The following is a 57,237-nucleotide window of genomic DNA, read 5'->3' as shown; positions in this document are numbered from 1 at the left end:
TATTTTATCATGTTGTTTTTGATTTGTCAAGAACTTTTTTAAGTTTTTTCAAATCTTTTTTTCAACCGATTTACTGTTTGTTGACAGCTTGTTTACTTTATCATAGTTTCAAATGTTTGTCAACATCTTTTTTTATTTATTTTTTGTTTTCCAAAAAATAAAAACGGAGAAGGAGGGATTTGAACCCTCGCGCCGCGTTAGCGACCTATACCCTTAGCAGGGGCACCTCTTCGGCCTCTTGAGTACTTCTCCAGACTCCGAACTAATAGTTCAATATTAAATTCGAATGCACTTTGGAATCTCCCGAAGCGCATTTGTAATTATATGTAAAAAAACCTGTTTTGTCAACAGGTTTTTTTACTTTTTTTCATATTTTTTATTTTTACCCTAAAATCCGGTTTCAGGACTTGCAAATTTCATACTTCCATCAAGAAGTATACTGTGTTATTGTCGCTTCGATACGTTTTTTTACCTCTGCTGCAATCTCTGTTGTTTTCATATCTTTATACTCATCATAGTATATGGGTTCCAGAAAATGTACCTGCACTGTAAGTTTTTTGACAGATCCCGTATCAAACGCTTTATAAGAATCAATCAGTGCTACGGGTACGATCGGACATTTTGATTTCGTTGCAGCTTTAAAACTTCCACCTTTAAATTCCTGCGGATGATTGCCGTCTTTGCTTCTGGTTCCCTCGGCAAAAATCAGATAGTTTCTTCCTGCCTTTACTTCTTTGATAACATTAATGATTACCTGCATAGATTGTTTGACATCATCACGGTCAATCATAAACGCTTTCATGCATGCAAATACCTGCTTCAGAAATGGTACGTTTGTCAGCTCTTTTTTTGCCACTATCGAGAAAGGTACCGGACACACCTGTATGATTGCAAGTACATCAAATAATCCCTGATGATTGGGAAAGAAAATAAACCCATTTTCTTTTGGAATATTTTCCATACCATGACCGTCAATTACCAGATTACCGCCTTTCACTGCTCTGTTATCTACATATTTAAGAAGCTGATATCTCTGTTCTTCACTGTAACGTTCTGCATGCGATGCATACCAGCATAACTTAAACCATCCATATGGAACAAAAAAGAGATTTCTAAATACCATCAGTAATATTCTTTTCATTTTTTTGCCCTCGATATATTACACTCCTGCTTTTTCCGAAATTTTGTCTTCATATCCCGGATTTTTCTTGATAAATGTTTCATATGCTTTGGTATACGTCTTGTAAGCATCTGTCTTCATAAATTGGACATATGCTGTAGCCGCCTGAGTTTTCATATCATCTGTAATCTGTGATGGTGCCATGATATAATAAGTTTTATCCTGTTTACCAACCATATAAGTTCCAACACATGGATATTCCTGATCATCCTCCAGAATCAGATTGTAGGTTATGTATACATAACTGTACTTGTCATTTTCAGAAAGGATCTCACAATCCTGAACAGATACTTTCTTAGGATTATGTGCCGCAAAATATTTGAGTGTTGCTGTAATCTCTGTCTGAAGATCTGCTTCTGTATTATCTACCTGGTTATAGCACTCCTTCACTTTCTTTTCTTTCCCGTCAGTATAGGACTGAATCAATTCCTCTGTTACTTTTTCCGGTGATTTATGACTCACTCCCCCGCATCCTGCCACACAGAGTGTCAGTAATACCAACACTCCGGCTGCAAGATATCTGTACCATTTCTTCATGGTTATTCCTCTTCCCCTCTGTTCTCATCCTGTGTCTCCTGATCTGTCGGCTGATCAGATTCTTCTGTTTCTGCACTGTCCGTAATTTCCACTGCTGCCTGCTGTGCATTTGTATCTTTTTCTTCCTTATCTCTCACTTTAGCTACACTGGCTACAGTGACACCCTCTGTAAGATTGATCAGTTTTACACCTGATGTAATTCTTCCAAGAATGGAAATATCAGCGCAGGCGATTCTGATGATAATACCTTCCGTAGTGATCAGCATTACTTCATTATCTTCATTTACAGCTCTTGCTCCGATTACATCACCGGTTTTCTCGGTAATCTTATAACATTTTACACCTTTACCGCCACGATTCTGACAGGTAAATTCACCCATAGAAGTACGTTTACCCATACCATTTGCAGAAACTATCAGCAGGCAATCTCCCTGAGAATTCAGCTGCATTGCTACCACTTCGTCTCCGTCATCGATATTCATACCGCGTACGCCCATAGAAGTTCTGCCTGTACTTCTTACATCTGTTTCTTTAAAACGGATACACATACCATCTTTTGTAACAAGTATTATATCCTTCTTATCATCTGTAAGCTTAACCTCGATCAGTTCATCATCATCACGCAATGTGATAGCTGCCAGTCCGTTTTTACGCACATTCGCATATTCTTTAATCGGTGTTTTCTTTACCAGGCCATTCTTCGTAGCCATCATCAGATAATGACCATCTTCAAATTTGCGAAGCGGGATTACTGCAGTGATGCATTCCCCCGGCATAAGCTGTAACAGATTAATAATCGCAGTTCCTCTTGCAGTACGTCCTGCCTCCGGAATCTCATATGCCTTCAGACGATATACCCTTCCTGTATTTGTAAAGAACATCAGATAATGATGGGTAGTTGTCATCAGAAGTTCTTCAATGTAGTCATCCTCAAGAGTCTGCATTCCCTTGATTCCTCTTCCACCTCTGTTCTGGCTTCTGAAATTATCTACTGTCATTCTCTTAATATATCCAAGTTTGGTCATTGTGATCACTGTATTCTCTCTCGGAATCAGATCCTCTGTAGAAATATCGTATACATCATATCCGATAGAAGTCTTTCTGTCGTCTCCGTATTTCTCTGCAATTGCAAGAATTTCTTCACGAATCACGCGAAGAAGAAGACTTCTGTCCGCAAGGATAGCCTCGTATTTACGGATTTTTTCCATTAAATCAGCATACTCTGCTTCCAGCTTCTCTCTTTCCAGACCTGTCAGAGCACGCAGACGCATATCTACGATTGCCTGTGCCTGAACATCTGTCAGTTCAAAGCGGTCCATTAACTCCTGTTTTGCGATCTGCACATTCTGCGAAGCTCTGATAATACGGATCACCTCATCAATATTATCCAGTGCTTTTAACAGACCTTCTAAAATGTGAGCTCGCTCTCTTGCTTTATTCAGGTCATATTTCGTTCTTCTGGTCACTACATCTTCCTGATGAGCCAGATAATATTCCAGCATCTGTTTCAGGTTTAATACCTTCGGTTCCAGACTTCCGTTATTCGGAATAAGTGAAAGCATATTTACGCCAAAAGTATCCTGTAACTGCGTATGCTTATACAGTAAATTCAAAACTACATTTGCATTTGCATCCTTGCGCAGATCAATACAGATTCTCATTCCCTCACGACTGGAATGGTCATTCAGGTCTGTGATTCCGTCAATCTTTTTATCTCTTACAAGTTCTGCAATCTTTGAGATCAGACGCGCTTTATTTACCAGATACGGAAGCTCTGTGACAATAATTCTGGACTTTCCGTTTGGAAGAGTCTCAATATTTGTCACTGCACGTACACGAATCTTACCACGACCTGTTCTGTATGCTTCTTCAATCCCTCTTCTTCCAAGAATCGTCGCACCTGTAGGAAAATCAGGACCTTTTACAATATCCAGAATCTCTTCCATAGTCGTTTCGCGTTGTTCTTCAATGATATTGTCTATAATCTTGACAACAGCATCCACAACCTCTCTCAGATTATGAGGAGGGATATTGGTAGCCATACCTACTGCAATACCTGAAGTTCCGTTCACCAGAAGATTCGGATAACGGGACGGCAGTACAACCGGCTCTCTCTCTGTTTCATCAAAGTTTGGCTGGAAGTCAACAGTATCTTTGTTAATATCTGCCAGCATTTCCATGGAAATCTTACTTAGACGTGCCTCAGTGTATCGCATGGCCGCTGCCCCGTCACCATCTACGGAACCAAAGTTTCCATGTCCGTCTACCAGCGGATATCTGGTAGACCATTCCTGTGCCATATTTACAAGTGCTCCATAAATAGAACTGTCACCATGTGGATGATATTTACCCATTGTATCACCGACAATACGCGCACATTTACGATGCGGTTTGTCAGGACCATTATTCAGTTCTATCATGGAATACAATACACGTCGCTGAACCGGTTTCAGACCATCTCTTACATCAGGCAGTGCTCTGGAAGCGATAACGCTCATGGCATAGTCAATATAAGAGTCCTTCATGGTCTTTTCCAGATCCACCTCGTGGACTTTGTCAAAAATATTATCTTCCATTTATCTATTCTCCCTATTATCAGATATCCAGATTCTTTACAAATCTTGCATTCTCTTCAATAAATTCACGTCTCGGCTCTACCTTGTCACCCATCAGTGTAGTAAATGTAAGGTCAATCTCAGAAGTCGCAGCCTCATCCATGGTAACCTTAAGCAGGATTCGTTTCTCAGGATCCATCGTCGTCTCCCAAAGCTGGTCTGCATCCATCTCTCCAAGACCTTTATAACGCTGGATCTTGTTATTTCCGTCACGTCCGATTTCTGTCAGAATCTGATTCAGTTCATCATCGTCGTATGCATACCATACTTTCTTGTTCTTCTCCACCTTGTATAATGGCGGCTGTGCAAGATACACATATCCCTGTTTGATAAGCTCAGGCATAAAACGATACAGGAAAGTCAGCAGAAGGGTTGCGATGTGCGCACCATCGACATCGGCATCAGTCATAATAATAATCTTATGATAACGAAGTTTACTGATATCAAAATCTTCATGAATTCCTGTTCCGAAAGCTGTGATCATAGCTTTGATCTCTGCATTTGCATAAATCTTATCCAGACGTGCTTTCTCTACATTCAGGATCTTACCTCTCAGTGGAAGGATAGCCTGTGTTACACGATTTCTGGCTGTTTTTGCAGAGCCACCGGCGGAATCTCCCTCTACAATGTAGATTTCACAGTTCTCAGGATTCTTATCTGAACAGTCTGCAAGCTTTCCAGGAAGTGACATATTATCAAGTGCTGATTTTCTTCTGGTCAGATCACGAGCCTTACGTGCAGCCTCACGTGCTCTCTGTGCAAGAACTGATTTCTCTACTGTAGTTTTCGCTACTGTTGGATTCTGCTCAAGGAAAATCTCAAGCTGCTTGCTCACCACGCTGTCAACAGCCCCTCTTGCTTCACTGTTTCCAAGCTTCTGTTTTGTCTGACCTTCAAACTGAGGATTCTCAATCTTAACACTGACGATTGCAGTCAGACCTTCGCGGATATCATCGCCACTCAAATTGGGTTCACTGTCTTTAAGCAGCTTGTTCTTTCTGGCATAATCATTGAACGTCTTTGTCAGGGCATTTCTGAAACCTACAATATGAGTACCACCCTCAGGTGTATTAATATTATTTACAAATCCATAGCAGTTCTCTGTATAAGAGTCATTGTGCTGCATGGCAACCTCTACAGACACACCGTTCTGCTGTCCTTCGCAGTAAATGATTTCCGGGTAAAGCGCTTCCTTGCTTCTGTTCAGATAGCTTACAAATTCACGGATACCACCTTCATAATGGAAAACTTTCTCTCTTTCCATTCCTTCTCTGGTATCTTTAAGAGAAATCTTCAATCCCTTTGTCAGGAATGCCATCTCTCTCAAACGCTGTTTCAGAATGTCATAATCATATACTGTTTCCTCAAATATTTCTTTATCCGGAAGGAAGACAACTGTTGTTCCGGTCTTATCCGGTTGGCAGTCTCCCACAACCTTCAGAGGATACATAGTTTTACCGCGTTCATATCTCTGCTGATAAATCTTACCTTCATGATAGATCCTTACTTCAAGCCATGTGGAAAGTGCATTTACTACAGACGCACCTACTCCGTGAAGACCACCGGATACCTTGTACCCTCCGCCTCCAAATTTACCGCCGGCATGAAGAATGGTAAATACTACTTCTACAGCAGGAATCCCTGCTTTATGATTGATTCCTACCGGAATACCACGTCCGTTATCTACAACTGTGATAGAGTTGTCCGGATTAATAACTACCTGAATCTCTGTACAAAATCCTGCCAGTGCTTCATCAACCGCGTTATCTACAATCTCATAAACCAGATGATGAAGACCTCTGCCGGATGTACTTCCGATATACATACCTGGTCTCTTTCGTACGGCTTCCAAACCTTCCAGAATCTGGATTTGATCCGCTCCGTATTCTGTATTTTCTCCGCCCATTTCTTTCCTCCTGTTATATATACTTATCACCAGAATATATCTGAAAACCCCTGCGTGAAAATTATAGACAGGTTTTCAAATATATTCTGGTATCTGGACATAATAATACAAATTTATTATAGCACAAAAGCCCGTTCCTTGCCACAGCCTGAATAAAAAAGAATCCCCGAAAACGGGAATTCTTCTGTATGTTAATCTTATTCTTCGGTTTTATTGATGAGGTACTGATAGACATCTCTCTTCGTCATTCCTCTGTCATTTGCTACCATTTTCATAGCTTCTTTTCTTGAATGTCCCTGATTTTCATAGATTTCCATGTGTTCTTCTATGGTAATTTTTTCCCAGGATGCCTTCTGTTCCTCTTCCATCTCCTGTCTGCTTCTGCCTTCAATCACCAGCACGCACTCTCCAAGCGGCTTCTCTGTCTGATAATAGAGGATCAGCTCCTCGATAGTCGTATGGAATGCAGTCTCATGTCTTTTCGTCAGTTCCCTGCAAAGAGTCATTCTGCGATTTCCGAGAGTTTCCTTCAATTCCTCCAGAGTTCTTATCAGTCTGTGAGGAGCCTCATAGAGAATGATAGTTCTCGTTTCATTCTTCAGTTCTTCCAGAATCAGTTTTCTTTCTTTTTTATCTGCCGGAAGAAATGCTTCAAAAGCGAATCTTCTGGTTGGAAGTCCGGACAGAGTCAGGGCAGTGATACAGGCAGCAGGTCCCGGAAGAGAAGTTACTTCAATCCCCGCTTCATAACACATTGCCGCAAGCTCCTCTCCCGGATCTGAAATCCCCGGAGTTCCCGCATCTGTGATCAGTGCAATATTCTGCCCTTCCTGCATTTTACTGATCAGAACATATGCCTTATCAATTTTGTTGTACTCATGATAACTGGTCATAGGTGTTTTTATATCAAAATGGTTCAACAGTTTAATACTGTTTCTGGTATCCTCTGCTGCAATAAGATCCACTTCTTTCAATGTTCGAAGTACCCGGAGTGTAATATCCTCCAGATTTCCTATGGGTGTTGCACATAAATACAATTTACCACTCATAATTTGTTTCCTCTCATATTACTTTGCAAATAAAATTCGGTTAAATCATATCATAAATCTTCAGTATATTTTCTGTATAGACTCCCGGCTCTTTATATACGATCAGAGGAGGTTCCACTGTAACTCTGGAATTTCCTCCCTTTAATGCCTCGATCAGAACCATGTTTGGTTCTCTGTCTATGTATGGATATACAAGCTGCATCCTTTTCGGTTCCAGACGATACTTTGTGAGAACATTCATAATCTCAGCCAGTCTGAACGGTCTGTGAACCATATAAAATCTTCCACGTTCTTTCAGAACCTTTGATGCCTGGCTCACCACATCCTCCAGATTACAGAGTACTTCATGTCTGGCAATTGCTTTTGGCATATCCGAATTGCGAAGTCCATGCTGTCCGATCATATAAGGCGGATTACTTGTCACTACATCAAAAGAAGCTGCCCCAAAAATATCAGCAGCCTCCTTAATATCACCCCGTACGATCTCAACATCGTCCTCCAGATGATTATATCTGACACTGCGTCCGGCCATATCTGCACACTCTTTCTGAATCTCAAGACCTGTAAAGTGTTTCCCATTTGTTTTGGTTTTAAGCAGGATCGGGATAATTCCCGTTCCTGTTCCCAGATCCAGAGCAGTCTCACCCTTTTTTACTTTTGCAAAGCCGGAAAGAAGAACTGCATCCATCCCAAAACAGAATTTATCCGGATCCTGTATCACATAATATCCGTTCTGAAGATCATCTATACGTTCATTATCTTTTACCAGCTGATCAGTCATTTAATTTGGAATCTCCTTTTTTATCTTCCAGATTTCCAAGTTCTTTTAATTCTTTTTCAGAGACTTTGACTTTCTTCTTTCTCGGTCTGAATTTCAGGTCATCTACCGGAAATTCCTGAATTTCTTTCTCGTCATTGATCTCTACAATTACCTTTACACGTTGACGAAGCACGTTTACACTGTGTACAGTTCCGGTAAGCCCATCCGGAGTTGTAACTGTATCTCCCAGTCCCGGAAGCTTTTTATTCAGCTCTTCATATGTTTCCTGCTCGTTCTTCAGGCAGCACATCAGTCTTCCGCACACACCGGAAATCTTTGTCTGGTTAAGGGACAGATTCTGCTCTTTTGCCATCTTTATGGATACAGGTGCAAACTCAGACAGATATGTGTGGCAGCACAGACATCTTCCGCAGATACCGATTCCTCCCAGAATCTTTGTCTCATCGCGAACACCAATCTGGCGAAGTTCGATACGCGTTTTAAAAATTGCTGCCAGATCTTTTACCAACTGGCGGAAATCAATTCTGCCGTCAGCAGTGAAATAAAACAGCACTTTATTATTATCAAATGTATACTCTGCATCTATCAGTTTCATTTCCAGACCATGTTCACGAATCTTCTTCTGACAGATTTTAAATGCCTCTCTCTCTCTGACTCTGTTCTGTGCCTCTCTCTCGTCGTCCTCCTTTGTTGCCACACGAAGAACTTCTTTGAGAGGGTGAACAACATCTTCCTCATCTACTTCTCTTGGTGCAAGTACGACTTTCCCGTATTCAATTCCCCGGGCTGTCTCCACGATCACGTGATCGCCTGTTTTAATTTCATAATCTTTAGGACTGAAATAATAAATCTTGCCTACATTACGAAATCTCACGCCTACTACTTTTGTCATTCTATTTCTCCCTGATCGTCAGGAACAGCAATTCAAATGCCAGATCAAAATTAACATTTGCTTTCAGACGTACCTTTGTCTTCTGAATAGAATCCAGAATGTTCTCCAGATTCTCGTAGGAACGCTGCTTTGCCTGTTCTCTGATAAAATTAATTTCCTGTTTAAATACCAGATTGTCAATCTCCTGTGTTGCCTTAAACATCAGGACATCTCTGAACCAGAACTGGAAAATATCCAGATAATCGTTGATATTCTGTTTGTCCTCAGAAAGACTCTTAATCGCATCTGACAGTTCATAAACTTCCATGGTGTTTGCATATTTAAGAATCCTCAGTGCATTCTGAGTCATCTCTGCAAACTCCTGAGAAGTAGCTGCTTCTTTTGCCCTTCCAATACTGCCCTGTGCAAAGGATGCGTCAATCTCCGCCTGGTAATCCGGAACATGAAGATGCTCCATCAGATATTTCTTTACAAGACCGTCATCCACTACCTTCAGATCAAGACGAACACATCTTGACTGAATAGTCGGCAGCAGTCCCCCGATATTATTAGTCAGCAAAAGAATCACTGCATATTCCGGCGGCTCTTCAATTGTTTTAAGAAGAGCATTCTGTGCCTGTGGTGTCATAAGATCTGCATCTGCAATAATATAAATCTTGTAAGGACTGTAATATGGTCTGATATCTATATCATTGATCACCTGATCTCTGATCTCGTCAATTGTGATCGTTCCAGGTTTCTCATGACTGACCATAATAATGTCCGGATGATTCTTACCCATCGCCTTTTTGCAGGAGTCGCATTTCTGGCAGGGTTCTGTACCTCCGGCCTCACACTGAAGTGTTGACGCAAAAGTCCCTGCGAGGAGCTTCTTACCAGAACCTGGTTCGCCGGTAAAAATATAAGAATGCGATATTTTTCCTGATTCTATTGCATTTTTTAAATGTCCGATAATCTCTTCGTGTCCGATAATATTGTTAAATCCCATCATAAGAATCACCTCACCAGTCCGTTTTGTAAGATATTATACCATAAAAGAAGAACTATTGCACAGACTTTATATAATTTGCGATTTCTTTCACACAGTCATCAAGATTTATATTCTGAAAACGTTTCTCTATCCCTGCGTTCAGAATATTTTCCTCTGAAAAATCCGACTGATCTGCAATAAATCTTCTACACATTTCCTCATATCTTGGATTTTCCTGTTCTCTCTCTCTATTAAGAGCACGACTCAGTCTTTCTCCATCTTCTACCTGGACATAAACAGGACAGACTGCATCTTCCCCATAGTATTTACGCATCTTTTTAAATGACTCCAGAGTACCGATTCCCAGATAATCGGAATCTGCAAGGTTCACCTGACCATCATCTGCAGTGAAATAAGTCCATATCCCATAAACCGTATGATATGCTCTCTCCTCGATAAGATTTCCGTTTTTTCTGAATTCTTCCAGTTTTCCGTCATCTACAAAATAATAATTTTTTCCATCCTGCTCTCCTACCCTGATCGGGCGGGTTGTATACAGAATAAGTGTTTTCAGATTCAATTCTTTATGTGCGGCCAGAAGTGAATAGATTCTGTCTTTTCCGGATGCACTCTTTCCCATGATGTAAAAAATCTTTCCCATATCTGTTATGTTATTCCTTTGCCGGACTGTATTCTTCCTGTCCAATTTCATTTCGGGCAGCTACGCAGATTGTTTCAGCAGATGTATCACTGAGTCCCTGTACTTCCAGCCCCTGTTCCATGTATCTTCTCACATTTCTTACAAATTGTCCAGTTATCTGCTCTCCCGGCACAATAATCGGAATTCCGGGCGGATACAGATAAGCAAACTCTGCACTGACTTTGCCAACACTTTCTTTCAGAGAATATCGCCTTTGCTGCGCATCCACTGCCTGAGAAATTGTCATAAGCTGTGTCATTCTCGCATGAGAAGTATGATACTGCGATTCCTCCGACTCATCTGTTTGCTGTATCTCTGCATCAATCTCTTCAATTGCAGTACACAGTCTCTCAAATCCCTCTTCTGTATCTCCCACTGCTGCAATTCCAAGAACATATTTCTCAGCCGCCATTTCCATTTCAATATGATATCTGTCACGAAGTATCTGATGGAGAAGGCGTCCGTTAACAGAAGTTCCGACTGTGGAGAACAACAGCTTGGATCTGTCAAAATCATAGATTCCACTGCCTTCGATCATAGAACCTTCGATCAGTTTTATTTTTTCACACTTTGAAAGACGCTGTCTGGCCTTCTCCAGATTGAAGGTAAATTCACGAAACATTTGCTGCCCGTCTTTTCTCAGTTTATCCATACATGCATCCATACTCGCCATCAGAATATACGACGGACTGCTGGTCTGGTAAATCCCCATAAATCTCTTTATCTTTTCCACATCTGCCATATCACTGCATATATGAAGCACCGCCGTCTGAGTCATAGATGGCAGCGTTTTATGGAAACTCTGTATTACAATGTCAGCTCCCAGATCAGCAGCAGACACCGGAAAATATTTAGAATAATGAAGATGTGCACCATGTGCTTCATCCACAATAAGAGGAATCTTATGTCTGTGTACAACTTCTGCAATTGTCTTTATATCAGACACAACGCCGTCATATGTAGGCGAAGTAAGCAGAAAAGCCTGCACATCCGTATTTTCTTCCAGATATCTTTCCACACGTTCAGGAGAAATTCCTCCGTTTATCCCCAGTCTCTGATCTTCATGTGGATAAATATAGACCGGCTGAAGCTCACGTAAATACAATGCATGGTAAACAGCCTTGTGACAGTTCCTCGCGACAAGTATCTTCCCACCTTTATTTACACTTGCACTGACTGCTGCCAGAAGAGCCGCCGTACTTCCATTTACACTGAAGAAACATTTCTTTGTCCCATAAATCTGAGCTGCATATTCCTGTGCTTCTTTCAAAATCCCTTCCGCATGATGAAGATTGTCAAATCCTGAAATCTCTGTAATATCTCTCTCAAAAAGAAAGTCATCTGCTGAAGATGCCCTGTTTCTCTTATGCCCCGGCATGTGAAACGGATAATAGTCAGACTGCCCATAGCTTTCTAATTTTTTATATAATCTTTCCATTTTTTTCCTTTTTATACTATTGTGCCAACAAGTTGATTTCTCGAACAATCTTGCGTTCCAAATTTCCCACTGATTATTGCCTTTTCGTGCCTGAAATATGGAACTTCCCTGATTCAGTTAAACTTTAAATCTGTATCCTACGCCCCAGATTGTTTCAATATACTGAGGTTTTGCAGTATTAAATTCAATTTTCTCCCGGATCTTCTTGATATGGACAGTGACTGTTGCAATATCTCCCACAGATTCCATATCCCAGATTTCCCGGAACAACTCTTCCTTGGTAAACACTCTGTTCGGATTCTCTGCAAGGAAAGTAAGCAGATCATATTCCTTGGAAGTAAATGTTTTCTCCTCTCCGTTTACCCATACGCGGCGTGCAGTCTTATCAATCTTGATCCCGCGGATCTCCACAATATCATTTTTGCGTACATTGGAACCGATCAGACGATTATATCTGTCCATATGTGCCTTGACTCTGGCTACCAGTTCACTTGGACTGAATGGTTTTGTCATGTAATCATCTGCCCCCAGTCCCAGACCTCTGATTTTATCTATGTCATCTTTCTTTGCAGATACCATGATGATAGGAGTATTTTTTTCCTGTCTTACCTGCCTGCAGATATCAAAGCCATCCACTTCCGGAAGCATCAGATCCAGAATAATCAGGTCAAACTCCTCATTCAGCGCACGCGTCAATCCGGTGTCTCCTCTGTTGCAGATTTCAACTTCAAATCCGGAAAGCTCCAGATAATCCTTCTCCAGATCTGCAATTGCCTCTTCATCTTCTATAATTAAAATTCTGCTCATTTCATTGGTACCTCCTGATACTTTCTAAGTACAAAATACATGATTGTGCCGATTCCAAGCCTGCTGGTTGCCCAGACCTTTCCTCCATGATCCTCCAGGATCTTTTTTACAATGGAAAGACCGATTCCGCTTCCTCCCTTGGATGAATTTCTCGACACGTCTGTTCTGTAAAAACGATCAAAAATAGACGGCAGATCCTTTGCTGCAATTCCCTTTCCATTATCTTCAATTTCAACCTGAATAAAATCTCCCACATCCTTTATGCGAATCTGGATGATACCTTTGGGTTTATCCATATATTTGATAGCATTGCTGATAATGTTATGAATAACACGCCGAATCTGTTCTCCATCTGCGATCACCTGCACATTATCCTCAACATAATTGGCATATACCAGTTCAATTCCTCTCGTTTCCAGTTCCAGTCCTACTTCTTCTGCGCAATCACTGAAATAATCTTCTACATTCAGTTTACTGAAAGTATATGGAATTCTGTTGGTATCAATCTTTGAATAAAAAGTCAGCTCATTGATCAGATGATCCATCTCATTCGTCTTATTATAAATAGTCTTCACATAACGGTCTATTTTCTCCGGCGTATCCGCTACGCCGTCCATAATCCCCTCTACATATCCCTTTACCGCTGTGATCGGCGTCTTAAGATCATGAGAAATATTGCTGATAAGTTCTTTATTTTCTTTATCCATAAGAACTTTCTCTTCTGCTGATTCCTTCAGCCGCTTTCTCATCTCCTCAAAATCCCGGCAAAGTTCCGAAAACTCATCGTCACCATCTACTTCCAGAACAAAATCAAGATTTCCCTCTTTGATATTCTGAGTGGCTTTCTTTAATTTAACCAGCGGTGTGGCAATACTTCTGTAAATCCATAATCCAATAGATAAAGCTGTGAATACTAATATTACCGTCGCAGTAAACAGCAGATCTTTTGCAATAATCCTTACCTGTGTCTGGCTGTGGGTGGATTCCCCTACTGAAATATCATACACCACTTCCGAAGAATCCTTTGTCTGCTGTGCAAACTTTGTGTGACCTAATCCGTACAAAGTTGCCGAAAATAAAAGCAGAGGAACCAGAATACTCATACCGAATCCAACTATAATCCTTGTTTTTAACTTCATCCCGATCATCCTTTATCTGTTGATTTATAAGGTTTCTATAATTTTGCCCTCTGCAAGCATTATATCATAAAGTCTGTTTTACATATCTAAATTTTCTATAAAAAGAACAGGAATCATCTGTCCTGTTCTTTCAGATAATTCCTGTTTTATCCCATTGCACTGCAATTTTTGTGATATTCTGTAATTATTCAGCATTCCACTGTCTGTGCAAGTACTGAACAGTTACGATTTTCTTATTTAAGCAAGGTATTTCTTAAGGTCATCAACTTTGTCCAGATGCTCCCATGGAAGGTCTACATCCGTACGTCCGAAATGTCCATAAGCAGCTGTCTGTCTGTAAATCGGTCTTCTCAGATCAAGCATCTTGATAATTCCCGCCGGGCGAAGGTCAAAGTTCTCACGAACGATCTCAACCAGCTTTGTATCAGAAAGTTTACCGGTTCCGAATGTTTCTACGTGGATAGATGTCGGATGAGCAACACCGATCGCATAGGAAAGCTGAATCTCACATTTATCTGCAAGACCTGCTGCAACAATATTTTTTGCAACATAACGTGCAGCATACGCTGCGGAACGGTCTACCTTTGTACAGTCTTTACCGGAGAAAGCACCGCCGCCATGACGTCCGGTTCCACCGTAAGTATCAACGATGATCTTACGTCCGGTAAGTCCGCTGTCACCATGAGGTCCGCCGATCACGAAACGTCCTGTTGGGTTGATGAAATATTTTGTGTTCTCATCTACCATATCTGCCGGAATGATCTCATCGAAAACGTATTTCTTAATGTCCTCATGGATCTGCTCCTGAGTTACATCCGGATCATGCTGTGTAGAGCATACTACTGCATCGATACGGATTGGTTTTCCGGCTTCATCATATTCTACAGTAACCTGTGTTTTTCCGTCCGGTCTTAAATATTTTAATGTACCGTCTTTACGGATCTTCGTTAACTGACGTGCAAGTTTGTGTGCCATGTTGATGGCATATGGCATATACTCTTCTGTCTCATTGGAAGCATAACCAAACTGGATACCCTGGTCACCTGCTCCGATAGCATCAATTTCATCTTCACCCATTTTTGCTTCAAGAGCTTTATCTACGCCAAGAGCGATATCAGCAGACTGTTCATCGATTGCTGTGATAACTGCACATGTATCAGCATCAAATCCATATTTTCCACGTGTATATCCGATTTCGCGGATAGTATCTCTTACGATTTTCTGGATATCAACATATGCATTTGTTGTAATCTCACCCATAACAAGTACAAGACCTGTAGTTGTAGCAGTTTCACATGCAACACGACTCATAGGATCTTTTTCCATAAGAGCGTCAAGAATAGCATCGGAAATAGCATCACACATTTTATCCGGATGGCCTTCAGTTACAGATTCAGAAGTAAATAAAATTTTCTCCATTGTGTTCTCCTTTTTTATTCATTTACAATTGTTTCCCGACCGCAGAATAACCCACAGCCATTTATGTACTGTATCAACAGATTATTTCTCTCCGCTGATACTTTTCCGTTAACAAAAAGAAACAGCCCGAAGTAATCGGACTGTCTGATTATCTCAACAATCCTCTTATTGTTCGATCACTCGCTCAGGTTGGCACCTTCCTACACAAACAGGGGTTGCCGTGGCTTCGCAGATCCTTTGTATCTCCACCACTCTGAATAAAAGGCTATTACTAATTATTAACTTGCATTAATTAAGATTGCTGCATATCATACAATATACTTAACCCTTACAAATGTCAAGTAATTTTTTGGTATTTTTTATCATCCCACCCTGAGACGGAATTTCTGGATTTCTTTCTCATTGGATACTCTCTCAATCTCAGCACCGAGAGATCTCAGCTTATCTTCAAAATTCTCGTATCCTCTCTGGATATATACGATATCATCAACAACTGTGATTCCATCTGCTGCAAGACCTGCGATCACCAGGGCTGCACCTGCACGCAGATCCGGTGCACTTACTCTCGCACCTGTAAGCTTCTTCACACCATCAATAATTGCTGAATTTCCCTCAACTTTGATGTTTGCTCCCATACGTGAAAGTTCGTCCGCATACTTGAATCTGTTCTCAAAAATACTCTCTGTTACAATACTGGTTCCCTCTGCAAGTGCCAGAGTTACAGCAATCTGTGGCTGCATATCTGTAGGATATCCGGGATATGGAAGAGTCTTTACATGAGTACGGTGAAGTCTCTTTGGTGCACGTACACGAACTGCATCATCAAATTCCTCAACCTCACATCCAATTTCTTCAAGTTTAGCCGTAGTTGCTTCCAGATGCTTCGGAATTACATTCTTAACTGTTACATCTCCGCCTGTTGCTGCCGCAGCAAACATAAATGTACCTGCCTCGATCTGATCCGGAATAATAGAATACTCTGTACGGTGGAGCTTCTCCACACCTTTAATACGGATCACATCTGTACCTGCACCTTTAATATTTGCCCCCATACTGTTCAGGAAGTTGGCAACGTCAACTACATGCGGTTCTCTTGCGGCATTTTCCAAAATAGTACGTCCCGGAGCCAATGAGGCTGCCATCATAATATTGATCGTTGCACCTACAGAGACAACGTCAAGGAAAATATGGCTTCCATGAAGTTCATCTGCTTTCGCAACAATTGCTCCATGCATGATATCTACATCTGCACCAAGCGCTCTGAATCCCTTCAGATGCTGGTCGATCGGACGGCTTCCGATGTTGCATCCACCTGGAAGCGGTACCTCTGCATGTTTATACTTACCAAGAAGTGCTCCCAGCAGATAGTAGGAAGCTCTGATCTTCTTGATATATTCATAATCAACACTTACATCTCCAATTGTAGATCCGTTAATCTTCACAGTAGATTTATCAATACGGTCTACCTGTGCTCCAATACCAGCGATCGCTTCAAGCAATACATTGATATCCCTTACATCCGGCAAATTCTCTATCAGAATCGTCTCATCAGTCATTATGGCTGCTGCAAGAATAGCAAGTGCCGCATTCTTGGCACCGGCAATCTCAACTTCACCGACTAAAGGGTTGCCTCCTTTTATAACATACTGTTCCATATCACACCTCTTATTTATTTTCACTCCATGAGCAGAATTAATGGTCACTGTTCACTCTGTTTTTCGTTTTCTGCGAACATGTAACTTCTGTTTCAAATGCATATATGTTTATACTAAACGATCATCCTATTTTAAAGTCAGTTGTATATTATATCATATATTTATCATTTGTAAACAAAAATTATTTACCACTGTCCTTTTCCCGAGCTGTAATAATCACTTTCCCTGCTCTTTGATATGTATTATCTCCAGAATTGCCCGAAGACTTTCATCCAAATCTTTCCCCTCTTCATCAATGGTAATATCTGCATATTTCTCGTACAGAGGTACACGTTCCTCATACAGATCTTTCAGGCTCTGACCGTCCTTTAACAGAACTCCGCGGCCTTTCAGATTTCCCAGTCTTTTGGATAAAGATTCCAGTGATAATTTAAGATATATAACCTTACCTATGGACTTCAGATGTTCCATTGCCTCATCACAGTAAATAACACTTCCGCCGGGTGCAATGACCGTATCTGTCACATGAATGTCTGCATTAACCTGATTTTCAATTTCCTTAAATTTTTCCGGTCCGTCCTGCTCTATGATCTCTGAAAGCTTTCTTTTCTCCTGTTTCTGTATCAGAAGATCCGAATCCAGAAATTCATATCTCAATGCTTTTGCAAGAATAACTCCTATTGTACTTTTCCCTGAACCGGGCATTCCTATTAATGTCACATTATTCATGTTTATGTCCTTTCATTTTATCATACATTGTCTGCGTCTGCAAATTACGGATTACTGTTTCTTTTTTCCGGATTTTTTCTTCTTTTTTTTAACGCTGTATCCAAATGTTCCCAGTTTTTTACCAATTCCCAGATATTCACCATGAGAATACACCAGAGGTTTCGCATCATTCAGATGAAATTTCTTCTTCTCGTCCATATACTGCGGATCAGCATGAACTGCAAGCACATCCGCCAGAAACATATGGTGGGAACCCAATTCCAGAACCTGCCTTACTTTGCATTCAATACTCACCGGAGATTCTGCGATCATGGGAACTTTCACAAAATCCGCCTTCTCTTTGGTAAGCTTCATTTCTTTAAATTTATCAACATCCCTGCCGGAACGGACTCCACAGTAATCCGTTGCATATGCCAGTTTCTCTGTTGTCAGATTTATTACAAATTCTCCCGTCTTTCTGAGCATATCATAGGAAAAACGGGATGGTCGCACAGAAATAGACACCATCGGCGGATTCGTGCAGACAGTTCCTGCCCATGCAACTGTAATAATATTGTCATTCCCCTCTCCGTCAGAAACACTTACCATAACTGCCGGAAGTGGATAAAGCATATTTCCTGCTTTCCAGGTTTCTTTTTCCATTTCTTATTATCCTCAGCTATTCTGTCTGCTGCCATCAGTTGTAATCGTTCTGTCCGGCCTGTGCAGCTTCCATAAGTGCCGGAATCAGCTGTTTCTTACGTGAAACAACGCCTTTCAGATCAAATACACCATCCTTTGGCTCCATATGGAAAGCAATACGTGCCATTTCCTCACTTCCCTCACCATAATAGAGAAGCTCTGTAGATTCCTCAATAATATTGGTAAGCATAAAGAATACGCGGGTAACACCATGACGGCCACACTCGCTGACCATAAACGGAACCAGACGCTCTTTGATTTCTGCCAGCTCATCGCTGTCCATGGAACTGATCTGTCCAACACCAAAGTTGATCTCATCCTCAGCAATAAATTTCTTATAATCCTGATAGAAAATTTCTTCCGGTGATTTGTCTTTCAGGTTACTTCCTGCTTTAAACATCTCTTTTGCAAACTGCTCAATATTGATTCCTGCAATAAGTGCCAGCGCACCTGCAGCCATCTTGTCAGATAATGTGCAGGTAGGTGAACGGAACATCAGTGTATCTGAAATAATCGCAGCACAGAGAAGCCCCGCAATACTCGGTGAAATCTCAAGTTTCTGCTCCCCATACATTTCATACAGAATCGTTGCTGTACATCCGACCGGCTGATTTCTGAAAGAAATCGGTACCATAGTTTCCAGAGAACCCAGTTTATGATGGTCAATAATCTCCACGATTTCAGCTTTATCGATATTGTCAACTGCCTGATCTTTCTCATTATGGTCCACAAGTGCTACTTTTTTCCTGTGCATATCCAGGAAATTTCTTCGGGAAATTGTTCCGATACATTTTCCCTTTTTGTTAATTACAGGGAACGCACGATGACGGTGTTTGATCATCTCATTCTGAATATCATCCGTAAAATCCTCTGTATTAAAAGTAACCAGATTATCTGTTTTCATAATATACCGTACAGGAATACTCTGGTTGATCAGTCTTGCGATCGTAAATGTATCATACGGAGACATAATAATTACAATTTCTCTCTCATGAGCAAGCTTTATCACCTTTTCGCTGACTTCAATTCCCATACCAACGATAATACAGCTAACATTCTGCGCAATCGCCTGAAGATGATCCTCTTCTCTGTCTCCCATGATTATCAGGTCATCCGGTTCAATATAGGCTTTGAGCATTTCCGGATTTGCAGTTCCCACCAGAACTTTTCCTTTTGTAAAATATCCATGCTCATTTCCCTCTACTACGGTACCTGCAATTGTCTCGGCAATTCTTCTGTACTGTGTCTTCGCTCTTGACAGCAGATAACTGTCCGTTGTATCCATATAAGTCTTAGCAATATCACCGATTGTGATCAGACCTTCCAGCTGTCCTTCTCTGTCTCTGATTGGAAGAGATACGATACTTTTCTCCATCATCAGATCCCATGCATTTTTCAGGGACATACTCTTATCAGCTTCCGGACTCATACGGATATCCATATCTTTTATCTGTGTTCCAATGTTAGACAGATATCCCGGCGGCTGCATGCCGAAACGATTTAACACATATTCTGTCTCTTCATTGATCTGTCCTGCACGCTTTGGAATGTATTTCACCTTCTGAGAAGTCCTGTTTTTGATGTCCGCATAGGCAATTGCTGAACAGATGGAATCCGTATCCGGATTCTTGTGACCTATTACAAATATTTTTTCCTGATTTCTCATACAGATTCTAACCTCAATTATCTAATTTAATGTTTGCAAAAAGTGCGCCAAGAGATGTGGAAGCCTCTTCCTTTGAATCTGGAAGCTCGATCACTTCCTCCTCAATTTCCTTAGCCATCATATCTGTTGCCTCTTTGATGCTCAGACTTAATTTTCCATCTTTGACAGCAGTTACTTTTACCTTTACTTTATCTCCAACTGTCAGAACTTCTGATGGTTTCTTAATTCTCTTCTCACAGATCTGTGAAATATGAACCAGACCTGACAGACCATTTCCCAGATCTACGAATGCACCATATGGCTGTAAGCTCTCAACAACACCTTCTGTTACAAGTCCGACCTGCACATTGGAGATTTTTGTTTTTCTCTCCTCTTCTGCTTTTTCTCTTAATATTTCCTTTGCAGAGAGAATTAATCTTCCTTTTTCTTTATCAATATCGAAAACCTGAACCTGGATTGGTTTGTTCAGATATTCGTTTGTATCCTCCACATAATTCAGGGCAAGCTTTGAGGCGGGAATAAATCCACGTACACCTTCTACATAGGCGATCACGCCGCCATTTACAATGCCTTTTACCACCACATCAATTACTTCTTTTGAATCCTTTAATTCTTTCAGCTTATCCCATGCAAGCACATCTGCTGCTTCTGTTCTGGACAACAGAATATTTCCATTTCCATCGTCTTTACTCACAACAGTCGCAGAAACTTCATCTCCCACATTCACCTGTTCCTTTAAAGAAAATCCCGGTTCTCTGCTGTAATCCTCTGCCGGAATAATGCCTTCCGCATAATACTTCAAATCTACCACAACTTCTTTTTCATCTACACTGATGACAGTTCCTGTAAGAATATCCCCTTCTTCAATTTTCTTAAAAGAGGCTTCCAGTTCTGTTTCGTAATCTTTCATTGATTCAGCCATTATCTGTTTTCTCCTTTACCTGGAATAAATGTAACTCTTCTCCATCTGTTACAGGATACTGAACAGTTACAAATAGAGTATATTATGTCAGCTATTTTCAAACATTATAACACAATCACTTTAATAATGGAAATCTGAATTTTCATACAGATAGTTCACACAAACGGATATTTATATGTTACAATAATATCATCAACCAACTATAGCAAATCTATAAACAAGTCCCCTGTGAGATTACAAAAATCAACGGGGAACTGCCTGTATCAGGAAAGGATATTATTATACATGAATTATGATTCTGTCCCCTTGAGGGATTTTAAAGAACTGAATGACTGGGAGACAGTTATTTTTGTCTATCAGTCTGCCCTTAAACAGGTAGAAACAAAGATTGATATTCTAAACGGTGAATTTCAGCACAGACATAAATACAATCCAATCGAACATGTAAAATCCAGAATCAAAACTCCGGAAAGCATTGTAAAAAAACTGAAACGACATGGATATGAATCCAGTATCGAGAACATGGTACGCTATGTAAATGACATCGCAGGAATCCGTATCAGCTGTTCCTTTACATCTGATATCTATCTGATCGCAGATATGATTTCCAAACAAAATGACCTGACGATCCTTGCAAGACGTGATTATATGAAAAATCCTAAAAAGAGCGGTTACCGCAGTTATCATATGCTGGTTACCACACCGGTCTTTCTCTCCGACAGTATCATTGATACCAAAGTAGAGATTCAGATCCGCACAGTTGCACAGGATTTCTGGGCGACTCTGGAGCATAAGATGCATTACAAATTTGAGGGAGACGGACCTGACTATATCACAAAAGAATTAAGAGAATGTGCGCGATATGTAGCAGAACTGGATACCCGCATGGAAGAACTCAATAATGAAATCCAGAAATATGGAAAATTATCAGATAAAAAATAAAAAATCCCCGTAAAACGAGGAGTGCCCCGGCAGTGGTTTACCGGGGCTATTATTATGAAAAAAATTTATGTGTAATGATAACACATTACAACGTCTTTCGTAGGTTCTTTCGAACTATCTATATAGTAGCAATCATTTATGAACAAATTATGAACTCGCAGTTAACTTTTCGTTTATTTGCACAATTATTTTATATTTTTTAATATTTTTTTATAGAATTACCACATATTTATAGTTCTTGTTTTATTTTATGCTTGTCTATCTTGTATATCTCCCATAATCTTCCATAACTATTTCGTCTTTTCACAGTTACGATTTGAGAATGAGCAGATTTTACTCAAAAAGACTCTTTGCAAAATCAGCCAGTTTATGCAGGATTCCTTTTACCTCTTCTTTACCAATCCCCATTTCTTCCAGTTTATTATATGCCTTCGTCACAGCACTCCTGAGCTGTTCCTCATCAATATCAGAATCCTTAATCTGTTTAACGATCTTTATGATTCTGTTCTCTTCTTCCTCCGAAAGGCTAACTCCTGCAGTACTCTCCGCAGTCTGGATCAGCGATCTGATCTGATCATCTGAAATATCCTGTTTTGCTGCCTCATTTTTCACATACATAATGATATCAACTACTTTGTCCGGATCTGATACAAGAGAATCAATCTCATTATCAGAAATAATCTCCTGTACAGATTCCGAAGTATCTGCTGCCATCACCGGTACTGCCGGTGTCGTACATGTAATTGCTGCCGCAATAATAAGTATTCCTGCTTTTTTTATTCTCATGATTTAATTACCTCCATACTTTTGCCAGTCAATAATAAGTCTCTGTCTTTTCACTGTCAGCAGATTACAGACAATGAACAGGCATTTTCATTTACCGGCTCATTATATCAGAAATCTTATGCCTTCTGTAAAATAAATATCCCAATTTCTGTCTTCATAATTCCTTCGACATTTGTTCAAATTTTTTTCACATCTTAAACACGATTTTCTCATAATTGCAGGATATACTAAAGCTATAAAAATAATAAAGCCAACGTTATTTTTATAAAATTTCTTTTTCATATGTTGATTGCCGGAAGAGGCAATTAACTCTCCTTCCTTTTAAAAAATAAATTTGAACGTAATATAAAAAGCATCCGCTTAGCCACCGGATGCTTTTTATATTTATCTTTTTATGAAATTTCTGTAAATGCATTTGCCAGCTGTGCAAACTGTGCCAGTGTCAGTGCTTCTCCTCTGACACTCAGGGAAAGTCCACACATCCCCAACGCCTGCTCAATCTGTTCTTTAGAAAATGGTATCTCCTGTGAATTCTTCAGACCATTCACCAGTGTCTTCCTTCTCTGGTTAAAAGATGCTCTGATAATACGAAACATCAGCTTCTCATTCTTTACCTCAACCGGCGGTTTTTCATATCGTTCCAGTCTGATCACCGCACTTCCCACTTTAGGTCTTGGCATAAAACAGTTGGGCGGTACATTTGCCACGATCTTTGGTTTCGCATAATATTGCACAGCCAGTGAAAGCGCCCCGTAATCTTTTGTTCCGGGTCCTACCTGCATTCTGTCCGCAACTTCTTTCTGTACCATAATAGTAATAGAATCAACAGGAACCTGATTCTCAAACAATCCCATGATGATCGGGGTAGTAATGTAATATGGCAGATTGGCAACAACCTTGATCGGACGCCCCTGATTTTTTTCCAGTGCAAGCTGGCGGATGTCTACTTTGAGGATGTCGTTGTTGATGACTGTCACATTATCCCAATCTTTCAGAGTGTCGTCCAGAATAGGAAGCAGTGTTTTATCAATCTCAACTGCTGCCACTTCCCTTGCTGCTTCAGCCAGATACTGTGTCATGGTTCCGATTCCCGGTCCAATCTCCAATACAAAATCATCCTTTGTGATCTGTGCAGAATCTATAATCTTATCCAGAACATGAGTATCGATCAGAAAGTTCTGACCAAACCTTTTCTGGAATGCAAAATTATACTTCTGAAGCACTTCTATGGTATACTTTGGATCTCCTAGATACGGTCTGGGCATAATCTTTACTCCTTTTTCTTTATTACCTGTAACTGTACAAATACGCATTATTTAGTAAAATCTTTCTCGTACAGAACAATATATCCATCTCTGTCTATACGTTTCTTAGATACATTTCGTTTAAATTTACGGATTCCTCCCTGTGATTTTGCAATCGCAGCATCTATCAGTTCTTTTACTGCGCCAACATTCATAGGAGAATCCTCTTTCTGGTTAATTCCAATCAGATTATACAGCGCAAGCATTCCCATCTGATCAATAGCATAACCATTCTCTTTTGTATAAACCCTTGCAAAATTGACAAGTTCATCATTGGTAAACACAGGAATATTGATCATTGAAGTAAACTTCTTTGCGAATTTCGGATATCTGGCAATCAGTTTTCGCATACCAATCTTCTCATCTTCCACGATTACTGTAAGTCCGTCTGTATTAACTTCCATGGCTTTGTCAAGCATCTCTACTGTTTCCGGTGTCAGCTGATTTGCATTTTCGATCACAAGAAAGCCACCTGCCAGCTTTGAAAAAATCTTATAAATATTTTTTCCGTTGATCTGATCTGCAAAAACATATGCTACTTTTGACGCTTCCAGATTCAGTTCTTTACAGATTGCCGGAATCAGGCCTGAGATCAGTCTGGTCTTTCCGCATTCCTTACCGCCCATCACAATAATATTTCCAGTTTTAGAAGTCTTGTCTGCTGCAGCCATCTGTACATCATATAAAGTATCCACAAGCTGTTCTTTCATACCCGGAACCTTTACAAAATATGTAAATAACTGCTTCTCATCATCTGTAAGTTCTTTTTCTCTTGGTACGATATCCCTTGGATCTGCTCCATTTTCCGGCTGGATAGATTCTATAAAACGTTCCAGCTCCTCTTCTTCTGTCAGGGGTTGGGCTTCTTCCGTTCCCTCTGTATCATCTTCCGGATTCAGATCTGTATTCCCCATCGGTCCATGGAGAAATTCCTCTTCAGCTCTTCTGAGATCTTCTTCTGTAACCTCATCTTCTTCTTCAGCTTCTTCTATTTCCGGCTGCACCGGTATTTCCTTTTTCGGTTCTTCATCCGGCTTTGGATCAGCAACCTTTATATCTTGTATATCTCCGCTGAGGAAATCCGGTTCTTCCAGTTCCTCTGAAATATCATGGGCTTTTATTTCTTTATCATCAACATCAGTTTCTGAACTTTCTTCCTGTACTTCTTCTGTTTTTGACTCTTCTTCCTTCGGAATCTCAATTCCCTGCGCACTGGCAGCAGCAAGGATCGTATCCTCCAGATTCAACTCTTTCCCTTCCAGATCAAAAGAATCCATATTCAGTTTCGTCTCAGCAACTTCCTCAACTTTCGGCGGTTTGCTCAGTTCCATATTTTTCATGGATGCCGGAATATTTAATTCAGGCATCTTAATTGCAGCCATGGGTTCTGCCCCCGGTTTTTCAGGTTCTGCCTCCAATTCCGGAACATTTTCAGGTTCTTTCTGCGACGCATCACTCTTTATGATTTCTTCCGGAATCTCATCTTCCCTGGTGATACCGGCCTCGTTAACCATATCCATGGATTCTTCCGGAAACTCTTCTTTCTCTTCCTGAGTCTTACCTCCAAAGACATCCCTGATCCCCTTTGAAATCTTTTCCTGAATGCCTTCCATGCTGACCTGAACTTCCGGCTCATTGTTTTCTGTCGTTTCTTCCACTTCTTCAGCTTCAGGCTCTTCCTGCGCTTTTACTTCTGTTTCCGTTTTTTTCTTCTCCAGTTCTTTCGCCTGCTCTGGTGTAAGAAGTTTCGGAACAAACTGTTTCTCAAATTTTGCTTTCTCGGCACCTGTCAGCTCACCCATTCTCATTTTAAGATCATAGGCTTTCATAACATATTTGCCTTCACTGAACCAGAGAATGATTTCATTGCATAAATCCAGACATTTCTGTTTTTCTCCAGCTTTGTAATACAGGGCTGCCAGTTCATATGACCATTTCTCTGTAAATTCCTGTTCTTTATACTCTTCCAGGATTCTGATCTGCTCATTTAATGAAGAATTTTTTGCCTTTGCAATCTTGTACTGCAGAATATATTGTGTACTGTCATTCGAAGCCACCTGCTTATACTCTTCAAAAAATTCTTCTGCTTCATTGATATCATCCATTCGCAGAGAGATCTCAATCAGACGGTAAAGAATATTTTTTCCAATAGATGCCTTATGATATGCAAGAAGGAAAATCTCCTTACTGTCCTCATATCTTCCGTTTGCTGCATATATTTCACCGACAACACATAAGGTGCGGACATTTTTGACGCGTCTCCAGTCTATGCTGTCTACAATGTTCATGGCACCTTTATAATCTTTGTCCTGAACCAGCTTATTAATCTCTTCAAGTTTTATCCGAAATTCTTCTTTATCCAATGCATTCACCAACTTTCCATAATTACGCTCAGTGTATCATAAGCCCGTACCCTTGTCAAAAGATTGTTTCTTCTTACACAGGCTGTGATACTGTTCCCTGAACTACCTGAAATACCTTATTTATCTGAAACTGATGACTGATAAAATCATCCAGCCCTGTACATGTTATCAATGTCTGGATATCACTGATACTGTCCAGAAGATAATTCTGCCTGCTGCTGTCCAGCTCGGACAGAACATCATCCAAAAGCAGAACCGGTGTGTCTTTTATTTTTCTCTTTACTATATATATTTCTGATAATTTAAGTGAAAGTGCCGCTGTCCTCTGCTGTCCCTGAGAACCGTATTTCCTGATATCAATCCCATTTGCCATTACACACAGGTCATCTCTGTGTGGGCCTGCGGATGTCAGTCTCATCCTCATATCTCTTTCTCTGTTGGCACAAATGGTACTTTCCAGTTTCTCTGCTGTACAGTCCGGTTCATAAATAACGTTCAGTTCTTCCAATCCCCCTGTAAGATTACCATGTATTTTTCGAACCGTTTCATTTAGTTCTTTAATAAATTCACTGCGCTTGTCAATAATCTTCCGTCCATATTCAGCCATCTGTATATCCCAGATATCCAGTGTATCTTTAAGTGAAGGCTGAACACTGAGATCCTTCAGCAATTTATTTCTCTGATTTACAATATGGTTATATGAAGCCAGATCTGTAAGATATATTTTATCTAACTGGCACAGTTCCAGATCAAGAAATCTCCTTCTCTCACCCGGACCATTTTTTATAATATTCAGATCCTCAGGAGAAAAAAACACCAGATTAACTACTCCGAAAAGCTCACTGGCCTTCCGGATAGGAAGACCATTGATCGCAACGCCTTTTGCTTTATTCTTTTTAAGATGCATATCAATCCTGTAGGAAAGCTCATCTCTTTTTACCATCATCCTGATATGAGATTCATCCTTTCCAAACTGAATCATATCCTTATCTCTGCTTCCTTTATGCGATTTTGTAGTTCCGCAAAGATAAAGTGCCTCCAGGATATTGGTCTTTCCCTGAGCGTTATTGCCGTAAAATATATTCGTCCCCTGTGCCAGATCGAGTTCCAGAGAATCATAATTTCTGAAATTTTTTAACTGAACAGATTCAATATACATTTATTCACCTGATCACTTTAATTTCTTTTCCATCATAAGAAACGATGTCACCTTCATAAACCTTTCGGCCACGACGGTCATCTACCTCTCCGTTTACTTTTACCAGTCCGTCAGTGATCACATATTTCGCTTCAACCCCGTCCTGAACCATATCTGCAAGTTTCAGTAACTGCCCCAGTTTTATAAATTCATCTCTGATTTTAATTTCTTCCATTTTCATTTACTCCCTATCTTGCCTGATTCTGGTTGATATTTACAGGCAGAATCAAATATGTGTAATTTTCCTCGTCATCCCTGATAAAACATGGTGCTTTTGGATTTACGAGGTAGATACTGATTGTTTCATCATCGATTACTTTGAGTGCATCGATCAGAAATCTTGGATTAAAGCCAATAAGGATATCTTTGCCCTCTTTATCAATATCAATATTTTCATTCATGGAACCCATTGCAGAATCAATACGTAATTCCATAGAATTATCTGTAATTTCAATAATGATCGGTTTCTTTTCTCCCTCTCTTACCAACAGAGTGGCTCTGTCGATACAGTCCAGAAATTCTTTTTTATTAATTTTAATTTTGGTTTCGTAATCGCTGGAAAGCATCTGATCAATACGGAAATATTCTCCGTCGATTAATCTGGAAACAACAATAGTCTGGTCAAACTCAAATAAAATATGATTTTTTGAGAAATAAATATTTACAATATCATCAATTTCACCGGATAAAATCTTACTGATCTCATTAAGTGTTTTGCCAGGTACCACCACTTTGCGGTCAGCATAATCTTTTTTCAGTTCCATACGTCTGATTGCAATACGATGTCCATCGAGAGATACTATTTTCAGGTAGTTATTTTTGATTTCAAAAAGTTCACCTGTCATCAGCTTATTGGTTTCATTGGAGGCAATTGAGAAAATAGTCTGTCTAATCATCTCTTTTAATGTGAATTGAGAGATAGTAAGACTTTCTTCTTTCTCAATCAGTGGGAGATATGCAAAATCTTCTCCGGATTTACCAGGTATCGTGAATTTTGCTTTCTCACAGGTAATGGTGGCAGTAAGTTTCTCATCTGTTTTAATAGTTACCGTATTGTCTGGCAGTCGACGAATGATTTCATAGAAAATTTTTGCATCCAGCGCAATGATTCCTTTTTCTTCAATGATTCCATCAACAATTGTTTCTATACCGAGTTCCATATCATTAGTAGTAAATTTGATCTGGTTTGTAGTAGCATCAATCAGAATACATTCCAGAATTGGCATTGTTGTTTTAGAGGGAACTGCTTTCAGTGAGATGTTTACACTTTTGAGCAAGTTGATTTTCTGGCAAATGATTTTCATAATGTGTATAACTTCCTTTCTTGGGTGATGTGGTTTTTTATAGATAAATATATAAAAGGAATTCGTCGTCTCCGCCGTAGGGGATGTGAATATGTGAAAAACTCCATTGAAGGTTGATTTTTCAAGGAGTTCGGATATGGATAACTTCGTGTAAAGGTGTGCTTAAAGTATGTGTATAACTTGTGTATAACCGAAGCGCCCAAAAAGTGGCGAAAAGTTATACACACTTATACACATTCAATCAACATCTTATACACATGTTATACAGTCAGTTATCCTCATCCCTGTGGATTAATTTTTTTCTTTAAAGTTTCAATGGTGTTTTTAAGGTTTTCATCGTTGTTGATTTCTTTTTCAATTTTGTCGATACCGTGCATAATGGTAGTATGATCACGATTTCCAAGACATTTTCCGATAGATTTCAGCGGAGTTGAGATGATTTCTCTGCATAAATACATGGCAATCTGGCGGGGGGTTACAATTTTGGAGTTACGCTTATTTCCACAAAGGTCATCCACTGTAACATCAAAATGTTCAGCAACCATGGAAATAATATAATCCGGCGTGATGACTTTCTTTTCATCAGGGGAAATAATGTCTTTTAACGCCTGTTCGGCAAGTTCAAGTGTAACTTCCTTTTTTTCAAGTTTGGCAAAAGCCATCACCTTGTTGATCGCGCCTTCCAGTTCGCGGATATTGGATTTAATATTGTTTGCAATGTATTTGATTACTTCCTCGTTAATATCATATCCATCCATTTCTTCCTTCTTATGAAGAATTGCCATTCGGGTTTCGTAATCCGGCAGTGTGATGTCTGCGATCAGGCCCCATTCAAATCGTGAACGGAAACGTTCTTCCAGGATTTCCATATCTTTTGGAGGTTTATCTGACGAAATAATAATCTGTTTTTTGGCACTGTGCAGGCTGTTAAAGGTATGGAAAAATTCTTCCTGTGTAGATTCCTTTCCTATAATAAACTGAATATCATCGACAAGAAGAACATCAATGTTTCTGTATTTTTCACGAAACTTGGTCATTGCCGAGTTATTTCCATTACGGATTGTTTCGATCAGTTCGTTGGTAAACTCTTCACTGGTAACGTAAAGTACTTTGCTGTTTTCATCATGATCAATAATGAAATGAGCAATAGAATGCATCAGATGAGTTTTTCCCAGACCTGCACCGCCATAGATAAAGAGTGGATTGTAGGTATCACCCGGGGATTCGGCAACTGCAAGAGCTGCTGCCTGGGCAAATTTATTATTGCTTCCGACTACAAAGGTATCAAAAGTGTATTTTGGATTCAAATGAGCTTCCTCGCAGCGTGCGTCCTGAGACTGCGCTTTTGGAGAAACTTCCTCTTTTTTCGGAACATCTTCCGGCAATATGAAATTGATGTCACAGTTTTCCATTCCGGTAACTTCACTGATCGTTACCTGAAGTGGAAGTTTATATTTTTTACTTATATAATTGAGACCTACCTGCTCTGAAGGCACGATAATAGTGACAACATTGTCAACTACTTCGTAAACAGTAAGTGGTTTTAGCCAGGTATTAAAAGAAACGTCGGACAGATCATGTTCTGTCTTGACGATTTGCAGGATTTCGTCCCATTTTTCCACAACTTTGTTCATTTTCTGGTTCTCCCGGTTCGTATTACTTCTATATTAAGTGTGTATTGATAATATTGAGTTTTCCACAAACTCTGACCGTATTCTTAAAAAAGACATAAATATCCTTATATATATTATAATAAAATGCCTGTTTTCGCAATGTATATTTGAGGGAAATGTGGAAAAAAGTTATCCCCACTTTTTATGTGGATTAGTGTGGATAACAGTGGAAAAGCCAATTCAGGTTACCATAATGTGACGTTATTCTTTTAAAAACGATAAAAAATGGGGATAATTTTATGCACAGTAAGAAAAGTAGAAATAAAAGCATTTTTTTGAAGATATGTGTAAAATAGACAGGAGAAAGTGGAAAGATATATAGGTATTCCACAAGTTATCCACAAGTTATCCACAAAATGTGGATAATATTACGTAAACCAATTATGTAATCCACAATGGCATAAAAAACCATTTAAATCTTTGTGTAAATAATACTTGACGAATCCACCCTTTATGAATATAATTGAAATGATGTTCTAATAAGTAAAGTTGGCGGGCAGGAGAGCTGTAGAATCCGGTGTCTGTCATACTTAAAAAGTTACAAAATTTAACATGGATAATAGATAAAGGAGGTGCTTTACCTATGAAAATGACATTTCAGCCAAAAAAGAGATCTAGAGCAAAAGTTCATGGTTTCAGAGCTCGTATGAGCACAAAGGGTGGTCGTAAAGTATTAGCTGCCAGAAGATTAAAAGGAAGAAAGCATTTATCAGCCTAAGAATAAGACCGCAATTATGTGGTCTTTTCTTCTCTTAAAAAAGAGATCAGGAAAGGGGATTCTATGCAAAGATCAGAGTCCTTAAAAAAAAATCAAGATTTTCAAAAAGTATACAGAAATGGAACATCAAAAGGTAATCGGTATCTGGTGATGTACGTACTGAAAAATCAGTACATGAAGAATCGTCTGGGAATATCAGTAAGTAAAAAAGTAGGGAATAGTGTGGTTCGCCACAGACTCACCAGATTGATAAGAGAGAGTTATCGGTTGAATGAAGCGGAATTTGAAAACAGTTTGGACATTGTAGTAGTTGCACGCCCACAGGCAAAGGACAGAACCTATCAAGAGATAGAGAGTGCGCTGATGCATCTGGCGGGAAAGCACTGCATAGCAGGTAAGAACAATGATAAAGAAGTTTCTGATCAGAATAATTAAACTCTATCAAAAGTATATATCACCGATGAAGAGAACAAAATGTCCTTATATTCCCACATGTTCTCAATATGGTTTAGAAGCAATCGAAAAATATGGTGCATTAAAGGGTGGTCTTCTTGCGGTATGGAGGATACTTCGCTGTAATCCTTTTTCCCACGGAGGCTATGACCCTGTACCGTAAAGACAGGAATGTACTTGAAAATTGAATATTGATCGATCGAAGGAACCTCCTGTCATTTATGGATTCTAGGAGGAAATGAACTTGGAAATGATTTTAGCGACAAAGAGCAGCACTCCTATCATTGGTCAGCTTGCGACCGTTATGGGATGGATCATGGATGGTATTTACAGATTGCTGAATATCTTTGGAATTCAGAATATCGGTCTTTGTATTGTCATCTTCAGTATCCTTATTTATGCTCTTATGACCCCACTGCAGATCAAACAGCAGAAATTCTCTAAGCTGAGTGCAATCATGCAGCCGGAACTTCAGAAAATTCAAAAGAAGTACAAGGGAAAAAACAACGATACTGCTGCAATGCAGAAAATGCAGGAGGAAACACAGGCTGTATATCAGAAATACGGCGTATCTCCTACAGGAAGCTGTGTACAGCTTGCAATCCAGTTCCCTATTTTGATGGCCTTATATCAGGTAATTTATAAAATTCCGGCATATGTAGGAAGTGTAAGGGATATCCTTGCATCTGCAGTTACCAGTATTACAGGTGTAAACGGATATACAGATATCCTTCAGCAGTTTATCACAGATAATAAGATGACAAGAGTTCAGCTTATTATGGATGGAAGTAAAGCTACAAGTAATTCAGTCACAGACTTTTTGTATGCATTATCACCTTCCCAGTGGAAAACACTTGCTGAGACAAGCCAGTTTGCAGGATTTACTGATACGCTGAACAGCACTGCAAAAGAGATTTCACATGTGCAGAATTTCTTTGGTCTGAATATCGCTGATCAGCCACTGACTTATATTAAAGCAGCTTTTGTAGGTGGATCTGCTCTTCTTGCTATCGTTGCGATTCTTATCCCGATTCTTGCGTGGGCTACACAGATGATCAACTTAAAACTGATGCCTCAGGCAGCACAGCAGAGCGGCGATTCACAGCAGGATGCAATGATGAACTCCATGAAGACAATGAATATGGTAATGCCGTTGATGTCAGCAGTATTCTGTTTCACATTCCCTGTAGGTCTTGGTATTTACTGGGTAGCAAGTGCTGCAGTAAGAAGTGTGCAGCAGGTTGTTATCAATAAAAAGATGGATAAGATCCAGATTGAAGACCTGATCAGTGAGAATATGAAGAAGATGGAAAAGAAGCGTGAGAAAGCGGGACTTCCACCTCAGAAGATTACAAATCAGGCCCATCAGAGCGCCAAGAATATCAATAAGATTGAAAAAGGCAGCAGCAATACAAATGTTGAGACAAGAGCCAAGAAGGTTGAAGAAGCTTACAAAGACGCTGCGAATGCAAAACCTGGCAGCATTACTGCAAAGGCCAATCTGGTAAAAGCATTTGATGAGCGTAATAAGAAGAAGTAGTCAGGAACGGAGGGGTTGGCATGGAGGATTATATCCAGTTTTCAGCGAAAACAAAGAGTGAAGCAATTACAAAAGCATGTATCGAGCTTGGCGTATCCAGTGACCAGCTTGAGATTCAGGTAATAAGTGAAGGCAGCAACGGATTTTTCGGAATCGGAAGCAAGCCTGCAGTAATTAAGGTTCGTAAGATTGAGTCGGTTTCTGAGGAAGAAGAAATGAAGGAGATCGTAGAGACAGTGAAACTCGATTCCTTCAAAGAGGAAGCCCCGGTTCAGGAAGAAAAGAAAACGGAAGCTATAAAACCGGTAAAGAAAGAAATCAAAGAGCCGAAAGCTGTTTCTGAGAAACCAAGACAGCCAAAACCTGTAAAGGAAAGGGCTGCAAAAGAAAAACAGCCGAGAGAATTCAGAGAGCCAAAAGAGAAACAAGTCAGAGAAAAGACGACTAAACCGGTAAAGCCTGTTGAGAATCCTTACAGATCCGGAAGAGATTAAAGAAGTAGAAAACAGAGCAAAGGTATTCCTTCGTGATGTATTTGCGTCCATGAATCTTGGAGAAGTAGAGATTACATCTGAATATAACACAACGGACGGAAGTCTGGAAGTTGACTTTGAAGGCGAAGATATGGGAATCCTTATCGGCAAGAGAGGCCAGACTCTGGATTCTCTTCAGTATCTGACGAGTCTTGTGGTAAATAAAGGTAAATCAAATTACATTCGTGTAAAACTTGATACAGAAGATTACCGCAAGCGCCGTAAAGAAACTCTTGAGAACCTTGCAAGAGGTATTGCTTATAAAGTAAGAAAAACCCGCAAGCCGGTTATTCTTGAGCCAATGAATCCTTATGAGAGAAGAATTATCCATTCTGCTCTTCAGGGAAATAAATTCGTTGAGACAGTCAGTGAGGGTGAAGAGCCTTACCGTCATGTAGTGGTAAAATTAAAAAGAAATTAATAATATGACTGCTTCATTGCAGATATGAAAAAAGAATGTTATTCTAGGTGAAAGCGTGAATAGCACGTAACTTTGCGTGTGTACTTTTGCCTGGAGTAACATTTTTATTTTACGGAAAGTCTTGTATATATACCAGAGAGATTACACACTTGCAGAAAAAAATAACAGTAGTCAGTGTGATTTTCCTGTTATGTATATAAGATGACAGAATTATTGTAACAGTCTACTGTTCCGCAGGGGCGGAACTATTATAGAACAGGCAAGTGAGGAGAAAAAAATGGAAACAACAATCGCAGCAATTTCCACAGCCATGAGTGCGTCCGGAATCGGAATCATCCGTATCAGCGGCGAGAATGCCATGGATGTGATTTCCCGTATCTACAGATCAAAAGGCGGGAAGAAAAAAATAAAAGAAGTTCCGACTCATACCATTCATTATGGATATATTTATGATGGAGAGGAACTGATTGATGAGGTTCTGGTAATGATCATGCATGCACCGAGGACTTTTACAGGAGAAGATACAGTAGAAATAGACTGTCATGGTGGTGTATATGCTATGCAGAGGGTTTTGGATACAGTGCTGAAAAATGGTGCCGAAATTGCAGAACCAGGAGAATTTACCAAACGTGCCTTCCTGAACGGACGGATGGATCTATCCCAGGCAGAGGCTGTTATGGATGTTATACAGGCGAAAAATGAATATGCGCTTCGCAGTTCCATGGATCAGTTAAGAGGTTCTGTGCAGAAAGCAATCCGAGATATCAGAGAAAAGCTGATTTATCACATTGCATATATAGAATCGGCACTGGATGATCCGGAACATATCAGTCTGGATGGATATCCCCAGGAACTTCTGGAAGTTGTGGATAATGAACAGAAAGAAGTGAAGCGCCTGTTGAAAACTTCTTCTGACGGAAAGATGATCCAGGAGGGAATCCAGACAGTTATCCTTGGAAAACCAAATGCCGGAAAATCCTCACTGTTAAATCTTCTGATCGGAGAAAACCGGGCTATTGTGACAGATATTGCAGGAACGACCAGAGACATTCTGGAGGAATATATCACACTTCATGGAATATCTCTGAAGATTATTGATACAGCCGGAATCCGGGAAACAAAGGATATTGTGGAAAAAATAGGGGTAGACAGAGCCAGAGAAATGGCACAGAAAGCAGATCTGATTCTTTATGTAGTGGATTCTTCTGTTCCGCTTGACGAAAATGATGAAGAAATCATGGAAATGCTTACTGGAAAAAAGGCGATTATCCTGTATAATAAAACTGATCTTCAGCCGGAAATCCAGCCGGAAATCCTGGAAGAAAAAACAGGACATCCGGTAATTCCGATTTCTGCAAAAGAAGAAAAAGGCATTACAGAACTGGAAGAACAGATTAAAGATATGTTTTTTGGAGGAGAGATTTCCTTTAATGATGAGGTATATATTACAAATGCCCGTCATAAAGCAGCACTGGAAGAGGCTGACAGAAGCCTTGATCTGGTCAGAAACAGTATCGAAATGGGAATGCCGGAAGATTTCTTTTCTATAGATCTTATGAATGCATATGAAAATCTGGGTAAAATCCTCGGAGAGTCTGTTGGTGAAGATCTGGTAAATGAGATATTTAGCAAGTTTTGCATGGGTAAATAAAAATCAAAAAATCGCCTTCGGCGATTTTTGAAAGAATAGGATGAACAGTTGTAAAATAAAAGGAGACAAAATGAGAACGTTAGTAGAAGATTATGATATTGTTGTAGTCGGTGCCGGTCATGCCGGATGTGAAGCAGCACTTGCGGGCGCGCGCCTGGGCCTGAATACAGTGATGTTTACTGTAAGTGTAGACAGTATCGCATTAATGCCATGTAACCCGAACGTAGGCGGCAGTTCCAAAGGCCATCTGGTAAGAGAACTTGATGCCCTGGGCGGTGAAATGGGAAAAAATATTGACAAGACCTTTATCCAGTCCAAAATGCTTAACTGTTCCAAAGGACCTGCAGTGCACTCCTTACGCGCGCAGGCTGACAAACAGGCATACAGCAATGAAATGAGAAAAACGCTTGAAAATACACCTAATCTGACTATTAAACAGGGAGAAGTAACAAAACTTCTGGTCGAGGACGGAAAGATTACAGGGGTAAAAACATATTCCGGTGCAACTTATAACTGTAAAGCAGTGGTCCTCTGTACAGGAACTTATTTAAAAGCAAGATGTATTTACGGTGATGTAAGTAATTATACAGGACCAAACGGACTGCAGGCAGCCAACTATCTGACTGATTCTCTGAAAGAGCTGGGAATTGAAATGTTCCGTTTTAAAACAGGAACACCTGCCCGTATTGCCGGAAATACAATTGACTACAGCAAAATGGAGGAACAGTTTGGAGATGAGAGAGTTGTACCATTTTCATTCTCAACTAATCCGGAAGATGTTCAGATAGAGCAGAAATCCTGCTGGCTGACATATACAAATGAGAAAACTCATGAGATCATTCGTGCAAACCTTGACCGTTCTCCGTTGTATTCCGGTATGATCGAAGGAACCGGTCCGCGTTATTGCCCGTCAATTGAAGATAAAGTAGTCCGTTTTGCAGATAAGAACCGTCATCAGGTATTTATTGAGCCGGAAGGTCTCTATACAAATGAGATGTATATTGGTGGAATGTCCAGTTCTCTGCCGGAAGATGTGCAGGAAGAAATGTATCATTCCGTACCGGGACTGGAACATGCAAAAATCGTAAAAAATGCATATGCCATCGAATATGACTGTATTAATCCACGTCAGTTATATCCTACACTGGAATTTAAGAAAATCAAAGGACTGTTCAGCGGCGGTCAGTTTAACGGAAGCTCAGGGTATGAAGAAGCAGCGGCGCAGGGACTGATCGCAGGAATTAATGCTGCTCTGGAAGTTAAAGGTCAGGAACAGCTGATTCTTGACCGTTCTGAGGCTTATATTGGTGTTCTTATTGATGATCTGGTAACAAAAGAAAACCATGAGCCATACAGAATGATGACCAGCAGAGCGGAGTACAGATTACTTCTCCGACAGGATAATGCGGATCTGAGACTTCGTAAAAAGGGATATCAGGCAGGGCTCATCAGTGAAGAGGATTATCAGAAAATCCTTACGAAAGAAGAACAGATAAAAACAGAGATCAGCAGAGTAGAACATACAAATATCGGAGCAAACAAAGAGGTTCAGACCCTTCTGGAAAGCTATAACAGCACACCGCTGAAATCCGGAACCACTCTGGCAGAACTGATCCGCCGTCCGGAACTTTCTTATGAAGCAATCAAACCACTTGATAAAGAACGTCCGGAGCTGCCATGGGATGTACAGGAACAGGTTGACATTAACATCAAGTATGATGGATATATCCGCAGACAGTTAAAACAGGTAGAACAGTTTAAGAAACTGGAAGCAAAGAAAATCCCGACAGATATTGATTATGAGAAAGTTGGAAGTCTGAGAATCGAAGCACGTCAGAAACTGGAAGCATACAGACCGATTTCAATCGGACAGGCTTCCCGAATTTCAGGAGTTTCTCCTGCTGATATATCAGTTTTACTGGTGTATCTTTCCAGTACGAAATAATTAATATAATACGCTTTAATGTGCTTATAAAAACAAGAAATTGGCAAAAAATATTAAAATAGTACATAAAAGAGTAAAATAACGGACTATAAATAACAGATAAAATCATAAAAGCACATAAAACAACCCTGTAAAATATACAAAAATAATAAATAAAGGTAGAAAAAGGAGAATAATACATGCCGTATAATCTGACGACATTGGAAAATGGATGCAGAGAACTGGGTATAGAGCTGAGCCAGAAGCAGAAAAATCAGTTTATCCAGTTTTATGAATTTCTGGTAGAAAAAAATAAGGTTATGAATCTGACAGGTATTACTGAGTTTGAGGAAGTTCTTACAAAGCACTTTCTTGACAGTCTTGCCTGTGTAAAAGCCATTGATATGACAAAAGTAAAAACAATTATGGACATCGGTACAGGTGCCGGATTTCCAGGTGTGCCTTTGAAAATTGCTTTTCCACATCTGGAGGCATGTCTGCTGGATTCTCTGAAAAAGAGGGTAAACTTCCTTGAGGAAAGTTTTGAGCTTCTTGGATTAGAAGGGATTAAGGCGATTCATGGAAGAGCAGAAGAGTATGCAAAAAATAAAGAGTATCGTGAGAAATATGATCTCTGTGTATCCAGGGCAGTATCAAACCTTGCAACTCTGTCAGAATATTGTCTTCCTTATGTAAAGATAGGAGGAACTTTCATTTCCTATAAATCAGGAACTGTACAGGAAGAGGCAGAAGAAGCAGAGAAAGCAATCAATATCCTCGGTGGTCAGGTGAAAGACATCACATACTTTAAATTGCCGGACTCCGAGATTGACCGATCCCTTGTCATTATAAATAAGAAAAAATCTACACCTGGAAAGTATCCGCGTAAAGCAGGAACACCATTAAAAGAACCATTGTCATAATAAATCTATGTATAGTTGTCTCATGAAATCTTCTGGCAAAAAATGCCGAGATTTCGGGACAGCTATTTTTTTCAAACAAACATCACAGAATAATCACACTTTTATCCTAATTTCATCACAACTTCATCATAAACTATTTTTATAGAGATGTCCTCGGGTTCCCCCATTCTCTGTTTCACCTGGGGACATTTTCTATATTTTATTTTGGCAAAAATTAAGAGGAGGAGAACACATTGATTGAAGTAAACAATCTGGTCAAACGATATGGTAACCATACGGCAGTTGACCACCTTTCCTTTAAAATAGAGAAAGGCAAAATCTATGGATTTCTGGGACCAAACGGTGCAGGAAAATCCACTACAATGAATATGATAACCGGATACATCGCATCCACCGAAGGAACCGTCAAAATTGACGGACACGATATCCTCGAAGAACCGGAAGCGGCAAAGAAATGTATCGGTTATCTGCCTGAACAGCCGCCGGTCTATTTTGATATGACTGTCCTGGAATACATGAAATTTGTGGCAGATCTCAAGAAAATTCCAAAAGATAAAAAAACAAACATGATCGAAGAAATCATGGACATGGTAAAGATTTCAGACATGAGAAATCGTCTGATCAAGAACCTGTCAAAAGGTTACAGACAGAGAGTTGGTCTTGCTGAGGCGATTATGGGGTATCCGGAGGTGATCATCCTGGATGAACCGACAGTAGGTCTTGACCCTAAACAGATTATTGAAATCCGAACCTTAATTAAAGAATTAAAAAAGAAACATACCGTTATTCTCAGCTCGCATATACTTTCTGAAGTAAGCGCGGTATGCGATTACGTGCTGATCATTTCTCATGGAAAACTGGTAGCAAGCGATACTCCTGAGAATCTTGGAAAACTTGCAGAGGGATCCAACACTCTGGAGATGCTTATTAAAGGTGAAAAAACACAGATCAGGCAGGCTCTCGAGGGAATCGAGGGAGTCAACAGCGTAACAATGGAAAAAGATGAGAAACAGAATCTCTGGAGTGTGAAAGTTTCAACAGAAGAGCAGAATGACATTCGGGAAAAAGTATTCTACAAAATGTCGGAGATTAACAGCCCAATCTATGAGATGAAGTCCAGGAAAGTATCATTGGAGGAAATCTTCCTTGAACTTACTGCATCCGATAAACCAATATCTGCAGACGAAGTCCCAAATACACCTGAAGATAAAGATACTGATGCCGGTAAATCAAACGAGACAAACGTAAAACAGACATCAGCAGAAATACCGGAAGAACAGAATAATGATAAAGGGGGAGAGAAATAACCATGACAGCTATATATAAAAGAGAGCTGAAAAGTTACCTGACATCCATGGTAGGATATTTATTTATCTTTTTCATTCTTGTACTGACAGGTATTTATTTTTCAGCATACCAGCTTTCAGCAACATATCCGAAATTTGAATACACCTTAAGTGCAATTACCTTTGCATTCCTGATCGGAGTACCGATTTTGACTATGCGTGTACTTGCAGAGGAAAGAAAACAGAAAACAGATCAGCTGCTTCTGACAGCACCGGTTTCTGTGAGCGGTATTGTAATAGGTAAATATCTTGCACTGGTAACTGTATTTGCTGTTCCGATGGCAGTTATGTGTACTTATCCGCTGATTATGTCCAAGTTTGGCACAGTAGAGTTTGCATCTGCATATACAGCAGTCCTGGGATTCTTTCTCCTGGGATGTGCAAATATTGCAATCGGTGTATTTATGTCAGCATTAACTGAGAGCCAGGTAATTGCAGCGGTACTCACATTTGTTTTCTTATTTGCATTTTACATGATGAATGGTATTTCTTCATTCTTCTCTCAGACATCTATGTCGACATGCGTGACATTTGGGTTATTGATCCTGGCAGCAGCCATCATTATCTATACCATGATCAAGAATATTCTGATCTCAGCAGTGATCGGTGTGATCGGAGAAGTGGCACTGATTATTATTTATGTAGTAAAATCCAGTATTTTTGAGGGCGGTATTCAGAAAGTCCTGGATGTGTTTAATCTGAGCGGACACTTTGATAATTTTACAAGTAACATCTTTGATATAAAAGGAATTGTATATTTTCTTTCTGTGATTGCAGTATGCCTGTTCCTTACAACACAGTCTATTTTGAAGAGACGCTGGAATTAGTGGGGAGGTGAAAGAAAATGAAACTGAAAGAAAAGATGAAAAATAATAACCATAAAAAATTTGACAAAAAGAAACTGATTGGCACCATCAGTAAGAAGCATATCAAAAACGGCTCTTACACAATGGTTATGTCAGTGATATTTATTGCAGTAGTTGTAGTGCTCAACATGATCGTAAATGCGATTCCGTCCAAATATTCAGAAATTGATATCAGCAGCCAGAAACTCTACAGTATTGGTGATGATACAAAAGCAATGCTGAAAGATCTGGACAAGGACGTAACAATTTACCAGATTGCACAGAGCGGTTCTGAAGATGAAAATATTACCAATCTGCTTAAGAAATATGAAGATGAATCCAAGCATATTAAAGTAGAGCAGAAGGATCCTGTAGTAAATCCTAAATTTGTAACGGAATATACAAGTGATGATCTTTCTGCAAACAGTCTGATCGTTGTATGCGGCGACAGAAATAAAGTCATTGATTACAACAATATCTATGAGAGCACAATTGATTATCAGACCTACAGCTCTCAGACTACCGGTTTCGACGGTGAAGGTCAGATCACAAGTGCGATCGGATATGTAACATCCGAAGATCTCCCGATCCTTTATACACTCGAGGGACATGGTGAGAAGGAGATGGATTCTACTATCAAAGAAGACATCGAGAAGGCAAACATGGATATTCAGTCTCTGAATCTTCTTACAGAGGGAAGTGTTCCGGATGATGCAGACTGCCTGTTCATTGATTCTCCATCCACAGATATTTCAGAAGATGAAAAGACTGCTATTATTGATTATCTTGAAAATGGCGGAAAGGCGATGATTTTCTCTGATTATACAACAGAAGACCTGCCAAACTTTGATGCAGTTCTGGAAAACTATGGTGTTCAGAGAGAAGCTGGAATCGTATTTGAAGGTGATAATCAGCATTATGCAATGCAGATGCCATATTATCTGGTTCCGACTATAAACAGCACAGATGCAAGCTCTGAGACTGTTTCCGGAGGATATTATGTACTTGTACCATATGCACAGGGAATCAAAAAAATGGATGATGTAAGAGATACCGTAACGATCAACAGTATCCTCACCACATCAGACCAGGCATATTCCAAGACAGATCTGAACAGTGATACTCTGGAGAAAGAAGACGGAGACGAAGCTGGCCCATTTGATCTGGGAGTAAGCATCACAGAGACTCTGGATGATGACAAAGAAACGCAGATCGTATACTATTCAACTTCCAATCTGATGGAATCACAGGTAAATCAGATGGTATCCGGCGGAAATGAGAAGCTGATCATCGAATCCCTGAAGTGGATGACAGACACAGAAGACAGTGCAACCGTATCTATCCCATCCAAGAGCCTGTCTGTATCTTATCTGACACTTACAGACTATGATGCTGCATTCTGGAAGATCTGCACCATCGGTCTGATTCCTGGATTCTTCCTTGTTGTAGGGTTTGCAGTCTGGATGAAGAGGAGAAAAGCTTAAATGAAGAATAAAACTGTAAAAATGGTTCTTGCAGTTGTAGTTCTTGGTGTCTGCTGCGGGGCTTACGCAGGTGTAAAAACCTACGTAGCCCATCAGGAGCAGAAAGAATCCGAAGAAGATTCTGAAGAAAGCACAACTGTATTTACTGCATCAACAGATAACATTAAATCTCTGGATTTTATGGTTGATGATACAGAGACAACATTTGAAAAAGATGATGACAGCTGGGTAAAGAAAGACGAAACAGATTTTCCGGTAAATCAGACTACTCTGGACAGTGCAGCATCTGCTATTGCATCTGTCGATTCAGACAGAGTTCTGGAGGACGTAGATGATCTTTCAGAATATGGTCTGGACTCTCCGTCAAACACGATTAAGATTGTAACAAAATCTGATGAGGAAGATGGCGATGACATAACAACTACACTGTATGTGGGAGATGAAAATTCCTCCACCAGTCAGTATTATGTAAGAAAAGATGATGATGAGAAGACAGTATACCTGATAGATTCTTCCTGCGTAGAGCCGTTTGCCAAATCATTGAATGATTATGCGCAGATGGAAGATTTCCCTGCAATTTCCAATACAGATACCATTACAAAAATTTCTGTAGACGGCGATAATTCCTATGAATTATCAAAAGACGAAGATACAAGTACCTGGTCAGTAAAAGGCAGCGAGGATGAAGAAAAAGCAGACTCAGCTACCGTAAGTTCTCTGGTATCCTCATTCGGAAGCATGGCATATAGTTCACTTGCAGATTATAAATGCGACGACAAGAGCAAATATGGTCTGGATAAACCATATGCAACAATCACAGTAGATTATCAGGAAGAAGTTGCTGATGATGACACTGATGAAGACACACAAGATGATACGACAGCTTCCGGTGAGACGGCAGATGAAGATGCTTCATCTGTGGAAGAAAACAGTGACGATGCTGAACAGGATACAGAATCAGACGAAAGTGTAAGTGAAACTACGGATGAAACATCTGAGGCTGAAGATACTGACGGTGAAGAAGCAGAAGATGAAACATCAGAAAACTCAGACAGTGCATCAGACAATGAGGATTCTTCGGAAGAAGAAACTAAGATGGCAGATAAGCAGCTTACAATTCTTGTTGGAAATGAAACAGATGACAGCAGCAGATATGTCATGGTAAATGACAGCAATGAAGTCTATACGATGTCAACGGATACTCTGTCCGCGCTCACTGATAAATCAGAAGAAGACTTCTGGGATATGACAGTAAGTTATGTATCTTTAAACAGCCTCGGAAGCCTCAAAGTAAATTATCAGGGCAGTGATTATAAAGTAAATGTTTCACGTGAAACATCCACAGATGATGATGGAAACGATACAGAAACAGTTACCTATAAACTGAATGGTTCTGATCTGGATGAAACAACATTTACAACATTCTACAATAAACTGATCAACATGACGGCTCAGAAACGCCTGACAGATAAATATGAACCTGACGGTGATGCAGAACTGACAGCTATATTTACAGAAGAAGACGGTGATACACAGAAAGTTGCATACTATAGCTACGATACAAACTATTATGCAGCAGTGGAGGATAATAAAGTATATCTCGTAAATAAGATGAATGTAAAAGAACTGTTCACAGCATTTGAATCAGTTGTTGGAACAGAAGAAGATAGTTCAGATAAGACAGATTCAGACGAAGCAACAACAGATGATACTAAATCAGATTCAACAGATATGCCAGGTGAGAGCATAGAAGAGTCCAATGACAGTACATCTGAAACAGCCGGCATAACAAACGATTCTGATACATCCGAAGAGGAGAATGCAGATTCTCAGGAAACGGACAGTACAGAAGAGTAAAAGAATAAACGAATCTATAAAAAAGTGAGGCAGGCATATAGAATTTCTTCCATATGCCTGCCTCACTTTTTGTTGTATTAGAGCGTGTTTGAAAAATCATTCCCACAATCTGCACGCCCCATTTTGCGGTATATTTTGTCCGAATTCGGTTGCTGTAGTCACCGCAACGTCGCCCTCTTCCGACTTGAAATAAAAAAATTTATCCTTCAAAATTGTCTCAAAATCAACTCGTCGACTCATTCTGGCTTAAATATAAGGCTTAAAAGAAGATTTTAACCTGTTCAAGAAACGCTTCAGGTGCTTCAACATGTGGAAGATGTTTTGTTTCTTTGAGAACAGAAACTTCAATAGCCGGGTTGGAGGCACAATAATCATCAGTGACAGCCTTTCCGTTTGGCTCTGTTTCACCTTCAACAATATAAATACTGTTATCCAGTGCCTTAAGTGCATGACAGATATTTATATTTATATACTTAGCTGCAAGACTGGAGTACAAAAATCTGGTATAATATCCACCTTTATGAGCTGCTTCATAATAAGCATCTGCCATTTGATTATCCACATGGAATGGATTATAATACATCTTCTCGATAAAAAGATTATTTATATTAGCACGTGATACGATCATATGATAAACCAGAGTTCCGAAAATCGGAATTTCCAGAGCTGCTTTTAACAGGCGGTCCTTTCTGTTTGGCATCTGTTTTAATTGAGTCAGGCTGGGCGGATTTACCAGCATGATTTTGTTAAAAAGTTCTTTCTCATTGTGACAGGCCATAGTAACAAAAGAGCCTGAAAAACCACTTGCAATCACATCTGTTTTCTGACCAATTATTTTTTTGATAAAATCACTGATCATCTGAACATAAACAAAATTTGTATAGGTAATGCTGGATTTGTCCGAACGTCCGCATCCTAACAAATCAACAGTATATACGGTATGGTCAATTGCCAGTTCGTCTTCAATTTTGCTCCATTCATACCCGGAAGCTCCAGGTAAAGTGTCATGAATCAAAAGAATCGGTGACCCAGTTCCCTTTTTGGTATAATAAATGTTCCCAAAGCGCCATTCAAAGTAATTGTCATTAGAAATGTGGAGCATCTGTTTTAATTGTGCAGCAGTAGCAATCGTGTGGTTAATGAAATGAACAGCAACAGTTGCGCCGGTCATCAGAGCAGCAAATGTAAGAAATTTGTGCTTGTTTTTACTCATTTTCGGCCTCCTTTATCAAGCATAACAAGTGATTAGCCTGCTAAAATTATATACCCATATTATACCGCGATACTGTCTGTTTTACAAGAAAATATGATGCGAAAAAAGAACCATATGGATTGATGATGTTACTGTTCACTCCGTTCACAGCAACACGCTTCGCGATGCACAGAATTTATGCTAATCGCATAAATTCGCGCGGTATGTCTCGGGTTTTCTGTGACCTTCACTCACAAAAAACCCGAGACATACAAGCCAAAATTCCATTGCCGCAGGCAATCTGGAATTTTGGCTGCGTTACTGAGAACGGAGTGAACAGTAACGATTGATGGAAAAAGAAAATGTCAATCACCACAAAATATACAATATTTATGCTAAAAATAATGTGTTTTTTTATGTTTCACGTGAAACATTATGTGGCATGATTAAAATAAAAGTGTTATAATAAACCTGCATATGCCTGTTGGCATTATAAAAAATAATGTAACAGGCAAAATAGGAATAACTACAATTAAAACCTCATAAAGGAGGAATGAAGTTGGGAAGAATTATAGCAGTTGCTAATCAGAAAGGCGGAGTTGGAAAGTCAACAACTGCAATTAATCTTTCAGCATGTCTTGCAGAAAAAGGGAAAAAGGTTCTCGCAATTGATATGGATCCACAGGGAAATACTACCAGTGGTTTCGGCGTTGATAAGAACGGCATAGAAAATACATTGTATGAACTTTTGCTTGGAGAGGCAGAAACGAAAGACACGATTGTAAAAGATGTTGTTGAGAATCTTGACCTGATTCCATCTAATATTAATCTTTCCGGTGCAGAAATCGAGCTGGTAGGAATCGATGATAAAGAATTTATCTTAAAGGGAATCACAGATAAGCTTCGACGTAAATATGATTACATAATACTGGATTGTCCGCCATCATTAAATATGCTGACGATCAATGCATTAACCGCAGCTACATCTGTATTAGTGCCAATCCAGTGTGAATATTATGCGCTGGAGGGACTTTCACAGCTGATTCATACCATTGATCTGGTAAAAGAAAGACTGAATAAACGTCTGAAAATGGAAGGCGTAGTATTCACAATGTATGACGCAAGAACAAACCTGTCTCTGCAGGTAGTGGAAAACGTAAAAGAGAATTTAAATCAGAATATTTATAAAACAATTATTCCACGTAATGTAAGACTGGCGGAGGCTCCAAGCTATGGACAGCCGATTAATATCTATGATCCGAGATCAGCAGGAGCAGAAAGCTACAGGCTTCTGGCAGAGGAAGTGCTCAACAGGGAGGATAATTAATGGCAGGAAGAAAAAACGGTCTTGGCAGAGGCTTAGATGCATTTTTTCCAGACAGAACATCTGTTGTCAAAGAACCTGCCAGAAAGACAATAACCAAAACAGTTAAAACAGAGAAGAAATCTGACGTAGCTGAAAAACAGACAAACCCTACTGTTGCAAAGAAGCAAACAGCAGATTCGAAAACAGGGGCAATGATCGTAAAGATCTCAAGTGTAGAGCCGAATATGGATCAGCCACGTAAACAGTTCGATGAAGATGCACTCATGGAACTGTCTGAGTCTATTAAACAGTACGGCGTACTCCATCCACTTCTCGTGTCTGATAAAAAGGACTACTATGAAATAATTGCAGGTGAAAGACGATGGAGAGCGGCAAAGCTTGCCGGACTGACAGAGATTCCTGTAATTGTTAAAGAGTTTTCTGAGCAGGAATTAGTAGAAATTTCCCTGATTGAGAATATTCAGCGGGAAGATTTAAACCCTGTGGAAGAAGCGATGGCATATAAACGACTGATTGATGAATTTCATCTGAAACAGGATGAAATCGCAGAGCGTGTAGGGAAGAGCAGAACAGCAGTAACAAATGCAATGAGACTTCTCAAACTCAGTGAAAAAGTGCAGCAGATGCTGATTGATGAGATGATCACTGCCGGTCATGCCAGGGCAATCCTTTCGATAGCAGATAAGGAAAAGCAGGAATCAATTGCAATGAAGGTTTTTGACGAGAAATTAAGTGTTCGTGAAACAGAAGCGCTTGTAAAACGTATGCTGGAGCCGCCAAAAACAGCAAAGAAGAGCAAATTCAGTTCTGCTGAGGATGCAATATATGAGAGTCTGGAAGAAAAAATGAAAAGTATCATGGGTACCAGAGTCCAGATTCACAGAAAGAAAAATGACAAAGGTAAAATTGAAATTGAATATTATTCCAAGGATGAACTGGAAAGAATCATAGATCTTTTCGAATCCATTGGTTAGGAGTGACAGTAATATGAGTGGCATTTTTGAAAATCTTGGAATTGATTCCGGGATCATCATTATTATACTGCTGATTCTTACTATCTTCCTGCTGGTAAGGAATATCAGTATGAATATGCGCCTGAGCCGTCTGGAACGTAAATATAAGACGTTCATGAAAGGTTCAGATGCACAGTCTCTGGAAAAAGTATTCGTTAGAAAATTCGCTCAGATAGATAAGCTCTATGATGCGAAGGAAGAACATGATCATGATCTTCTTTTTATCAAAAAGAATCTTGATAAAATGTTTAATAAATATGGTGTAGAAAAGTATGACGCATTTGATGATGTAGGTGGAAAGTTAAGTTTTGCGTTGGCTTTGCTGGACAAAGAGAATACAGGCCTTATCTTAAATGCAGTACACAGCCGGGACAATTGTTTTTTGTATATGAAAGAAATTGTAAAAGGCGAATCCTACGTTATGCTCAGCCAGGAAGAAGTAGAGGCACTTCGTAAGGCAGTGAATTTTGGACTGGATAATATTGAAGAATAAAGTTTTTTAAAAGTTACTGTGAACGGAGTGAACAGTAATGTTTAAAAGTTGAAAACAAGAGCATACTAAAAGAGAATCTGTTTTGTGCAGGAATGCACATGATATGATAAATTGATATCAGGGGGAAAGTTGTTGCCAGATTTTACCCTGACATCATTACATAATGTAATAGAATATTTCAGGAGGAACAAGATGTTAGATATTAAATTTGTGAGAGAAAATCCGGAAGTTGTAAAACAGAATATCCGCAACAAATTTCAGGATAATAAACTGGAATTAGTGGATAAAGTTCTGGAACTGGACAAAGAGAATCGCGAAATCAAACAGGAAGTAGAAGCTCTTCGTGCAGAGAGAAATAAAATTTCCAAACAGATCGGTGCACTGATGGCACAGGGAAAGAAAGAAGAAGCTGAAGAAGTAAAGAAACAGGTAGCTGCTTCCGGAACCCGTATTGAAGAACTTTCCACAAGAGAAAAAGAGGTAGAGGAAGAACTTCTCAAAGATATGATGGTAATTCCGAATATCATTGATCCATCTGTACCGATCGGTAAAGATGACAGCGAGAACGTAGAAATCGAGAAGTTTGGTGAACCGGTTGTTCCGGATTTTGAAGTGCCATATCATACAGAAATTATGGAAAATTTTGATGGAATCGATCTTGACAGTGCAAGACGTGTTGCGGGAAATGGTTTCTACTATTTAATGGGAGATATCGCAAGACTTCACTCAGCAGTAATCTCCTATGCACGTGACTTCATGATAAACAGAGGTTTTACTTACTGTGTACCTCCTTTTATGATCAGAAGCAATGTTGTAACAGGTGTAATGAGTTTTGCTGAAATGGATGCCATGATGTATAAGATTGAGGGTGAAGATTTATACCTGATCGGAACAAGTGAACATTCTATGATCGGTAAATTTATCGATCAGATCATTCCTGAGGAAGAACTTCCGAAAACTCTTACAAGCTATTCTCCATGTTTCCGTAAGGAAAAAGGTGCTCATGGACTTGAGGAGAGAGGCGTTTACCGTATTCATCAGTTTGAAAAACAGGAAATGATCGTTGTCTGCAGACCGGAAGAGAGTCCGATGTGGTTTGATAAATTATGGCAGAATACAGTAGATCTGTTCCGTTCTCTGGATATTCCGGTTCGTACACTTGAGTGCTGCTCCGGTGACCTGGCAGACTTGAAAGTAAAATCTCTTGACGTAGAAGCATGGTCTCCACGTCAGAAAAAATATTTCGAGGTAGGAAGCTGTTCAAACCTTGGTGATGCACAGGCACGTCGTCTTAAGATCCGTGTAAACGGAAAAGATGGTAAGAAATATCTTGCACATACATTAAATAATACTGTTGTAGCACCGCCTAGAATGTTGATCGCATTCCTGGAGAATAACCTGAATGCAGACGGTTCTGTAAGTATTCCTAAAGCTCTGCAGCCATACATGGGTGGTATGACAAAGATTGAGAAAAAGCACGCTTAATGGAGGGTGAGCTTTTTCAGGGAGGTGTTCTTATGCACAGTTATCTGAGGGCAGTTGGTTTTTCCAGGATCACCAAAAGAAGCAGTATCAGACAGATCATTACGGATGTGGTTGAAACTTATGATGAGAAAACAGTCATAGAGAACTACCCTGATGGTATGTTTGCAGAGTTTTCCAAGAATTATGGATGCGATTGTGGAATTACTGTCTGCGGGCAGTATGATGAAAACAACGTATTTTATCCGGATTATTATTTTCCTTTTTTTCGTGGAACAGGCATTACAACACAGGAGAGTGTTGTGATAGAAAGACATGCAGACAAAGAATCTTTTGCAGGTGCCTGTGACGATTTGAGAATTGGGGTTACTTTAATTTTCTATCTTCAGAATGCTGCTGAGTATCTGCAACAGCGTGAAAAAGGCAACATACTTCCGGGTGGCCAGCCTTTAACCCTTTCCGGGCTGGCCAGGGAAGGAAAAATCCTTTTTCCTGTAGAGAAAGATAAAGAAGCAGTAAAAGCAGAACGTGAACTGACAAAGAACAGAAATCATCTCATTGCAGCCGCCAGAAACGGTGATGAAGATGCAATGGAAAGCCTTACAATGGAGGATATGGATACATATTCCATGATTTCTCAGCGTATAGTTACAGACGATATTTTTTCAATAGTGGATTCCTATTTCATGCCATATGGGATTGAATGTGATCAATATAGTGTCATGGGTGAGATTCTGGATTTTATGACATTCAAGAACATTATAACAGGAGAAGAAATCTGCCAGCTTACATTAGACTGTAATGATATGCAGTTTGATGTTTGTATCAATAAGAATGATTTGCTGGGGGAGCCAAAGATCGGACGTAGATTCAAAGGAATCATATGGCTCCAGGGACAGTTGCACTATTAAAATTAAAAGATATGTTTAGAATGATAGCATGGACGAGAGTACTTCGCCCATGCTTTTTTTGTGTCATAGTACTTCGAACTCTGCTGAACTGTCTTAAATGCATTATTTACGAGGATTGCTATAAGACGTACAGAACAGAAATGGAATGAAGATATACAGGAAAACACCGGAAATCCAGAAGATACCACATTTCTGGAAGTAAAGGGAGATGTACTTTCTATGTGTTGATTTATTTGTAACATTTTTCGTTTATAGATGTTATATTAGTGAAAGAGATAAAAAACTGGAAACAAAACAGATATGAAAGGTGTATCCGGAGCAAAAATCAAGGAAGGGGGAATGATAGAAGTGGATAATCAAATCTTATTAAAGCTTTACAGCCTTTATCAGAAAGAATTATATTTATATTTGTATTCACTTTGTGGGGACAGACATCTGGCAGAAGATTTGCTCCATGAAACCTTCCTGAAAGCACTTCTGGCCTTGCCGGATGGACATGGCAATATGCGGGCATGGCTCTATATGGTAGCGAGAAACCTGTTCTATAATCAACAGAAAAAGAAATCACGGGAGATTCTGATGGATGAACAGATATATCCTTTAGAAGAAAAAACAGAGAAAGGTCTGCCTGAAAAAATTTTCGAGGAAGAAGACAGGCGAATGCTTTATCAGGCAATCCGCAGACTGGATATAAAGAAGCGGGAAATCATTCAGATGCAGTATTTTGGCGGAATGACACAGAAAGAAATCGCGGCAGTTTTACATATCACGTTGGAAAATGTACGGGTGCTTGCATACCGGGCAAGGAAAGAATTAAAAAAATATCTGGAAGAGTGTAGAAAGGAGGAATCTCAATGACGTATCGTGAGTTACTGAACTTATATAAACAGGGAAAATTGGACGATGTTAGAAAAAAAGAAGTTGAAGCATCTATTGAAAAACAAGACGCAATCAGTGAATTTCTCTATGAAGAAGGTGAGATACCAGAATTTTCTGATCTGGAAAGTGAGAATGCAGAGAATCCGGAAAATGAAGAATGGTTATCAGGACAGAAAAACAATCAAAAAGATGAGATCAACAGGCAATTTATAAAAGAAATCAGGTGGTCAATCCGCAAGACTTTTATTAAAATGGGAATAATTGTAGGAGTAGCTGTCCTTGTAATTGTTTTATGTGCTGTATTTATCCTCCCAAAGGCCGTGTCAGATTTTTATTATAATCCCAATGAAGTAGTTGGCAAATATGAAGAAATGACTACGACCAGAATGGATTTGGATCTTTCTGTTTATTCTGAGCTGTTTTTGGCGGGTAATCATCGTAGTCAGGTCAGTGCGGTATCGAGAGGGTATGGTGAATACGATATTATCATTCCGCAGACTTTTAGTTGGACTGGAAAATTCACTTCTGTCAGCGGACGTTTGGTGCGAGGAAACCTTACTTTTTATGACAATAACATATTGAGCAGACCACTTATGCAGTTTTATCTCCCGGGAGATACGACCGCGTGGGAGGCGTGGGAAGTGGATGAAAATGGAAAAGAAACTAAAGTAGACACAGAAATGCGTAAGGAGGAAAGCGTTCAGGATTCCAAAGACGCAATCGCAGAATACAATGATAACGACTGGTATCTTGCCTATGTTTCCATAAATGATATTGTGGATTACAGAGATTTTATTGAGTGGTATCAGAAGCTGTCTGATGATAAAGAACTGGAATGGGGAGAACTCTGGTGTGCAGTTCATACGGAAGACGCGGATGGTTACTGTGTGGAACCAAACATTGGCTTTTGCCCGTATCCGTCGGGGATGAGCATGAATTGGGACAGAGAGAAATATCCGTATCTGTCGCTTCTGGATAATACAGATATCTGTCATGATGTGGATGTGACAGACGAAGAAATTATGCAGACCCATTTTATCAGCATGCTTTCCTACATTCAGGATTATGACGACATTATTTCAATGATGGGACAGACGACGGATTCTCCGAACAGATACCAGGATATGATTAACTATGTAAAGAAAAATGGGCTGAAGATCCATGGCTTTGCAGTTTATGCAAAGAAAAAGAATCTTCTCGAATTATATAAACAAGATATGGTGTCCTATGTCCAGACAATACTACAAAATTAAGAAAGAAGTGCAGATATATCAGAAGAGATATTTCTGCACTTTTTTAATCAAATCAAGTAAGCAGCGAAGCGGATTGTGAATATTTGTCTGAATGTAAAATTTAAAATGAGAAGCCAGATTATGCTTGTAATTTTTCTTTAGATATAGTAAAATCATAGCTATGGGTTAGGAATTCTCATAGTTCAGTTAGATATAGTATCCGTCTCTATAAAGAGAGCAGGGGTATTTCTCTGAGTAAAAAAACAACCCAGAAAAATCTGTGATTGACAGCTTGTAAAAGAGCTGATAATCTAATATATGGCCGAAGGGAAAAATCCCAGAAACCCAGTAAAATCAAGGGTTTGCGGCATGTGTCGTCATAGCTCAGCTGGATAGAGCACTCGCCTCCTAAGCGAGGGGTCGGAGGTTCAAATCCTCTTGGCGACGGGCTTCAAAGCGTTCGAAAATGTTAGCTGGATTAGCTGACAACGAACGCTTTTGTTATTTTCAAATCACGTTCGTGACACAAAATTCCATTCAAAATGATCAATTTCCAGCTAACGCAATCCGATTTTTGTTAGCTGACAGCTAATCAAAATCACCGGTTTGCAAACATGGGTTTTAGGAAGTCCAGCTAACATTTGGGTTCCGCTCTGTTGTCACCCCTTATTTGGGGATGCAAATCAGAGAAAAGGCGGGAAAAGAAACAATCTCTCCCAAACTTGCAAACATGAATTAGCTGAAACAGTATTCAATTCTATTAGCTACAGCTAATGGTCAAACAGCAATGTCTGTTTGGAACTTTACTATCTATAAAAGTTCCAGGCAGGCATTTTTTAGTTCCTGAATCCTGGAGGAAAGGAGTCAAGATGACTGAACCAAACAGACAATCAGAAGAAAATGAAGAAAGAATCATAGAAATTGAGATTGAGCGTCTTCGACCGTTCAAAGAGCATCCGTTTCAGGTGAAAGATGATAAGGAAATGTTTCTTCTGCAGGAAAGCATTGAGAAGTATGGAATATTAAATCCGCTGATCGTCAGACCGGTACCGGATGGATACTATGAGATCATATCCGGTCACAGAAGAAAACATGCTGCGGAGAAACTGGGATACCGTAAAGTACCGGTAATCATCCGGGTATTAAGTGAAGATGATTCCATCTTGAGCATGGTAGATTCCAATCTTCACAGAGAACGGATTAGTTACAGTGAAAAAGCTTTTGCTTACAAACTGAAGAATGACGTATTAAAAAGAAAAAGTGGTCGAAAAAAGAGCCAAGTTGACCACAAAACACCAAGAAAGCGGGCAATAGAAATCATCAGTGAAGATTGTGGTGATAGCCCAAAACAAGTGCAGCGTTATATCTCACTGACAAAACTGATACCGGAAATGTTGCAGAAACTGGATGATGAGATTATTTCTTTTTGTCCGGCTGTAGAGATAGCTGCATTAAGTGAAAAAGAACAAAGAGAACTGCTTGTAGCAATGGAGTATGCACAGGCAATCCCATCACTCTCACAGGCCCAGAGGATCCGGCAACTGAGTAAAGAAAAACAGTTGTCACTGGAAAAGATGGAAGAGATCATGTGTGAAGTGAAAAAGGGTGAGATCACAAGAGTGGCATTCACAAACGAGCAGTTGCACAAGTATTTTCCAAATTCTTATACACCGGCAATGATGAAACGGGAAATACTGGCACTGTTGAAATTATGGAAAAAAGAATCATGGGAAAGTTAAAGGAGGAAGAAATCATGTGTAAAGTTATATCCGTAGTAAACCAGAAAGGTGGCGTCGGAAAGACCACCACAACCGTAAATGTAGGCATTGGACTGGCAAGAGAAGGTAAGAAAGTGTTGCTGATCGACGCGGATCCACAGGGAAGTTTAACCGCAAGTCTTGGATATGAGGAACCGGATGATCTTCGCATCACATTGGCAACGATCATGATGGATGTCATCAACGAAGAAGAAATCTCTCTGGAAGATGGGATTTTACATCACCAGGAAAATGTAGATTTTCTCCCGGCAAATATTGAGCTTTCCGCACTGGAAGTAACGATGGGAAATGTTATGAGCAGAGAAATGATCATGAAAGAATATATCGATGCGATACGATGCCGATACGATTATATCCTGATCGACTGTATGCCGAGCCTTGGTATGATGACAATCAATGCACTGGTCTCTTCCGATTCTGTGTTGATACCTGTGCAAGCCGCATATCTGCCGATGAAAGGACTTCAGCAGCTGATCAAGACCATTCTTACAGTAAAGAAAAGACTGAACCGGAAACTGGCGATTGAGGGCATTCTCCTGACCATGGTAGATTTCAGAACCAATTACGCAAGGGATATTGCATCGAGAGTACATACAACCTACGGAAGTCAGATCGAGGTATTTGAAAATGTGATCCCAATGTCTGTAAAAGCTGCTGAGACCAGTGCAGAGGGAAAAAGCTTTTGCTTACAAAATGAAACAAGAGGCCATGAAACACCAAGGTTCTCGGACAGACTTGACTTTGGAACAAAATGTCCCAAAGTTCAAAAGAACAACGGAAGCAATTGCGGATGGGACAGGTGAAAGTTCTAAGCAGATTCAGCGTTACATCCGACTGACAGAGTTAATACCAGAACTTCTTGATCTGGTAGATAACAAAAAGCTTCAGTTCACGGTTGCCGTAGATATTTCCTACATCGATAAGGAAGTACAGGAATGGATTTACGAATATATCAGCGACACCGGATTTATCAAGCCAAAACAGATTGCAGCACTCAGAAATCAGCTGAATGATGGACCAATCAATCAGATCCAGATGTTATCAATTTTCAATAACTGTGTGATGGCAAAGAAAGTATCCAGGTCTCTCACTTTCTCAGAAAAGAAACTGACAAAGTACTTTCCGGATGATTATACAGCCAAAGATATGGAGCAGGTGATTGAATCATTATTAGAAAAATGGATGCAGGAACAGTCCTGTTAAGGATAGAAAAAGCTAAGAAAACAAAGTCAAAGAAGTTTAAAAAGAGGACTTCTTAGCAGAAAATGAAAGGAGGAAATTATGGAGAAAAAAATGACATTTAATTATTTTTACGGTACCGAAGCTGATCAGTTCAGCTTCTACCGCATACCAAAAGCATTATTTACAGACAGTTACTTTAAAGATTTATCGAGCGATGCTAAAATTTTATATGGACTGATGTTGGATCGAATGTCTCTTTCCATCAAGAATCAGTGGTTTGATGACAAAAACAGAGCATATATCTATTTTTCCATCGAAGATATCATGGAATTACTGAACTGTGGCAGAAATAAAGCCATCAAATCCATGAGAGAACTGGATGACGAAACAGGAATTGGTTTGATTGAAAAACGCAGACAGGGATTTGGAAAGGTGAACGTTATCTACGTGAAAACCTTTATGCCCGAGAAAACAGATGAGAAAAAATTTGAAGAGGAATTAAAGAAGTTTAAAAAACAAACTTCTGTGGAAAATGAGGAATCTACAGAAGTTTACAATTCAAACTTCATGAAGTCCCAAAATCAAACTTCTAGAAGTCCCGAAAACAAACTTCAAGAAGTTTACATTTCAAACCCTAATAATACTAATCTTAGTGATACTGAAATGAATGATAATAAATCTAATCCTATCATATCTGTGGATGAGAAAAGATTTGATAGCGATAATCACTCTGAGGATTATCAGGCTTATGAAAACCTTGTCAAAGAGACCATTGATTATGAATCACTGAAAGTAACCCATCATGACGATATGCGAAAGGTAGATGAAATCGTGAACCTGATCGTAGAAACTGTGATGTGTAAAAACGACAAGATATTGATTGCCAGCAATTGGTATCCGGCATCACTGGTGAAGAAAAAATTTCTGATGCTGACCTATTCACATATCGAGTATGTCTTACACTGTATGAGTGGTAACACCACAAAGGTGAAGAATATCAAGAAATATTTGTTAGCAGCCCTGTTTAATGCACCGTCAACGATGAACGGGTATTATCAGGCAGAGGTGAACCATGATATGCCAGGACTGGTAAGATAGGAGGTGCACATGTTTATTTTAAAATTTGCTGGGAAGATATTATTACTGCCGGTATGGCTGATTCTTTTTGTGATCGGCCTGGCAGTGAAGATGACAGTACAGACTTATGCGGTTGTCAGAGGGATCCTTGGGTTTATATTCACTTTGTTGATTATAGCGACTGCATACTGTTATCATGACTGGGTACAGGTTGCATTTCTATTTTCGCTGAGTGTAATTCTGTATCTGATCCTGTTTGCAGGAGTATTCGTGGACACTGTACTGGACATGACAAGAGAACGTCTTATTGATTTTATTAT

50 protein-coding genes, 2 tRNA genes, 2 pseudogenes and 1 riboswitch are annotated in these 57,237 nt (G+C 39.7%); of the genes and pseudogenes, 27 read left to right on the top strand and 27 right to left on the bottom strand.

The window, feature by feature from the left end:
• Positions 1-164 precede the first annotated feature (164 nt).
• The 19 genes from AC075J_RS15150 to AC075J_RS15060 form a co-directional block, all read right to left on the bottom strand.
• Positions 165-252: transfer RNA gene (locus AC075J_RS15150), tRNA-Ser, on the bottom strand.
• A 175-nt stretch (positions 253-427) separates the two neighbouring features.
• Complete coding sequence (locus AC075J_RS15145; RefSeq protein WP_476390202.1) at positions 428-1,141, bottom strand: lysophospholipid acyltransferase family protein; 714 nt, start codon at positions 1,139-1,141, stop codon at positions 428-430.
• Positions 1,142-1,159: 18 nt separating this feature from the next.
• On the bottom strand, positions 1,160-1,717 hold the full coding sequence (locus AC075J_RS15140) for a hypothetical protein (protein ID WP_022380444.1): 558 nt from the start codon (positions 1,715-1,717) through the stop codon (positions 1,160-1,162).
• Between the two features lie 2 nt (positions 1,718-1,719).
• Positions 1,720-4,293 (bottom strand): DNA gyrase subunit A, encoded by a 2,574-nt coding sequence (gyrA, locus tag AC075J_RS15135; protein ID WP_022380443.1) that lies wholly within the window; start codon positions 4,291-4,293, stop codon positions 1,720-1,722.
• Positions 4,294-4,312: 19 nt separating this feature from the next.
• Positions 4,313-6,238, bottom strand: coding sequence for a DNA topoisomerase (ATP-hydrolyzing) subunit B (gene gyrB, locus AC075J_RS15130; RefSeq protein WP_008707973.1), 1,926 nt, complete (start codon positions 6,236-6,238; stop codon positions 4,313-4,315).
• Between the two features lie 197 nt (positions 6,239-6,435).
• Positions 6,436-7,287, bottom strand: coding sequence for a 16S rRNA (cytidine(1402)-2'-O)-methyltransferase (gene rsmI, locus AC075J_RS15125; RefSeq protein ID WP_022380442.1), 852 nt, complete (start codon positions 7,285-7,287; stop codon positions 6,436-6,438).
• 40 nt (positions 7,288-7,327) lie between these two features.
• Positions 7,328-8,068, bottom strand: a complete 741-nt coding sequence (locus AC075J_RS15120) for a tRNA1(Val) (adenine(37)-N6)-methyltransferase (protein ID WP_008707975.1) — start codon at positions 8,066-8,068, stop codon at positions 7,328-7,330.
• Positions 8,061-8,960, bottom strand: coding sequence for a PSP1 domain-containing protein (locus tag AC075J_RS15115; RefSeq protein ID WP_008707977.1), 900 nt, complete (start codon positions 8,958-8,960; stop codon positions 8,061-8,063). Before AC075J_RS15115 ends, AC075J_RS15120 begins: the two co-directional genes overlap by 8 nt.
• 1 nt (position 8,961) lies before the next feature.
• The gene (gene holB, locus AC075J_RS15110) at positions 8,962-9,951 is read right to left on the bottom strand and encodes a DNA polymerase III subunit delta' (RefSeq protein ID WP_008707979.1); all 990 of its coding nucleotides are present in this window, start codon (positions 9,949-9,951) and stop codon (positions 8,962-8,964) included.
• A gap of 52 nt (positions 9,952-10,003) precedes the next feature.
• Positions 10,004-10,591: a nucleoside/nucleotide kinase family protein gene (locus tag AC075J_RS15105; RefSeq protein ID WP_055200613.1), complete on the bottom strand. Its 588-nt coding sequence runs from the start codon at positions 10,589-10,591 to the stop codon at positions 10,004-10,006.
• A gap of 10 nt (positions 10,592-10,601) precedes the next feature.
• Positions 10,602-12,068, bottom strand: a complete 1,467-nt coding sequence (locus tag AC075J_RS15100; protein WP_055200610.1) for an aminotransferase class I/II-fold pyridoxal phosphate-dependent enzyme — start codon at positions 12,066-12,068, stop codon at positions 10,602-10,604.
• Positions 12,069-12,185: 117 nt separating this feature from the next.
• Positions 12,186-12,875 carry a response regulator transcription factor gene (locus AC075J_RS15095; RefSeq protein WP_020993338.1) on the bottom strand — a complete coding sequence of 230 codons (690 nt, stop codon included), beginning with the start codon at positions 12,873-12,875 and terminating at the stop codon, positions 12,186-12,188.
• Entirely contained in the window at positions 12,872-14,014 is a 1,143-nt protein-coding gene (locus AC075J_RS15090; protein WP_020993339.1) for a sensor histidine kinase, read from the bottom strand. The genes AC075J_RS15095 and AC075J_RS15090 overlap by 4 nt, the downstream gene beginning before the upstream one ends.
• Positions 14,015-14,251: 237 nt before the next feature.
• Positions 14,252-15,433 carry a methionine adenosyltransferase gene (metK, locus tag AC075J_RS15085; protein WP_022380675.1) on the bottom strand — a complete coding sequence of 394 codons (1,182 nt, stop codon included), beginning with the start codon at positions 15,431-15,433 and terminating at the stop codon, positions 14,252-14,254.
• Between the two features lie 162 nt (positions 15,434-15,595).
• A riboswitch (SAM riboswitch) is annotated at positions 15,596-15,697 on the bottom strand.
• Positions 15,698-15,795: 98 nt separating this feature from the next.
• Positions 15,796-17,088, bottom strand: a complete 1,293-nt coding sequence (locus tag AC075J_RS15080; RefSeq protein ID WP_008707990.1) for a UDP-N-acetylglucosamine 1-carboxyvinyltransferase — start codon at positions 17,086-17,088, stop codon at positions 15,796-15,798.
• 216 nt (positions 17,089-17,304) lie between these two features.
• Positions 17,305-17,817 (bottom strand): shikimate kinase, encoded by a 513-nt coding sequence (locus AC075J_RS15075; protein ID WP_022380404.1) that lies wholly within the window; start codon positions 17,815-17,817, stop codon positions 17,305-17,307.
• Positions 17,818-17,868: 51 nt separating this feature from the next.
• A complete protein-coding gene (locus tag AC075J_RS15070) occupies positions 17,869-18,459 on the bottom strand; it encodes a flavin reductase family protein (RefSeq protein ID WP_008707992.1) in 591 nt (196 codons plus the stop codon).
• A gap of 34 nt (positions 18,460-18,493) precedes the next feature.
• A complete protein-coding gene (locus tag AC075J_RS15065; protein WP_008707993.1) occupies positions 18,494-20,164 on the bottom strand; it encodes a putative manganese-dependent inorganic diphosphatase in 1,671 nt (556 codons plus the stop codon).
• A 13-nt stretch (positions 20,165-20,177) separates the two neighbouring features.
• Positions 20,178-21,086 (bottom strand): S1 RNA-binding domain-containing protein, encoded by a 909-nt coding sequence (locus tag AC075J_RS15060; RefSeq protein ID WP_022380403.1) that lies wholly within the window; start codon positions 21,084-21,086, stop codon positions 20,178-20,180.
• A gap of 285 nt (positions 21,087-21,371) precedes the next feature.
• Here AC075J_RS15060 and AC075J_RS15055 point away from each other — a divergent pair, with 285 nt between their 5' ends.
• The gene (locus tag AC075J_RS15055) at positions 21,372-22,028 is read left to right on the top strand and encodes a GTP pyrophosphokinase (RefSeq protein ID WP_020993340.1); all 657 of its coding nucleotides are present in this window, start codon (positions 21,372-21,374) and stop codon (positions 22,026-22,028) included.
• Between the two features lie 333 nt (positions 22,029-22,361).
• Here AC075J_RS15055 and AC075J_RS15050 read toward each other — a convergent pair whose 3' ends face one another.
• From AC075J_RS15050 to dnaA, 7 genes are all read right to left on the bottom strand, one after another.
• On the bottom strand, positions 22,362-22,814 hold the full coding sequence (locus AC075J_RS15050; protein ID WP_022381168.1) for a DUF1002 domain-containing protein: 453 nt from the start codon (positions 22,812-22,814) through the stop codon (positions 22,362-22,364).
• Between the two features lie 392 nt (positions 22,815-23,206).
• The gene (gene rsmA / locus AC075J_RS15045; protein ID WP_008707998.1) at positions 23,207-24,079 is read right to left on the bottom strand and encodes a 16S rRNA (adenine(1518)-N(6)/adenine(1519)-N(6))-dimethyltransferase RsmA; all 873 of its coding nucleotides are present in this window, start codon (positions 24,077-24,079) and stop codon (positions 23,207-23,209) included.
• A gap of 47 nt (positions 24,080-24,126) precedes the next feature.
• Entirely contained in the window at positions 24,127-26,481 is a 2,355-nt protein-coding gene (locus AC075J_RS15040; RefSeq protein ID WP_330380959.1) for a tetratricopeptide repeat protein, read from the bottom strand.
• A 73-nt stretch (positions 26,482-26,554) separates the two neighbouring features.
• Positions 26,555-27,640, bottom strand: a complete 1,086-nt coding sequence (gene recF, locus AC075J_RS15035) for a DNA replication/repair protein RecF (RefSeq protein WP_008708000.1) — start codon at positions 27,638-27,640, stop codon at positions 26,555-26,557.
• A gap of 4 nt (positions 27,641-27,644) precedes the next feature.
• The gene (locus AC075J_RS15030; protein ID WP_008708001.1) at positions 27,645-27,854 is read right to left on the bottom strand and encodes an RNA-binding S4 domain-containing protein; all 210 of its coding nucleotides are present in this window, start codon (positions 27,852-27,854) and stop codon (positions 27,645-27,647) included.
• 13 nt (positions 27,855-27,867) lie between these two features.
• Positions 27,868-28,983, bottom strand: a complete 1,116-nt coding sequence (dnaN, locus tag AC075J_RS15025) for a DNA polymerase III subunit beta (protein WP_008708002.1) — start codon at positions 28,981-28,983, stop codon at positions 27,868-27,870.
• Positions 28,984-29,261: 278 nt separating this feature from the next.
• The gene (dnaA, locus tag AC075J_RS15020) at positions 29,262-30,617 is read right to left on the bottom strand and encodes a chromosomal replication initiator protein DnaA (RefSeq protein WP_008708003.1); all 1,356 of its coding nucleotides are present in this window, start codon (positions 30,615-30,617) and stop codon (positions 29,262-29,264) included.
• A 622-nt stretch (positions 30,618-31,239) separates the two neighbouring features.
• On the opposite strand from dnaA, the gene rpmH reads away from it, so the two are divergent.
• From rpmH to AC075J_RS14955, 13 genes and pseudogenes are all read left to right on the top strand, one after another.
• The gene (gene rpmH, locus AC075J_RS15015) at positions 31,240-31,374 is read left to right on the top strand and encodes a 50S ribosomal protein L34 (protein WP_008708004.1); all 135 of its coding nucleotides are present in this window, start codon (positions 31,240-31,242) and stop codon (positions 31,372-31,374) included.
• Positions 31,375-31,437: 63 nt separating this feature from the next.
• A complete protein-coding gene (rnpA, locus tag AC075J_RS15010; RefSeq protein WP_008708005.1) occupies positions 31,438-31,809 on the top strand; it encodes a ribonuclease P protein component in 372 nt (123 codons plus the stop codon).
• Positions 31,778-31,990 carry a membrane protein insertion efficiency factor YidD gene (yidD, locus tag AC075J_RS15005; protein ID WP_008708006.1) on the top strand — a complete coding sequence of 71 codons (213 nt, stop codon included), beginning with the start codon at positions 31,778-31,780 and terminating at the stop codon, positions 31,988-31,990. The genes rnpA and yidD overlap by 32 nt, the downstream gene beginning before the upstream one ends.
• A 75-nt stretch (positions 31,991-32,065) precedes the next feature.
• Positions 32,066-33,367 carry a YidC/Oxa1 family membrane protein insertase gene (locus tag AC075J_RS15000; protein WP_334291046.1) on the top strand — a complete coding sequence of 434 codons (1,302 nt, stop codon included), beginning with the start codon at positions 32,066-32,068 and terminating at the stop codon, positions 33,365-33,367.
• Positions 33,368-33,387: 20 nt separating this feature from the next.
• Positions 33,388-34,321 (top strand): annotated as a pseudogene (gene jag, locus AC075J_RS14995) (RNA-binding cell elongation regulator Jag/EloR).
• Between the two features lie 277 nt (positions 34,322-34,598).
• A complete protein-coding gene (mnmE, locus tag AC075J_RS14990; protein WP_026649417.1) occupies positions 34,599-35,972 on the top strand; it encodes a tRNA uridine-5-carboxymethylaminomethyl(34) synthesis GTPase MnmE in 1,374 nt (457 codons plus the stop codon).
• Between the two features lie 70 nt (positions 35,973-36,042).
• A complete protein-coding gene (mnmG, locus tag AC075J_RS14985) occupies positions 36,043-37,917 on the top strand; it encodes a tRNA uridine-5-carboxymethylaminomethyl(34) synthesis enzyme MnmG (RefSeq protein WP_055060218.1) in 1,875 nt (624 codons plus the stop codon).
• A gap of 179 nt (positions 37,918-38,096) precedes the next feature.
• On the top strand, positions 38,097-38,819 hold the full coding sequence (gene rsmG / locus AC075J_RS14980) for a 16S rRNA (guanine(527)-N(7))-methyltransferase RsmG (protein ID WP_025578457.1): 723 nt from the start codon (positions 38,097-38,099) through the stop codon (positions 38,817-38,819).
• A 233-nt stretch (positions 38,820-39,052) separates the two neighbouring features.
• On the top strand, positions 39,053-40,126 hold the full coding sequence (locus AC075J_RS14975) for an ABC transporter ATP-binding protein (protein ID WP_055200608.1): 1,074 nt from the start codon (positions 39,053-39,055) through the stop codon (positions 40,124-40,126).
• Between the two features lie 2 nt (positions 40,127-40,128).
• Positions 40,129-40,992, top strand: coding sequence for an ABC transporter permease (locus AC075J_RS14970; protein WP_055200607.1), 864 nt, complete (start codon positions 40,129-40,131; stop codon positions 40,990-40,992).
• 17 nt (positions 40,993-41,009) lie between these two features.
• Positions 41,010-42,494: a GldG family protein gene (locus tag AC075J_RS14965; protein WP_118331275.1), complete on the top strand. Its 1,485-nt coding sequence runs from the start codon at positions 41,010-41,012 to the stop codon at positions 42,492-42,494.
• Entirely contained in the window at positions 42,495-44,351 is a 1,857-nt protein-coding gene (locus AC075J_RS14960; protein ID WP_226824713.1) for a DUF4340 domain-containing protein, read from the top strand.
• Between the two features lie 121 nt (positions 44,352-44,472).
• Positions 44,473-44,544: pseudogene (locus AC075J_RS14955) on the top strand (hypothetical protein); the annotation flags it as partial.
• 66 nt (positions 44,545-44,610) lie between these two features.
• Here AC075J_RS14955 and AC075J_RS14950 read toward each other — a convergent pair.
• Positions 44,611-45,564, bottom strand: coding sequence for an alpha/beta fold hydrolase (locus AC075J_RS14950; protein ID WP_118331276.1), 954 nt, complete (start codon positions 45,562-45,564; stop codon positions 44,611-44,613).
• A gap of 538 nt (positions 45,565-46,102) precedes the next feature.
• On the opposite strand from AC075J_RS14950, the gene AC075J_RS14945 reads away from it, so the two are divergent.
• From AC075J_RS14945 to AC075J_RS14885, 13 genes are all read left to right on the top strand, one after another.
• Entirely contained in the window at positions 46,103-46,870 is a 768-nt protein-coding gene (locus AC075J_RS14945) for a ParA family protein (RefSeq protein WP_025578451.1), read from the top strand.
• Positions 46,870-47,844 (top strand): ParB/RepB/Spo0J family partition protein, encoded by a 975-nt coding sequence (locus AC075J_RS14940; RefSeq protein WP_025578450.1) that lies wholly within the window; start codon positions 46,870-46,872, stop codon positions 47,842-47,844. The genes AC075J_RS14945 and AC075J_RS14940 overlap by 1 nt, the downstream gene beginning before the upstream one ends.
• A 13-nt stretch (positions 47,845-47,857) precedes the next feature.
• Entirely contained in the window at positions 47,858-48,376 is a 519-nt protein-coding gene (locus tag AC075J_RS14935) for a DUF4446 family protein (RefSeq protein WP_020993348.1), read from the top strand.
• Between the two features lie 192 nt (positions 48,377-48,568).
• Positions 48,569-49,861, top strand: coding sequence for a serine--tRNA ligase (gene serS / locus AC075J_RS14930; protein WP_118331685.1), 1,293 nt, complete (start codon positions 48,569-48,571; stop codon positions 49,859-49,861).
• Positions 49,862-49,893: 32 nt separating this feature from the next.
• Complete coding sequence (locus AC075J_RS14925) at positions 49,894-50,769, top strand: DUF3881 family protein (protein WP_476390473.1); 876 nt, start codon at positions 49,894-49,896, stop codon at positions 50,767-50,769.
• Between the two features lie 300 nt (positions 50,770-51,069).
• Positions 51,070-51,627 (top strand): RNA polymerase sigma factor, encoded by a 558-nt coding sequence (locus AC075J_RS14920; RefSeq protein WP_022379891.1) that lies wholly within the window; start codon positions 51,070-51,072, stop codon positions 51,625-51,627.
• On the top strand, positions 51,624-52,901 hold the full coding sequence (locus AC075J_RS14915; RefSeq protein WP_022379892.1) for an anti-sigma factor C-terminal domain-containing protein: 1,278 nt from the start codon (positions 51,624-51,626) through the stop codon (positions 52,899-52,901). The genes AC075J_RS14920 and AC075J_RS14915 overlap by 4 nt, the downstream gene beginning before the upstream one ends.
• Positions 52,902-53,253: 352 nt before the next feature.
• A tRNA-Arg gene (locus tag AC075J_RS14910) sits at positions 53,254-53,327 on the top strand.
• A 326-nt stretch (positions 53,328-53,653) separates the two neighbouring features.
• Positions 53,654-54,619, top strand: a complete 966-nt coding sequence (locus AC075J_RS14905; protein WP_055200567.1) for a ParB/RepB/Spo0J family partition protein — start codon at positions 53,654-53,656, stop codon at positions 54,617-54,619.
• Positions 54,620-54,633: 14 nt separating this feature from the next.
• Positions 54,634-55,461, top strand: coding sequence for a ParA family protein (locus tag AC075J_RS14900; protein ID WP_226839648.1), 828 nt, complete (start codon positions 54,634-54,636; stop codon positions 55,459-55,461).
• Positions 55,400-55,861: a hypothetical protein gene (locus AC075J_RS14895; protein ID WP_226839647.1), complete on the top strand. Its 462-nt coding sequence runs from the start codon at positions 55,400-55,402 to the stop codon at positions 55,859-55,861. Before AC075J_RS14900 ends, AC075J_RS14895 begins: the two co-directional genes overlap by 62 nt.
• Before the next feature lie 78 nt (positions 55,862-55,939).
• Positions 55,940-56,938, top strand: coding sequence for a DUF6017 domain-containing protein (locus tag AC075J_RS14890; RefSeq protein ID WP_025580966.1), 999 nt, complete (start codon positions 55,940-55,942; stop codon positions 56,936-56,938).
• Positions 56,939-56,947: 9 nt separating this feature from the next.
• The coding region (locus AC075J_RS14885) for a hypothetical protein (protein WP_476390472.1) at positions 56,948-57,237 on the top strand (290 nt) is incomplete at its 3' end.

The organism is Blautia sp. ZXY-1-C6, assembly GCF_056339875.1.
This window is presented reverse-complemented; position numbering and strand designations above follow the sequence as displayed.

Excerpts from the sequence above, each read along its gene's own strand:
- AC075J_RS15145 (WP_476390202.1), bottom strand. The coding sequence starts at position 1,141 with ATGAAAAGAATATTACTGATGGTATTTAGAAATCTCTTTTTTGTTCCA.
- AC075J_RS15140 (WP_022380444.1), bottom strand. The coding sequence starts at position 1,717 with ATGAAGAAATGGTACAGATATCTTGCAGCCGGAGTGTTGGTATTACTG.
- gyrA (WP_022380443.1), bottom strand. The coding sequence starts at position 4,293 with ATGGAAGATAATATTTTTGACAAAGTCCACGAGGTGGATCTGGAAAAG.
- gyrB (WP_008707973.1), bottom strand. The coding sequence starts at position 6,238 with ATGGGCGGAGAAAATACAGAATACGGAGCGGATCAAATCCAGATTCTG.
- rsmI (WP_022380442.1), bottom strand. The coding sequence starts at position 7,287 with ATGAGTGGTAAATTGTATTTATGTGCAACACCCATAGGAAATCTGGAG.
- AC075J_RS15120 (WP_008707975.1), bottom strand. The coding sequence starts at position 8,068 with ATGACTGATCAGCTGGTAAAAGATAATGAACGTATAGATGATCTTCAG.
- AC075J_RS15115 (WP_008707977.1), bottom strand. The coding sequence starts at position 8,960 with ATGACAAAAGTAGTAGGCGTGAGATTTCGTAATGTAGGCAAGATTTAT.
- holB (WP_008707979.1), bottom strand. The coding sequence starts at position 9,951 with ATGATGGGATTTAACAATATTATCGGACACGAAGAGATTATCGGACAT.
- AC075J_RS15105 (WP_055200613.1), bottom strand. The coding sequence starts at position 10,591 with ATGGGAAAGATTTTTTACATCATGGGAAAGAGTGCATCCGGAAAAGAC.
- AC075J_RS15100 (WP_055200610.1), bottom strand. The coding sequence starts at position 12,068 with ATGGAAAGATTATATAAAAAATTAGAAAGCTATGGGCAGTCTGACTAT.
- AC075J_RS15095 (WP_020993338.1), bottom strand. The coding sequence starts at position 12,875 with ATGAGCAGAATTTTAATTATAGAAGATGAAGAGGCAATTGCAGATCTG.
- AC075J_RS15090 (WP_020993339.1), bottom strand. The coding sequence starts at position 14,014 with ATGAAGTTAAAAACAAGGATTATAGTTGGATTCGGTATGAGTATTCTG.
- metK (WP_022380675.1), bottom strand. The coding sequence starts at position 15,433 with ATGGAGAAAATTTTATTTACTTCTGAATCTGTAACTGAAGGCCATCCG.
- AC075J_RS15080 (WP_008707990.1), bottom strand. The coding sequence starts at position 17,088 with ATGGAACAGTATGTTATAAAAGGAGGCAACCCTTTAGTCGGTGAAGTT.
- AC075J_RS15075 (WP_022380404.1), bottom strand. The coding sequence starts at position 17,817 with ATGAATAATGTGACATTAATAGGAATGCCCGGTTCAGGGAAAAGTACA.
- AC075J_RS15070 (WP_008707992.1), bottom strand. The coding sequence starts at position 18,459 with ATGGAAAAAGAAACCTGGAAAGCAGGAAATATGCTTTATCCACTTCCG.
- AC075J_RS15065 (WP_008707993.1), bottom strand. The coding sequence starts at position 20,164 with ATGAGAAATCAGGAAAAAATATTTGTAATAGGTCACAAGAATCCGGAT.
- AC075J_RS15060 (WP_022380403.1), bottom strand. The coding sequence starts at position 21,086 with ATGGCTGAATCAATGAAAGATTACGAAACAGAACTGGAAGCCTCTTTT.
- AC075J_RS15055 (WP_020993340.1), top strand. The coding sequence starts at position 21,372 with ATGAATTATGATTCTGTCCCCTTGAGGGATTTTAAAGAACTGAATGAC.
- AC075J_RS15050 (WP_022381168.1), bottom strand. The coding sequence starts at position 22,814 with ATGAGAATAAAAAAAGCAGGAATACTTATTATTGCGGCAGCAATTACA.
- rsmA (WP_008707998.1), bottom strand. The coding sequence starts at position 24,079 with ATGCCCAGACCGTATCTAGGAGATCCAAAGTATACCATAGAAGTGCTT.
- recF (WP_008708000.1), bottom strand. The coding sequence starts at position 27,640 with ATGTATATTGAATCTGTTCAGTTAAAAAATTTCAGAAATTATGATTCT.
- AC075J_RS15030 (WP_008708001.1), bottom strand. The coding sequence starts at position 27,854 with ATGGAAGAAATTAAAATCAGAGATGAATTTATAAAACTGGGGCAGTTA.
- dnaN (WP_008708002.1), bottom strand. The coding sequence starts at position 28,983 with ATGAAAATCATTTGCCAGAAAATCAACTTGCTCAAAAGTGTAAACATC.
- dnaA (WP_008708003.1), bottom strand. The coding sequence starts at position 30,617 with ATGAACAAAGTTGTGGAAAAATGGGACGAAATCCTGCAAATCGTCAAG.
- rpmH (WP_008708004.1), top strand. The coding sequence starts at position 31,240 with ATGAAAATGACATTTCAGCCAAAAAAGAGATCTAGAGCAAAAGTTCAT.
- rnpA (WP_008708005.1), top strand. The coding sequence starts at position 31,438 with ATGCAAAGATCAGAGTCCTTAAAAAAAAATCAAGATTTTCAAAAAGTA.
- yidD (WP_008708006.1), top strand. The coding sequence starts at position 31,778 with ATGATAAAGAAGTTTCTGATCAGAATAATTAAACTCTATCAAAAGTAT.
- AC075J_RS15000 (WP_334291046.1), top strand. The coding sequence starts at position 32,066 with ATGAACTTGGAAATGATTTTAGCGACAAAGAGCAGCACTCCTATCATT.
- mnmE (WP_026649417.1), top strand. The coding sequence starts at position 34,599 with ATGGAAACAACAATCGCAGCAATTTCCACAGCCATGAGTGCGTCCGGA.
- mnmG (WP_055060218.1), top strand. The coding sequence starts at position 36,043 with ATGAGAACGTTAGTAGAAGATTATGATATTGTTGTAGTCGGTGCCGGT.
- rsmG (WP_025578457.1), top strand. The coding sequence starts at position 38,097 with ATGCCGTATAATCTGACGACATTGGAAAATGGATGCAGAGAACTGGGT.
- AC075J_RS14970 (WP_055200607.1), top strand. The coding sequence starts at position 40,129 with ATGACAGCTATATATAAAAGAGAGCTGAAAAGTTACCTGACATCCATG.
- AC075J_RS14965 (WP_118331275.1), top strand. The coding sequence starts at position 41,010 with ATGAAACTGAAAGAAAAGATGAAAAATAATAACCATAAAAAATTTGAC.
- AC075J_RS14960 (WP_226824713.1), top strand. The coding sequence starts at position 42,495 with ATGAAGAATAAAACTGTAAAAATGGTTCTTGCAGTTGTAGTTCTTGGT.
- AC075J_RS14950 (WP_118331276.1), bottom strand. The coding sequence starts at position 45,564 with ATGAGTAAAAACAAGCACAAATTTCTTACATTTGCTGCTCTGATGACC.
- AC075J_RS14940 (WP_025578450.1), top strand. The coding sequence starts at position 46,870 with ATGGCAGGAAGAAAAAACGGTCTTGGCAGAGGCTTAGATGCATTTTTT.
- AC075J_RS14935 (WP_020993348.1), top strand. The coding sequence starts at position 47,858 with ATGAGTGGCATTTTTGAAAATCTTGGAATTGATTCCGGGATCATCATT.
- serS (WP_118331685.1), top strand. The coding sequence starts at position 48,569 with ATGTTAGATATTAAATTTGTGAGAGAAAATCCGGAAGTTGTAAAACAG.
- AC075J_RS14925 (WP_476390473.1), top strand. The coding sequence starts at position 49,894 with ATGCACAGTTATCTGAGGGCAGTTGGTTTTTCCAGGATCACCAAAAGA.
- AC075J_RS14920 (WP_022379891.1), top strand. The coding sequence starts at position 51,070 with ATGAAAGGTGTATCCGGAGCAAAAATCAAGGAAGGGGGAATGATAGAA.
- AC075J_RS14915 (WP_022379892.1), top strand. The coding sequence starts at position 51,624 with ATGACGTATCGTGAGTTACTGAACTTATATAAACAGGGAAAATTGGAC.
- AC075J_RS14905 (WP_055200567.1), top strand. The coding sequence starts at position 53,654 with ATGGTCAAACAGCAATGTCTGTTTGGAACTTTACTATCTATAAAAGTT.
- AC075J_RS14900 (WP_226839648.1), top strand. The coding sequence starts at position 54,634 with ATGTGTAAAGTTATATCCGTAGTAAACCAGAAAGGTGGCGTCGGAAAG.
- AC075J_RS14890 (WP_025580966.1), top strand. The coding sequence starts at position 55,940 with ATGGAGAAAAAAATGACATTTAATTATTTTTACGGTACCGAAGCTGAT.